Consider the following 48,574-nt stretch of genomic DNA (forward strand, 5'->3'; position numbering starts at 1 on the left):
ACACCGACACGCGGGTCTCAGCGAGCAATTTGGGGCCACTCGACGTCGACGAGCGGCCCCGCTTTGTACGCGAACACCGGCGTGTCGCGTACAAGCACGGCCGCTCGCGGGGAGGTGACCACGGGCCGAGCTCGCGGGGTGGTGATCCCGGGCCGAGCTCGCGGGGAGGTGACTAGACGCGGACGGGCTTGGGGGCCTTCCAGGTGCCGTCGAGCGCTTCGGGTTTGGGCCAGTACAGCCGCATCGCGATGATGAACGGGCCGGTCGGGGCGGGTAGCCAGTTGGCTTCGCGGGCCGGTCCCGGCGACTTGTTCTGCACGTTCAGCGTGATGCCGCCGTCGGGGTCCTTGATCAAGGTGGGCAGCATCGCCGAGTTGATGAGGTAGCGGTTGATGGGATTGGCCACCAGCAGGCTCTGCGGCATCTCGTACATGGTCACCGACCAGAAGGCGTTGACGGGCGGCAGCTGCCCCGGGGCGAACCGCAGCGTGTAGTTGTTGGCACCGGTCAGGGGCGCGCCGGTGCTGTCGTTCGACTCGCCCGGGTAGATCGCCTCGGCCGCGGTGTTGCCGTAGATCCCGAGCACCGCGCCGGCCATGCGGTACAGGTAGTTACCCCTGAGATCCGTTGCGGTGCCGAACAATTGAGCCGATGTCACTTCGCCGGTGTCGAACTTGTCCTTCTTGAAGGTCTCGAACGCCGCCCACGCGTCGGCGATGCCGGCCTCGACGGCCTTGCGGTTCTCGGGCGTCAGCTGGTCCGCTCGGTAGGTGCCGTCGGGACCGATGCCGATGGTGGCGAAGCGTTTCCACATCACCTCCTCGGCAGCCTGCACCGGGGCGAACTTCATTGCGAAGTTGAGGATTTCGAAGAACTTCGGCGAAGTGCGCTCGTCCTGCGCCGACAGCGGGGCGACGAAGTCGATGGCCGGCGCCGGCGGTGGCGGTGGCTGCTTCAGGAACGCCGACAACGGCGTTACCTGGTAACCGGCCTGAATCTTCTTGACGTTCTCGATGTCCGTCGGCCCGAAAAGCTGCGTGCGGTACAGCACGAAGGCCAGCTCGGTCGAGCTGCGGATGACCCGCTCGACGCCTGGCGGGGTCGCACCGTGCCAATTCGGCCCGGCCAGAAGGTATTTGCCCGCGCCGTTGCCCGTCGCGCGGCTACCGACGTACGCGATGTTGTAGGTATAGCCGTCGACGAACTGCAGCGAGTAGTACCGGCCCGGCTCGACGTCCGGCACACTCAGCACCAGCGGCTCGGCGCGCAGGTCGGCACCCAGGAACGAGTACGGGGTGTCCGAGTTGGGCGTCTGGATCGCCTTGTCCTCGGGAGTGAAGACGCGCGCGACGTTGTGGATCTGGTTCCAGGCGCCCTTGTACTCGGGCCCGGCCTTGTCGGCGAAGTACGAGTACTGGACCCGGTAGTTGTCGACCATCGGAAACCCGTATGTGTACGCGGATTTCGCGATGGCCCGCACCTGTTCCGGCGTCGGCGGGGATGACGGGGACGGGCTCGACGACTTCTCGTCTGCACACCCGGTGACCGCCAGCAGCATCGCGACGAAGCCCAGGGCGAAGAAACCGGCCCGCATGGTCAGTGCTTGTCGAGCTGCTCGGTGTGCGCGCTGGACGAGCGGCCCAGGGCGGCGACCTCGGCGTCCATGCGGGGCAGCAGGTCGGGCACGAACTTGGCCACTGGCACCTCGCCGATGCGCGTCGCCAGCAGTGGCCGCAGCCAGCGCAGCGCGCCGACCCAGCCGGGGCAGTTCACCCGCGTCTTGCGGCCCTCGATGCCGGCGACGAATGCCTCGCCGCACTTGTCGACCGACGTCGTCTTGCTGATGGGCCACGGCAGCTTGGTCAGCATCTCGGCGAACGTCGACAGGTCGGACTTGGTGTCGCGCACCATGGCGGTGTCGATCCAGGACATGTGCGCCGAGCCGACGTCGACGCCGCGGTACCCGACCTCCAGGCGCAGCGCGTTGGCGAAGTGCTCGACGGCGGCCTTGGAGGCGTTGTACGGCGCCAGGCCGGGAGCGGCGGTGTAGGCGGCCAGCGACGACACGATCAGGACGTAGCCGCGGCGATCGATGACCGACGGCAGCGTGGCGCGCACGGTGTGGAACACCCCGAGCACGTTGATGTCGAGCAGCCGTTTGAAGGCCTCGGGGTCGACCTGCAGCACCGAGCCGTAGGTAGCGATGCCGGCGTTCGCCATCACCACGTCGATACCGCCGAAGCGCTCGACGGCCGCGTCGGCGGCGGCCTGCATCGAGGACAGGTCGCGGACGTCGGCGACCACGGTCAGGACATCGTCACCGAGCGTGGCGGCCGTGGCGTCCAGCGCCGTCGCGTCGACATCGGTCAGCACCAGCTTGGCGCCCTTGCGGTGCAACCGGCGGGCCACCTCGGCCCCGACCCCCGCAGCACCACCGGTGATGAAGACGACTTTTCCGTACACAGAAGACATGGTCCGAAACGTACCCTCACGACGAAGTGACTAGAGGGTCACCCCGAGCAGCGCGTCGACGGTGTCGGCCACCAATCGCGGCGCGGCGGCGTCGTGCCCGCCGTATTCGAGGGCGTCCGTCGACCAGCCATCAAGGGCGGCAAGGACTTTCGGGGTATCGAGATCGTCGGCCAGGTACCGGCGCACCCGGGCGAGCAGATCCGTCGCATCCGGCCCGGCGGGCAGGGCGGTGGCCGCCCGCCAGCGCTGCAGCCGCACCTGCGCGGTGCTGAGGACCTCGGGGCTCCAGAAGCGGTCGGCGCGGTAGTGCCCGGCCATCAGACCGAGCCGGATGGCACCCGGGTCGACGCCGTCGGCGCGCAGCTGCGACACCAGCACCAGGTTGCCGCGGCTCTTGCTCATCTTGTGGCCGTCCCAGCCGATCATGCCGCCGTGCACGTAGTGGCGGGCGAAACGCCGCTCCCCCGTTACTGATTCGGCGTGGGCGGCAGAGAACTCGTGGTGCGGGAAGGTCAGGTCGCTGCCGCCGCCCTGGATGTCGAAACCCGCACCGAGGCGGTTCAGCGCGATCGCGGCGCACTCGATGTGCCAGCCCGGCCGGCCCGCGCCGAACGGCGACGGCCAACTCGGCTCGCCCGGGCGCTGCACCCGCCACAGCAGCGCGTCCAGCTGGCTGGCCTTGCCGGCGCGGTCGGGGTCGCCGCCGCGCTCGCCGAACAGCGCCAGCATGGTGTCGCGGTCGTAGCCCGACTCGTAGCCGAACTGGGTGGTGGCGTCGGCCCGGAAGTAGACATCGGGGTACTGAGCGTCGTCGATGACGTACGCCGCGCCGGACGCCAGCAGCTTCTCGACGAGCTCGACGACCTCGGCGACGGACTCGATGGCGCCGACGTAGTCGTGCGGCGGGAGCACCCGCAGCGCCGCCATGTCCTGCCGGAAGAGCTCGGTCTCGCGGTCGCCGAGGTCGCGCCAGTCGATGCCGTCGCGCGCGGCCCGCTCGAACAGCGGGTCGTCGACGTCGGTGACGTTCTGCACGTAGTGGACGTCGCGCCCGGCGTCGAGCCAGTACCGGTGCACCAGGTCGAACGTCAGATAGGTGGCGGCGTGACCCAGGTGCGTGGCGTCGTACGGCGTGATGCCACAGACGTACATGGTGGCCTTCGGACCGGCCGAGACCGGCCGGACCTGACGGTCGGCGGTGTCGTAGAGCCGCAGTTCGGGGCCGGCCTGTTTCGGCCGGCCCGGCAGGTTCGGGACGCTGGGCGCCAGCCACGCTCGCATGACATCGACTTTAGCCGTCGTCAACTCAGCGGAATGTCGCCGCCTGGCTTCAACTCCTGATACCGCTGCGAAAGCTCTTGATACCGCCGGGCAATCCGCGCGATGCGATCGTGCAGGTCACCGCGGCGCGGTTCGGGCTGCGCATCGGCAAGTTCACAAATCCCGTGCGCTGTCCAGAACGCGTTGGTCCGTCGATAGCCGCCCGGGTCCAGACCGAACAGTTCTTTGAGGATTCGCAGATCATGCGGAATCGCGAAGCTGTCGCGCGAATCCTCGTGACTGAACAGGTAGTAGTAGTTGTCGAAACCGGCCCAGGTGATCGCCGACATGCACAGGGTGCAGGGCTCGTGCGTGCTCAGGAACAGCAGGTCACGCGTCGCCGGGCGGTCTGCGATCTCGTAGAACTGGTTGAGCGTGTTGATCTCGCCGTGAAAAAGCGGGTTGCGCGTTTCCGCGTTGGTCCCCGCCAGCACCAACGACAGATCCGATTTACGCAGCAGCGCGGCCCCGAAGACCTTGTTGCCCGCGGAAACGCCCTGCGCGGTCAGCGGCACGATGTCGGACTCGATCACGTCGAGCAGCCTCGGGACGAGTTCCATGTGCATACTCCTCATCGGTGGTTTTCGGGGCGGATGGCTACGCCCGGGCCGGTATCGTCCGCACGGTGAGGCCGCCTGATCAACCCCGGGTCGCCGGGCTGTTGTTGGCCGCGGGCGCGGGCCGTCGGTTCGGCATGCCGAAAGCCTTGGTGCCCGGCGCAATTGAGCGCGCCGTCGACGTGTTGTTCTCGGGGGGCTGCGCCTCTGTTGCCGTCGTTCTCGGCGCCGAATACGAACGCGCCGCGGCGCTCGTGCCCGACACGGCGTCGACCATCGTGGCGACGGATTGGGAGGAAGGCATCGCGGCATCGTTGCGGGCAGGACTCACGACGATCGACGGTGAGGCCGCGCTGATTCATCTCGTGGATCTGCCGGATGTCGGGCCCGGCGTCGTCGCGCGCCTGTGTGCTCTTGCGGATCGGGACCGGCTCGCCAGGGCGACCTACTCCGGCACGCCTGGGCATCCCGTCGTCATCGGCCGCAGTCACTGGGACCTGGTCAGTGCGAGTGCTCGCGGCGACCGCGGCGCACAGGAATACCTGAACGGCGTTGGCGTGCTTCATGTTCCCTGCGAGGATCTGGCGACGGGTGAAGATACGGACACACCGGCCCGCTGATGAACATCGCCGTCGAGGTCCCGCAGCGGTAGACCTGTTCCACCTTCCCGCCGGCTGATGATCTCCGCCATGATCGCGATCGCGATCTCCTCGGGCGTTCGGCCGCCCAGATCCAGTCCGATCGGAGAAGACAGCCGGGCCAATTGACTGTCGTCGATCCCCCGCTCGCGCAGCCGTGCCACCCGTTCGTCATGGGTTCTGCGCGAGCCCATGGCGCCGACGAATCCGATCTCGGGCAACGCCAGGGCGACCTCGAGTAGCGGCACGTCGAAGCGGTCGTCGTGCGTCAGAACGCAGATCGCGGTGCGGGCATCGATCAGCCCGGCATCGACCTGCTGCCTGAGGTAGCGATCGGGCCAGTCCACGACAACCTCGTCAGCCATCGGGAACCGGTCTTTCGTGGCGAACACCGCTCGCGCATCGCACACCGTCACGCGGTAGCCGGTGAATGCCGCCGCATGCGCGACAGCGGCGACGAAGTCGGTCGCGCCGAAGACGATCATCCGCGGTTTGGGCGTCAGCACGCGCGCGAAGACGACGTCGTCGTCGGGGCCGCTCAGCGTCCAGCTGGTGGTCAACGAGTCCGCGGCGCGGACGACGGCGTCGTCCAGCGCGCCGACGCCGAGGCTGCCCTTCACCGACCGGTCGGCGACCACCAGGTGGGCGCCGCTACGGAGCGGAGCCGGCACCGTAGAGCTGATGAGCGTGGCCAGAACAGCGGTCTGCCCGCGATCGACGACTTTCACCGCGAACTCGAATTCGGTGACGTTCGACGGGCCGACGCGCTCGACGAACACATCGATGGTTCCGCCGCACAACAGACCGACGGCGAACACCGACTCGTCACCGGCGCCGTAGCTGACGAGCCTCGGCTCGCCCGAGGCCAGCACCTCAAGCGCCAGCTCGTACACCGCGCTCTCTACGCAACCACCGCTGATGGAGCCGACAACGCAGCCGTCGCCCGTCACGAGCATCGACGTACCCGGCCCGCGCGGCGTGGATCCGCTGGCCGCGACCACCGTGCACAGTGCCACCGACTCACCGAGCCGGGCGCGGGCCACCAGGTCCTCGATGACGTCCATGATCAGTACTGAACCCGGGCGCTGTTGCCGATCCACGTCTCGAACGGCAGGAACGACCGGTCCAAACGGTGCTGCTGGACGGGGACTTCCCAATGCGCCCGAGGCTTGTCGAACAACTCGTAGAAAGCCCGGTCATCGAATCCGCCGACGGCCGCGTCGTGGCGGTCCGCCGCGAACACGATCCGATCGACCCTGGCCCACAAAGCCGCGGACAGACACAGCGGGCAGGGTTCGCACGACGAGTAGAGCGTGTGCCCCGCAAGGCTGAAGTTCCCGACCCGCTCGCAAGCGGCCCGGATCGCCATGACCTCGGCGTGTGCGGTCGGATCAAGGTTCTGCGTCACCCGGTTCTGCCCAGTGGAGACCAGCTCACCGGCGCCGACAACCACCGCACCGAACGGCCCGCCGCCGGCTTCGACATTGGCCGTTGCCAGATCGATCGCGACGCCGAGCCACTTCGGATCGGTACCCGTGAAAGCGTTCATTGTGGTTTTCCTTCCTGCGCCAGCCGCCAGACCCGGTCCCTCGACATGGGGAGTTCGTATGGACGCACACCGAGGGCGCGGCGGATCGCGTTGGCCAGAGCGGGCGCCACCGGGTTGTACGGGGATTCGCTCATCGATTTCGCGCCGTACGGACCGAGGTTGTCGGCGGTCTCGGCGAACAACGCTGTCGTCGCCGGAATGTCGGCCATCTGGGGCACCCGGTACAGGCGGAATGTGGGCGTCGATACCCGGCCCGATTCGTCGATCACGATCTCTTCGTAGAGCGCCGACCCGATGCCCTGGGCGACTCCGCCTTCAACCTGCCCCCGGCACTGCGCCGGATTGACGACGGTGCCCGCGTCGGCGGCGTGCACCGACTGCAGAATCTTGACCGTCCCGGTCTCGGTATTGACCGCGACCCGAAATCCCTGCACGTTGAACGCGATCGAACGCAGTTCACCCGTTTCGGCTCCGGTCGTCTGGATGCCGTCGCCCACCCGATGCTGCGCCGGCGTAGCGGCGATGACGTCGGCGAAGGGCACCAACCCGGTGGCGGTCTCGACGCCGTGTTCACTCAGCGCGCCGACTTCGCCGGTCAGCTGAAGGACCGTCTCCAGAATCAGCTCGCGCATGCTCGACGCCGCGGCGTACAACGCCTTGCCCGCGACCGTGGTCCCCGCCGAGGCGAAGGCTCCCGTGTCGTAGTCGGCGGCATCGGTATCGCCGTTGCGCAGCGTGATCCGCTCCGGTGTGGTGGCGAGCGCGGTAGCGGCGATCTGAGTGTGCACCGTCGTGGTTCCGTTGCCGAACTCCACGGTCCCGATGCCCACCTCATAGCACCCGCTCGGGGTGAGCCGAACGTTGACCGAGGAGAAATGGCCTCGCGGAGCCATGGTGGCGATCGCCGACAATGCGATGCCCTCACCTGTCCGCCATTGAGCTCCCGTCGGGGCGCTCTCGCCGTCGGCACCGGCCAGGGCCCGCTCGACCAGGTCGAGGCACTGGTCAAGGCCGTAGCTGCCGTAGATCAGGTCCGGTTCGGGTTCGGGATGGGCGATCAACAAGTCGTCGCCGTCGCGCACCATGTTGGTGCGACGAATGGTGAACGGGTCGATACCCAGTTGCAGCGCCAGCTCATCGAGTGCGCTCTCGATGGCGAAGATCACCTGGCCGAGCCCGTACCCGCGGAACGCGCCCGACGGCGGGTTGTTGGTGTAGACGGCCTCGGCGTCGACCCGCTTGACGGGGCATCGATAGACCGAAATCGACTCCGCGCAGCCGTGGAACATGACGCCCGGCGAGTGGTTTCCGTAGGCGCCGCCGTCGCTCAGCACGGCCAGCTTCATTGCGGTCAACGTGCCGTCGGAGCGGGCGCCGAGGGTGACGTCGACACGCATGGGATGGCGATGGGCGGTTGCGGTGAGCTCATCGGTCCGCGACATTTCGTACGCGACCGGCCGCCCGGTGCGCAACACGGCGACCGCGACGAGGTCTTCGGTGAACATCTCCTGCTTGCCGCCGAAACCGCCCCCGACACGCGCGGTGTATACGCGCAGCCGGTCCTCGGGCAGGCCGAGCAGGAGGCACAGTTCCTTGCGAACCAGAAACGGAACCTGTGAGCTGGTGCGCAGGGTGAGCCGGCCGTCGTCGTCCAACCAGCCGATGGTGCCGTGGGCCTCCAGCTGCGCGTGCGTTACCCGCGCGGTCCGCCACGTACCGCCGACCGTCACATCGGCGTCCGCCAGGGCCTCGTCAATGTCGCCGCCGAAACCCTCATGCATCGCCGCGATCACGTTGCGCGACGCGTCGGCGACGCCGTCTTCGAGCGTCCGGTCCGGATGCAGCAGCGGCGCGCCCGCCGACCTCGCGGCCTCCGGATCGAACACCCCGGGCAGCAGCTCGTACTCGACCACGATGCGGCGTGCCGCGTCCTGCGCGGCCGCGGGCGTGTCGGCGACCACCGCCGCGACCCGTTGTCCGATGAAGCGGACGACCGGGTCGAACACAAGGGTGTCGTCCGGGTCGTCGGTCCGGATCTCGTGGCGCGCAGTGGAAAAGCGCGGCGTCGCGACATTGAGGTGCGTGAGGATCAGTTCGACCCCGGGCACCTGCTCGGCGGCCGCGGTATCGATCGCCAGGATCCGGGCGTGCGCATGGGGTGACCGCAGCACCGCGAGATGCAGCAGCCCGGGCACGTCGATGTCGAACGTGAAGGGCTCGCACCCGGTGACGATCCGTCGGCCGGCGGGCGGCCGCAGTGACTGTCCGATGGCCGGACCCGCAACGGCCACGCCGTCGCCACTGCCCGCGACGGCCGCATGGATCGCCTCGCGAATCGGGCGGTAGCCGGTGCAACGACACAGGTTGCCCTTCATCCGGCGGTCGAGATCACCGAGGTCGTCAGGCTCGAGGGTGGCGGCGGTGACGATCATTCCGGCAGTGCAGAAGCCGCACTGGAAGGCGAAGTTGTCGCAGAACGCACGCTGCACCGGATGGAGGTCATCGCCGTCGGCAAGCCCGGCAACCGTGGTGACCGCGCGGCCGCCCACCCGGGCGGCGGGGTAAATGCAGGAGTGCACCGGCACGCCGTCGAGGATGACCGCACACGCTCCGCAGTCGCCGGCGTCGCATCCCCTCTTGACGTCGAGGTTCCCGGTCTCCCGGAGCAGGGTTCGCAAGCACTGCCCCGGGCGAGCATCGGCTTCGACGGTCGTGCCGTTGACATCAAATCTCATACGCACACCACTACGCGGTGCCGCCGGCCGGTCGTCATCGCGCGATTCGCAGGCGTCGGGCGGAGGCGATGGGATTCGCGTCGGCAACCAGGTCGTCGAATCGCCACGCCGCGATCCGCGAGATCTCACCGAGCGCCGCCATGTGCTCGACCTGCGGGGAATTGTCCAGGCGCCGCCAGCCGAGGGTCAGGATGTGTTCGCGCCTTTCCAGATCCCGAAGGCAGATGATGAGGGGGAAGCCGAATTTGGCTTCGTAGGCCGCAGACAACTCGCTGAATTCCTCGGCCTCCTCCTCGGTGAGACCGTCGAGACCCAGGTAGGCCAGATCGACTTTCGACACGTTGTGTTCCTGAGTTTGGGCGAGGTCCGGATACGCCTGCATCAACTCCATCTGCTCGGCGGGGGTAGCGGCGAGCAGCGCGGTCTGGACGGCACCACGCAGTGCGCGGGTGTCGGCGAACGGACGTTGCGCGAACGCGCGCTCGACCGGCCAGGCGAGGCCCTGATAGAGGATCGAGAACGTCTTGACGAACTCCTCCTGCGTCATCTTGTTGACGGCATCGAGTCCGACTTCGCCGGTCCGTGGCGTGCCCGCAACCATCGGGCCGCGGTTCGGCCCGATGTGGAAGAACACGATGTTCAGGACGATCGCGGCAAGGGCGCCCAGCGTGATCCCTGAGCCACAGATGATCTGGGCCCAGGCGGGAAAACTGAACTTCAACAGCGGTTGGGCGGTGACGAGCATGCCCAGGCCGAGTGCGGTGCCGACGATCACCGCGTTGCGGTGGTCATTGAAGTCGACCTTCGACAGGGTCTGGATGCCCACCACAGCCACGGTGGCGAACAGCGCCAGCGACGCCCCGCCGAGCACCGAATGCGGGATCGCGGCCACGACGGCCGCGGCCTTGGGGAGATAGCCCAGCACGATCATGATGACCCCCGCGGTGGCGACCACCCAGCGGCTCTTGACCTGCGTCAAGCGAACGAGCCCGACGTTCTCCGCGAAGCACGTGTACGGGAACGAGTTGAGGACGCCGCCGATCGTGGTCGCCATGCCGTCGGCGCGCAGTGCTCTGGCAATGTCGTTGGCGCCCACGCGTTTACCCACGATCTCGGCCGTCGCGAAGACATCACCCGTGGTTTCCACCGCGGTGATGATCATGACGACGATCATCGAGATGATCGCGGTGGCGCTGAATGTGGGCCAGCCGAAGTAGAACGGCGTGGTCACGCCGAGCCAGTGGGATGTACCTACCGCACTGAAATCGACATCCCCGAGCAGCGCCGCGACCGCAGTGCCGATGACCAGCCCGGCCAGCACGGCGATCGTCGCGAGGAACCCGCGGAAGAGGCGCTGCATCACGATGATGATCAGCAGCGTGCCCGCGGCATACGCGAGATCCTTCAGCGCCACATCCGTTTTCATCGCCTCGGTGGTCGTGCCACCGACGATGTCGTTGGCCGCGACGGGCAGGAGCGCGATGCCGATGATCGTGATGACCGATCCGGTCACGACCGGCGGGAAGAAGCGCAGCAGCTTCGAGAAGTACGGCGCCATGAAGAAGGTGAAGAGTCCGGCGACGATCACCGACCCGTACACCGACAGCAGACCGGGAACCCCTGACAAGCCGCCGGCGGTGCCGATCGCGATCATCGGGCTGACCGCCGCGAAGGTCACCCCCTGGATCAACGGGAGTTTGACGCCCACTTTCCAGAAGCCGACGGACTGGATGATCGTGGCAATGCCACACGTGAACAGATCGGCATTGATGAGGTGGATCGTCTGCTCGGGCGACAGCTTCAGGGCGCCGGCGACGATGATCGGAACCAACACCGCGCCGGCATAGAACGCCAGCACGTGCTGCATTCCGTACACCGCGAGCTTGGGAATCGGCAACACTTCGTCGACGGGATGCACGGCCTTGCGCGCGACGTCGGCTCGGTCCGTCTCAATCGGCATGGCCCACCTCCAGGCGAGAAGAAATTTCTGAGCGAATGTCCACGGCCAGCACCGCGCTGACGGCGCGGCGCCAATCCGCGGACCCGAGTGGGTCGGTGTAATAACCGGATGCGGCCAGGACGTCGGACCGGAGAGCTTCGGCGCCGGGCATCGCCGGATAGCGAAAGACGGTGGGCGCGAGCGTCGCAGCCGTGACGGTGAAGACCGCCGATCCGTCGTCGTCGCGGCGGCCGCTGACGACGGCACCGGAGCGTCCGTACTCGGCCAGCGCGATGGTGCGCAGTGCCGCCGTGGACCGCAGCGCCCGTTCGGGCAGGTGCAGGGCCCGCAGCACTTCGCCGTGGGCCAGCGAGTTGATCCCGTTGCCGGTGACCAGATCCGCGACGGGTTCCCATCGGGTCTGGTCGTCAGGAGTCCAAATCTCGGCCACGCCGTCGAGGGCGACGGCAAGCGACACCATCGATGCGGCCGCGAATGAACGGCAGATGTTGCCGCCCACGGTGGCGACGTTCCAGATCTTGAACGAGGCGAGCAACGCGTTGGCGCAGTCGCCGAAGAGCTGCTGGGCCGGCCACTCGGCGCGGCGCGGGTAGCGCACGAGTTCGGTGATGGTGCACGTGGCCGCGATGCGCAGCCCCTCGTCCGTGTGCTCGATGGGGCACCAGCCCATGGTCGTGAGGTCGACGACGCCGGTGGCTTCGGCCTGCGGTTCGGAGAACAGCCATGTCCCGCCGGCGACGAAGGACTCGCCGTCGGCGAGGTGCAGGTCGTCGCGGGAGCGCGCGAATCGGTATCGGCTGACGGTGTCCAGGTCCATGGCTCAGCAGAAATCCGGAATCGTGGTCCACGCCTCGGGCGCCTGCTCCGCGCCTTCGCGGGTGATGGTGGCTTGGATCAACCCGTACGGCCGGTCGGCGGCGTAGAAGACCTCGTTCGGGTTCTCCAGACCGAACGGGCTGAGGTCGACGACGAAGTGGTGTTTGTTGGGACACGACAACTTCACTTCGGCGACAACATCGAACTTCTCGAGGACCGCCTTGCCGATCTCGAACAGCGTCTGTTGCAACGAGAGCGAATGGACGCCGGCGAACGTGGCGAGCACGACGTCGGTGATGGCCTCGTGCAGCGCGTTGAAGTCGAGCTCAGGGTCGCCGGCGTCCGGGGTCAGGTAGCGCCACCATGCGGTGACCGACGTGGCCATGATGCGGTCGTCGGTCTCGACCAGCGTGGTGTATTTGTCCCGGGGGAAGCCGTGGAACTCTGATCCGGTCGACTTGAGCACGACGCAGTCCTTGATGCCGGACACCACCCAGGTGGTGTCGCCGGCCATCTGAACGACCGTCGTCCGGACGAACTTGCCGGTCCGCACAAACGAGTGGTCGTGTGGCTTGCCGTCGACGACGATCCGTTCCCACGCGTATTCCTCTGCCGCCCAACGGCCTCCGGTGACCCACTCGAAATCCCCGACGAAGTGCCTGCCCAATGCGATCAGGAAATCCTCGGGTGACTTCACGCCCACTTCTTTCGCGTAGGCGTACACCGTGTTCTTCTGCGTGTCGGTCGCGACGACGTGCGAGTTGTCGCCCTCGTAGTGGCATGCGCTGAAGTCGCCCCGCAACTGCGAGGTGACGTTCAGATCGATGATGCGATGTACGGGGGTGTCCCGGACGATGCGCACGAGGCGGTTCTCCGCCTTGCCGTACTGATTCGACCCGAGGACGATGTCACCCACTGCCACGATTTCCCCTGACGCACGTTGAACGGCTTACCGCTGCAACGTACGTTTCAGTTTTTGTTGTGGCGTCACCATTTCGTTTCAACCGTGTGACGGTGCATCCAGCCTGCCGATCCCCGGAATGCCGTGGACCTGGCCGTAAAGGGATCGTAACAATCTCGTCAGGGCGAATCTTTGCTGCAACGCTAGATTCAGACCATGGATCTTCAGACTTTCAACTCTGCGTTGCCCGAGGAAGCCGAAGACGTGCTGCGCCCCTGCGCCGATATTGCGTCCTGGCTCAGCGTGGTTGTCGCCGCGCGGCCTTATGCCACTGTCGGCGAACTCGAGTCGGCGGCCGCGCGCGCCGCCGGCGACTGGAGCATCGAGAATCTGGACCAGGCGCTGGCCCAGCACCCCCGCATCGGCGAACGCGCCGATGGACCGGCTGTCGAGTCCAGGCTCTCCCGCGGCGAACAACCAGCCATGCCCGACGAGCTCGCGGCGACGATGGCCAGAGCCAACGCGGACTACGAAGCGAAGTTCGGGCGCATCTTTCTCATCCGCGCGAAGGGCCGCAGCGCGGCCGACATCTATGACGCCCTGCGATACCGGCTGTCACTGGGCCGCGAAGAGGAAGCCGCCATCGCCATCGGCGAGCTTCGTGAGATCGCCCTGCTCCGCCTCGCGGAACGGGTGACACCATGACATCGCCGACCGCGCAGACATCGCTGTCCACCCATGTGCTCGACGCCGCCCGCGGGAAACCCGCCGCGGATCTCGAGGTCGTGCTGAGCCGAATGAACGAACAGGTGGCGGCCGCGCACACCGACAGCGACGGCCGAATCCGTTGGGACGCCCCACTCGATGCCGGTGACTACCGACTGCATTTCGCGACGGGCGCCTGGTTCGCCAGTGCCGGTCGGGAGACGTTCTACCCGGCCGTCGACTTGCACGTCACGATCGGAGCGGGCCACACGCACGTCGCGCTGTTGCTCAGCCCGTTTGCCTACACCACCTACAAGGGCAGCTGATGCGCGCGGACGAGCCGGACTCGCTGGAGGCGAGAATCGCGAATTGCTATGCGTCGCTGAGTCCACAGGAACGCCGCGCTGCCGATGTGCTGCTCGCGCACGCGGGCGATGCCGGCACCTATCGCGCCAGCGAACTGGCCACCATGGCCGACGTCTCGAAGGCGACGTTCTCGCGGCTGGTGCGCGCCCTGGAATTCACCAACTTCGATGCCATGCGTGAGCACCTGCGCGCCCTGCGCCGGTCGGGTGTGCCCCTCGCCATCGAGAGGACGCCCGACGTCAGCGCGATCATCTCGCAGGACATCGCAAACCTGCACGCTATGCACGCGCTGCTGGATGAGGCCGTGGTCGAGGCCATCGCAGAGAAGATCGCCACTGCCCGTCGCGTCGCCGTCTGCGGCTACCGGAGCAGCCTGGCCGCGGCAACGCTGCTGAGGCTGAACCTCGCGCAGATCCGGCCCGACACCTGGTTGGCGCCCAGTTCGGGTCAGTCCGTCGCCGAGGACATCGCGGACTTCGATGAGCGGGATCTCGTCATCGCGATGTCGTTCCGGCGCCACGGCCGGTGGGCCAAAGAACTCGTCGACTGGGCTTCCGACTCACGAATTCCGTTGGCGCTCTTCGCCGATGACCAACTGCGTGCGCTCGCGGCACGTGCCACCTGGTGGCTCGAATGCCCGAACGTCTCCCCCGGCGCGTTCGACAGCCACGCTGCGGTGATGAGCCTCGTTGCCGTGCTGTCCGATCGCGTCCTGGCCCTCACGCCTGACGGCGCGCAGCGCATCGACCGCGTCAACTCGGTCCACGAGACACTTGGCGCACCGCATCGAGCAACGAGTCGGCGAACTCCGGGCGGCACATGACGAAGTCCGGCAGGTACGGATCGGGCCGGTTGTACCGCAGCGGCGAGCCGTCGAGACGCGACGCGAACAGCCCCGCCGCCTGCACCACGCCGGCCGGTGCCGCCGAATCCCATTCCCACTGCCCGCCGGCGTGCACGTAGGCGTCGACGTCGCCGCGCACCACGGCCATCGCCTTGGCGCCGGCCGAACCGATGCCGACGAGCTCCATGTCGAGCACATCACGCAGCCACCACACGACAGCCGGCGGCCGGTAGGTACTGGTGGCGACGCGAATGGGGCCGGGACGACGCGGCGGCGGCCCGGTGACGGTGTCGGTGCGGTGCACCTCGCCGTGCGCCGGTAGCGCGACCGCGGCATCGGTGATGGACCCGTGCGGGCTGCCGTTGCGCTGCCACAGCGCGATGTGGACGGCCCAGTCCGGCCGGCCACGGCCGAACTCGCGCGTGCCGTCGACCGGGTCGACGATCCACACCCGGTCCGAGCGCAGCCGGACGAGGTCGTCGGCGGCCTCCTCCGACAGGATGGCGTCGTCGGGGCGCGCCGTGCGCAGCCGGTCGAGGATCAGCGTGTTGGCGTGCCGGTCGCCGGCCGCGCCGAGGGTGTACGGATCGTGGGAGCCGAGCCGGTCGCGCACCGACAGCAGGAACTCCCCTGCCTCCTGCGCGACCTCGGCGGCCAACGCGACATCGCTGCGCTCACTGCCGCTGTCCGCCATGCCCATGAGTATCGCCGAGGGCAAGGTCACAGCCGAAATCGCCTATTCACAGGCACGTTGCAGGCTGCTGGCAGGTCCTGCCGAAATAGGCCTCATAACATTTCGAACAACTATTTACCGGGTAGTCAGCAAGGAGGACGTCATGAAGGTGGCGAAGACATTCGGATTCGTGGGCATCTCCGCAGCAGTGACGATGGGCGTACTCGGCGTGACCAACGCACCAGCGCCGGACAACACTCCCGTCGCCTCGTCAGGTCACGGCTCGACCACTGGCGAGTACAACCAGCCGACCGTCGCCGGCATGAACATGGGTGCCACCGAGACGCCGACGACGCCCAGCAACGTCGAGCCCGTCACCCTCGCTTCCCCGCCGGTGAAGGCCAAGCCGTATTCCGGCTGAGCCGCCCACAGGCACGAAAAGGGCTCCGGGAGATTTCCGGAGCCCTTTTCCGTTGCGGCACAGCCTAACTCGGGGTGGCTCCCGGAGCGCGGACGACCATGGGCACGGCCGGGAAGTACGACGCCATCTCCGACCGCGACCGGCGCAGCGCTGCGGTGCCGTAGCCACGGTGGCGGTATTCCGGGTGGACCCAGATGCGGACGTTGACCTCGCCGCCGTCCAGCTCACCGAACACCATGCCGACCTTGGCGCCATCCTCCTCGGCGACGAACCACACCGCTTCCTCGGCGTTGACGCGGGCAAGCGCGGCCTTGATCTCGTCGTCCAGGTCGCCGGCAGCGCGGCCAGAGCCGTCACCGGAAGCACCGACATCGGTGGTGCGGGTGGCGAAGATGTCGCGGTCGGCGGCACCGGAGAACGGGCGCAGCGACAGGTTGTCCCCGAAGCTGGCGGGGCGGTCTTTCACCGCAAAGGACAACTGGCTGTTCAGATCTTCGAGCTCGTCGGCGATGCGCTTGCGGGCGTCCTTGGTCAGCAGATCGAAGGACATCGCCATGACCTGCTCGCCGCCGGCATGCGAGGTGCCCAGCAGCTTGGCGATGGCATCAACGGCGGCAGCCTTGTTGTCGGCTTCGACGATGACGTCGAGCACCTCGTGCCGGCGGTCCAGTGCTTTCTGGAGCGCATCGGTGATCTCGCGGCGGGCTGCGGCCTTGTCGTGGTCGGTCATGCCGACGAGCCTAGAGCACTACCGATCGGTAGGGCGGCGTAAATCGGTTACCTGTGTGCAAACTGCGATCAAAAGGCCGGCCACGGGATCGGCCGGTGCCGATCCGGGGAAGGCATGATCGGATTGTCAAGCAGCTCAACAACTCTCGCTTGCAGCGCGGCGATCTCGGGACGGGTGAGGTGCGGGGCCAGCGTCGCGGCGAGGCCGTCGCGCAGCGCGTCCCGCAATGCGGCGACCGCACCGAGCACGTCGTCGTCGATCGGTTCTCCGGCCCAGCCCCACAGCACGGTCCGCAGCTTGTCCTCGGCATGCAGGCTCACGCCGTGGTCGACGCCGTACACCTGGCCGTCGGCGCCGGCCAGCACGTGCCCGCCCTTGCGGTCGGCGTTGTTGATCAGTACGTCGAACACCGCCAGCCGGTGCAACCGGGCGTCGTCGGCGTGCACCAGCACCACTTCGTCGCCCTTGTGGTCGTAGGCCCGCAGGATGGGCAGGTATCCCGCCGGCACCCGGCCGGCCGGAACGAGGTCCACGAGGTCCGGGCCGGGCGGCGGTTCGGTTTCACTGAGCGCGTCGCCAGGTTGGTCGACCCAGCGCTGCACCATGCCCGGGCCTGCCGGGCCGTCACGAATGATGGTGTGCGGCACCAGGTTCCAGCCCAGTGCGGCAGACACCAGATAGGCCGCCAGCTCGCGTCCGGCCAGGGTGCCGTCGGGGAAGTCCCACAGCGGCGCCTCCCCGGAGATCGGCTTGTACACGCAGTGCAGCAGCGCGCCGTCCAGCTCGGCTTCGCACAGGAACGTCGCGTTGCTGGCCGACCTGATGCGCCCGAGCGCCGTCAGCTCACCGCGTTGCAGAATCCGTTCGGCGTCAGGAGGCGTCATCCGGCTCTTCACCGTCGGCATCCAGCATGCCGCGCCGATACCCGTTGGTGCGCACGCAGATATGTCCCTCCGGGTCGAGCGGCTCCTCACACAGCGGGCACGGCGGCCGGCCGGCGGAGATCACCCGGTTGGAGCGGTTCGCGAAGTCCCGGGCCGACCGCGGACTCAGGAACACCCGCACGGCGTCGGGACCTTCCTCGGCGTCGTCGAGCACGACGGAGGCATCGAATTCCGAGTCGGTGACGGCCAGCAGCTCGACCACCACGGTCTGCGCTTCGGAGTCCCAACCCAGACCCATGGTGCCGACCCGGAATTCGGCGTCCACAGGCATCACGAGTGGGTTGAGGTCGGTCACCTCGCCGGTGTCGGGCGGGATCGGCGTGCCGAACCGGCGGTTGATCTCGACCAGCAGGGCGGAGATGCGTTCGGCCAGGACCGCGACTTGCTGCTTCTCCAGCATGACCGAGACGACCCGCTGGTCGTGCACGGCCTGCAGGTAGAACGTCCGGTTACCAGGCTGCCCAACGGTCCCGGCCACGAAGCGGTCGGGAGAACGGAAGACGTGAATTGCGCGAGCCATGGCACCTTTCAAAATACCGGTTCACCGGTCTAATCGGTCGAGCCGCCGACGGTTGCGTCGTGTGTCGGTACGGCATCGTCGGGCTTGCCGGGCTGGTCGGATTTGGGTTCCGCGGGCGGGGGGCGAAGCGACGAGGAGAGATCCGTGCCGGTGTGGTTGACGTGCAGGACGAACGGCCGGTGCGGCGTGTAGCGGATGACGCTCATCGAGGCCGGGTCGGCGACGATCCGCTGGAAGCCGTCGAGGTGCACGCCCAGGGCGTCGGCCAGCACCGCCTTGATGACGTCGCCGTGCGTGCAGGCGATCCACAGCGTGTCGCCGTCGTGCTCCTGCGCCAGGGCCCGGTCGATCTCGCGGACGGCGGCCACCGCGCGCGACTGCACCTGGGCCAGCCCCTCACCGTCCGGGAACACCGCGGCGCTGGGCTGCTGCTGGATGACGGGCCACAGCGGCTCTTTGACGAGGTCGGCGATCTTGCGGCCGGTCCAGCCGCCGTAGTCGACCTCGGTCAGCCGGTCGTCGACGCGCGGTTCGATACCGAGCGCCGCGGCCAGCGGGGCGACAGTGTTCTGGCAGCGCAGCAGCGGCGAACGGACGATGGCCTTGACCGGCAGCTCGCCGATTCGGGCGACGACACCGTCGGCCTGCGCGCGGCCCTTGTCGTCGAGGTCGACGCCCTCGGACCGGCCGGCCAGGGTGTGGGCGGTGTTGGACGTCGAGCGTCCGTGCCGCAGCAAGATGACGGTCATGCGGCCACCACCCCGGTGCCGAGCAGCGCCAGCACCGTCGCGCCGAGCACGACGCGGTAGCCGACGAACCAGTACATGCTGTGCCGCACCAGGAATTTCAGGAACCAGGACACCGCGGCGTAGCCGACGACGAACGCGATCAAGATGGCGACGGTCAGCTGCGCGCCGGTGGCGCTCATGCCTTCGGTGACGGGCTTGAAGGCGTCGGGCAGCGAGAACAGGCCGGAGGCCAGCACCGCCGGGATGGCGAGCAGGAAGCCGAAGCGCGCCGCCAGCTCGCGGTTCATGCCGAGGAACAGGCCGGCGCTGATGGTCGCGCCGGACCGCGACACCCCCGGCACCAGCGCCAGGCACTGCGCCAGGCCGACGATGACGCTGTCCTTCCAGGTCAGCTGCTCGACGTCGCGGGTCTGCTTGCCGGCGTACTCGGCGAGGGCGATCACCGCGGAGAACACGATCATCGCGGTGGCGATGACCCACAGATTGCGGGCGCCGGAACGGATCTGGTCCTTGAACAGCAGTCCCAGCACACAGATCGGGATGGTGCCGATGATCACCCACCAGCCCAGCCAGTAGTCGGCGGTGCGGCGGGCAGCGTCGGTCAGCCCGGCGAACCAGGCGGTGAGGATGCGCCAGATGTCCTTGGCGAAATAGATCAGCACCGCGGCCTCGGTCCCGAGCTGGGTGACCGCGGTGAACGACGCGCCCGCATCATCGGCGAAGAAAACCCGGGAGGCGATGGCCAGATGGCCCGACGACGACACCGGCAGAAACTCGGTGAGCCCCTGGAGGACGGCCAGCACGATCGTCTGCCACCAGCTCATGGCTGCCACGTCAGTCACGCCGACGACCGTACCGTGAGCGGCAGGCGCAGGCGTTAGTGGTTGCGCTGCACCGGTTGTGCGTCGGCGACCGCGTCGCGTACGGCGGCGGCGAGACTGCGCTCGTCGTGCACGTCGACGTGCGCCAGGCTTCGCGAGGACACCGCGACGACGTCCTCTTCCTGCGGCACCGGCCCCGACAGACGCGGGCGGTAGACCTCCACAATCAACACGCGCTTGTCGTCAAGGCGAAATGAAAAACTCCGGCCGTCGCCAACTTGGCCAAACCCGCTGGCCCGCAGACCTGTCGAAAGGTCTTCGATAGCAAAATTACCGTTGGCCAGATCGCCGTCGGTGGCAATGCTCATGGTCCCGACCATACCCCTCCGGTACGTGACGTACCCGCCTGAAGCAGATAATTGACGTCAAAATATTTGCCTAAACTGGCAATTAGCGATTAACCGCCGTTCACCGACCGAAAGCCAGCCTGTGTCAATGGATCACCATCCCATTAATTGTCGGCTGCGTGAATATCGGGTGGGTCTAACGAGATTCGCGACGGCCGCGCTGGCCGTCGGCACGCTGGCGGCGTGCTCGTCACATCCGGCCGAGACGGCGCCGCCGACCATCTCGCCCGCACGCGCCGCGGTGTCACCCCCGGTCACCGGCGCTCCCGACGGCGTCGTCCGCTCCCTTCCCGGGCCCGGCACCGGCGCCGCCTTCGACACGGCGACGGCGTCGCTCGTCGTGCTCGGCACCGACGCCGGACGTCCGGTGGTGACGGTGCCCGGCACACCGCCGGTGGTCCTGCCGGCCGCTGCGACGGGCGTCACAGTCGACGGCGCGGGCACGGCGTTCCTGTCCACCCGCGGCGGCTACCTGCGGTTCGACATCGGCAAGCGCACGGTGCAAGCGGTCACGGTCGACGGCCAGTCCGGCACCGATTTCACCTCGATCGCCCGGCGGGCCGACGGGAAACTGGCATTGGGCACCGCCGACGGGGCGGTGCTGATCGTCGACGGCACCGCGGTGAAGTCCCGGATGAAGGCCTTCGCCCGCGTGGACGGCCTTGCCGCGCAAGGCAATACCGTCGTGGTCCTGGACCGCGGGCAAACCTCGGTGACCGAGGTGAACGCCGACGGCACCGACGTCGCCCAGGCGCTACGCGCCGGTGAAGGCGCCACCACGCTGGCCGCCGATCCCGCCGGGCGGGTGCTGGTGGCCGACACGCGCGGCGACGGCCTGCTGGTCTTCGGGACGACACCGCTCATGCTGCGGCAGCAGGCGCCGGTGCGGGGCGCGCCGTACGGCATCGTCGGATCGGCGAAACTCGCCTGGGTTTCACAGACCGCGACGAACAGCGTGGTTGGTTACGATCTTTCGACTGGTATCCCCGTCGAGAAAGTCCGATATCGCACCGTGCAGCAGCCCGACGTCCTCTCCTTCGACGAACGCACCGGCACCTTGTTCGTGGTGTCGGGGTCGGGCGCCGGGGTCCAGGTGATCGCGAACGCCGCCGCGGGGCCGGGGTCGGGCGGCCACTGATGCAGCGGGGGCGGATGCCGGCAGCGTGGGCGGAGGACTTGTCCGACGACTACGAATGGATTCCGCTCCGACTGCCGCCGGAAGTGACCAGGCTGTCGGCGTCGATCCGGCTGTCGATCGAGGCCGAATACCGCGGGTGGGAACTGACGCGCGTGCGCCTCTATACCGACGGTTCGCGCCGGGTGCTGCTGCGCCGCCGCAAGATCAGGACGGGCGACGCGACGGGAAATGTGCCCGGGGCGGGCGAAACGACGGGCCAGGTGCCCGATAGGTTGGCGCCCGAACAGCCGTCGATGTGAGGAGCCGTTGATGTATCGCGCCCTGCGCTGGGTGTTCTTCCTGGTGTCCCCGGAGCGGATTCACACCTGGGTGTTCGCGCTGCTGCGCGTCGCGACCGGATTGGCCGTCAGCCGCCGGTTGCTGGCCAAGTGGCTGGCCCCGTCGGATCCGGTGTTGGAGACGACGGTGTTCGGCGTGACGTTCCCGGGCCCGGTGGGCCTGGCAGCCGGCTTCGACAAGAACGGCAGTGGCATCAACGCCTGGGGCCCACTGGGTTTCGGCTACGCCGAGGTGGGCACCGTGACGGCGCAGGCGCAGCCCGGCAACCCGGCGCCGCGGCTTTTCCGGCTGCCCGAGGATCGCGCGCTGCTGAACCGCATGGGCTTCAACAACCACGGGGCAGGCGAGCTCGCCATCAAGCTGACCCGCAGCCAGTCCACCGTGCCCATCGGCGTGAACATCGGCAAGACCAAGGTCACCCCGCCCGAACACGCCGTCGATGACTACGCCGAGAGCACCCGCCTGTGCGGGCCACTGGCCGACTTCGTCGTGGTGAACGTCAGCTCGCCGAACACGCCCGGGCTGCGTGACCTACAGGCCGTGGCGTCGCTACGACCGATCCTGGCCGCCGTGCGCGCCGAGACGACCAAGCCCGTGCTGGTGAAGATCGCGCCCGACCTGTCCGACGACGACGTCGACGAGATCGCCGACCTGGCCGTCGAACTGGGCCTCGCGGGGATCGTCGCGACCAACACCACGATCTCTCGTGAAGGGCTGCTGACGCCCGGCGTCGCCGAGCTGGGCGCGGGCGGCGTGTCCGGGGCGCCGGTGGCCGCGCGGTCGCTCGAGATCCTGCGGCGGCTGCACAAGCGCGTCGGCGATCAGCTGGTGCTGATCAGCGTCGGTGGCATCGAGACCGCCGACGACGCCTGGGAGCGCATCCTCGCCGGCGCCTCCCTGGTGCAGGGCTACACCGGCTTCATCTACGGCGGCGGCCTGTGGGCCAAGCACATTCACGACGGCGTGGCCGCGAAGTTGAAGGCCGGTGGCTTCGCTTCACTGGCCGATGCGGTGGGTTCGGGCGCGTAGCTCGGCCTAGTAAACCTCCAGCGGCATGACACCGAGTTCGTCCAAGGTCTGCTGCACGTGCTCGCGCAGCACGGCCTTGGTGTTCTCGGCGCCTACCTGATAGCCCACGACGCCCAGGGTGACCTTGCCGTTGTGGCGCAGGGCCGTCACCACCAGCAGGCCGCCGGGCTGCTCGATGTCGCGTTTCTTGACGTTCTGCTCGACACCCCAACAGATCACGTAATCGGCCTGGCGGACTCCGTCGATACGGCCGACCAGCTCCGGCACGTCGCCGACATTGGAGCAGGTCACCGGAAGCTCGCCGAGCACCATGGCCGCAGTATGGCGGACCGCCCGCCGCGGGATGAACGGCGTCAGTGGCAACAGCTGGAAGGACTCGTCCGGCTGCTCCCGGGCGCGGCGCAGCGCGGTGCGGATCTCGCCGCGCAGCGCAGTCAGGTCGGTTGTGGCCGAAGCGGGATCGACGGTGAACGTCGTGAACGTCATCGCGTTGGCCCTGGTGTCCTCGAAGGACGTGCGGTCGTTGATCGCGACCATCAACGAGATGGCGCCGTCCCGCGCACGCTGGCGGCCCATCCGTACGCCCAGTCGCGTGGCGAACGCAGCGACCAGTGAATGGCCGTTTCCGCCGAGTTCTACTGCACGCGCATCGAAGTGATCGAGGTCGATGATGGCGGACGCGAACGGCACGTGCACGAGTTCGTCACCGGAGGCAGACCCTCCTGTCGACGGTGTTGCCGTCATCTCGCCGCGCCGCTCTCGGGCCAGTTTGGCGGCGACCTTGACCGTCCTCCGGAGCTCCGGCAGGTCCCTGAAGGTCTGTCGCAGGTCGGAACGGATCGCCTGCAGACGGGTCCGGGATCGCGGCCGCTCGTAGCCGAGGTCGCGCTCGTTGCCCAGGACCGCGTCCATGAACGCGACGACCGAGCCGCTGCCGTCGATCAGACAGTGCGAGAGCACTATCGCGACCGCCGTCGAGCCATCGGTGAAAGGCTGCACCCCCAGGTGCCAACCCGGCCCGCGCTCGGGATCGATCGGGATCTGGGCACGCTCCTCCAGCCAGTCGCTCAGTCCTGAACGTGGACAGGGAGTTTCGGCGACGTCGACCGGCCGCGGCGGGCCTGACGCGGCCACCCAACGATGACGGCCGAACGGCAGTGGGGAGCGCTCGATGTACCGCGCCACCATCCCCTTGCCGAAGTTCTCGTTGAACCGGCGCAACCCGTCGAGGTCCACCGGCCCCTCGTAGAACCACAGCGCCATGCCGACCTGGACCCGGCCATTGGCCCGGTACGACAGGAAGGTGGCCTGGTCGATGTAGTCGAGGCGGTCCTCGTCCGTCGGCGCCGAGCGCTTATTCACCGAAGTGGATGTGGACAAAGCTGATGGCCCCCTTCAGGTTCGGCAAGCGTCGCTGCCCCGACCTCGGTCCGATAGTAGGTCGGGCGATGACGAGCCGCGACCCGGCGCGCGCGGCCTATTTCTGCTCGTACGTGCCGTGGATGACGGCCCGGGCGATGGCCTGCGTGAACAGGTTGAAGCCCAGGAACGCCGGGGTGGCATCCTCGGGGATGTCCAGCTTTTCCACAGGTAGTGCGTGCACCGCGATGTAGTAGCGGTGCGGGCCGTGGCCGGCCGGCGGGGCGGCGCCCAGGAAGCGCTTGAGGCTCGCGTCGTTGGTCAGAGTGATGGCGCCGCCGGGCAGCGCCTCGCCGTTGCCCGCGTCGGCGGCCAGCTCGGTCACGTCGGCGGGCAGGTTGGCGACGGCCCAGTGCCAGAAGCCCGACGCGGTCGGTGCGTCGGGGTCGTAGACGGTGACGGCGAAGCTGCGGGTCTCGGCCGGGAAGCCCGACCAGCTCAGCTGCGGCGAGACGTCTTCTCCCCCGGCGCCGAAGATGCCACTGACCTGAGCGTTGGCCAACGGGCCGCCGTCGGTCAGCGATGTCGAGGTCAGGGTGAAGGTCGGCAGCTGCGGCAGGTTGTCATACGGCGAAGCGGTCATGTTGTCCTTAAGTTTGTAGTTGCAGTTACTTCGTATTGCTGAGCGTTACGTTTGGCTGTGACCCGGGTGGGTCGGGTATGGCTGCCATGTTGGTGCCGGCCCTGGTGGTGCGGCTTGAAAGGACTGGCCGCCCGGCCTGCCTGGACTTCCTCGGGCCGCTGATTGAGATCTGCGATGCGATCGCTTGTTTAAGGAAATGCCGGCGAGGTCGTCCTTGGGGATTCTGTTGGCAGACAAGCGAAAAGAGGTCCGGTGACCGAAGACCAGGTATGGGCTGGCGTCGACGTCGGCAAAGAACATCACTGGGTGTGCGTCGTGGACGGCAACGGCAACATGGTGTTCTCGCGCAAGGTGGTCAACGACGAGCGCACGATCCGCGACCTGGTCGCCGAGGTCGAAAAGCTTGCCGGTGAGGTGTCCTGGGCGGTGGACTTGAGCAACGCGTACGCCGCACTGGTCCTCACGGTGCTGGCCGATGAAGGCAAGACGGTGCGTTACCTTGCGGGCCGGCAGGTGTGGCAAGCATCGGCCACCTACCGGGGTGGTGAATCCAAGACCGACGCCAAAGACGCCCGGGTGATTGCCGATCAATCCCGGATGCGCGGTGCGGACCTGCCGGTCCTGCGTCCCGGCGATGACCTGATCACCGAGCTGCGCATGCTCACCGCCCACCGCGCCGATCTGGTGGCCGATCGCACCCGCACCATCAACCGTCTGCGCCAACAACTGCTGGCCGTATGCCCGGCCCTCGAACGCGTCGCCGAGCTCAGCCAAGACCGGGGTTGGGCGGTGCTGCTGGCGCACTATCAACGGCCGAAAGCGATTCGCCGAACGGGTGTTTCGCGGCTGACCAAAGTTCTGGCAGCGGCCGGGGTGCGCAACGCCGCCACGATCGCGGCTGCCGCGGTGACAGCGGCCAAAGCTCAGACCGTCCGCCTCGCGGGTGAAGATGTTGGCGCCGGATTGGTCGCCGAGCTGGCCCAAGGGGTGATCAACCTCGATGAGCGCATCAAACACACCGACGCGGACATCGAGGAACGATTTCGCCGCCATCCGCTCGCCGAGGTGATCACCAGCCTGCCCGGCATCGGCTTCCGACTCGGCGCCGAATTCCTTGCCGTGGTCGGCGATCCCGCACTGCTCCAATCGCCTGACCAGCTCGCCGCCTGGGCCGGCCTGGCGCCGGTATCCAAAGACTCCGGCAAACGCACCGGCCGGCTGCACACGCCCAAGCGCTACAGCCGCCGCCTGCGCCGGGTGATGTACATGTCCGCGCTGACCGCGATCCGCTGCGATCCCACGTCGAAGGCGTACTACCAGCGCAAACGAGACCAAGGCAAACGCGCTATCCCGGCCACCATCTGCCTGGCCCGCCGACGCGTCAACGTCCTTTACGCCCTCATCCGTGACAACCGGACCTGGCACCCCGACACGCCCCAAATCGCCACTGCGGCGGCTTGACACGGTCATTGAGAGTCCTTTCGGCGGTCAAACTTCGGTGGCGGGCAGGGTCGGTCAGCAGTGCGTCAAAAAGTGTTCGAGGACCTTGGCGCCGAACTGTAGTGCGTCAACGGGTACCCGTTCGTCGACCCCGTGGAACAGCGCGGCGAAATCCAGCTCGGGCGGCAGTCGCAGCGGCGCGAAGCCGAAGCACCGGATACCCAGGCGCACAAACGCTTTCGCGTCGGTGCCGCCCGACATCATGTAGGGCACCGTGCGGGCGTCGGGGTCGACGGCCAGGATGGCGGCATTCATCGCGTCGACGAGGTCGCCGTCGAACGTGGTCTCCACGCTGGGCAGGTCCCGTTCCCAGGTACGGGTGATGTTGGGACCGAGCAGCGCATCGAGTTCGCGCTCGAAGGCCTCCTTGCGACCCGGCAGGACGCGGCAGTCGACCATGGCCTCGGCCGTCGCCGGGATGACGTTGGCCTTGTAGCCGGCCTTGAGCATGGTGGGGTTCGCGGTGTCGCGCAGCGTGGCGCCCACGATGCGCGCGATGCCGCCCAGCTTGGCGATGGAACCTTCCAGGTCCGGCGAGGTCGGGTCGAGGTCGTAGCCGGTCTCTTCGGAGACCGCCGCCAGGAACTGCTCGACCGACTCACTGAGCACCAACGGGAACTGGTGCCGGCCCAGTTTGGCGACGGCTTCGGCGATCTCGGTGACGGCGTTGTCGTCGTGCACCATCGAGCCGTGCCCGGCGCGGCCGCGGGCCGTCAGCCGCATCCAGGACAGGCCCTTCTCGGCCGTCTCGATGAGGTACAGCCGGCGTTCGCCGCCCTCCTTGGTCGGCACGGTCAGCGAGAAGCCGCCGACCTCGCCAATGGCCTCGGTGATGCCGTCGAACAGGTCGGGCCGGTGGTCGACGAGCCATTGGCAGCCGTAGGTGCCGCCGTGCTCCTCGTCGGAGACGAAGGCGAAGACGAGGTCCCGGGGCGGGACGATGTTGTTGCGTTTCAGATGCCGCGCGACGGCGATCATCATGCCGCACATGTCCTTCATGTCGACCGCGCCGCGGCCCCACACGTAGCCGTCCTTCACCGCACCGGAGAACGGGTGCACGCTCCAGTCGGCGGGCTCGGCAGGCACGACGTCGAGGTGGCCGTGGATCAGCAGGGCGCCCCGGTTCGGGTCGGCGCCTTTGAGCCGTGCGAACAGATTGCCGCGCCCCGGCGCCCCCGCCTCGACATACTCGGTGGTGTAGCCCACCTCGCGCAGTTTCTCGGCCACCCAGCGGGCGCAGTCTTCCTCGCCTTTGGTGGTCTCCGGCTCGCCGGTATTGGACGTATCGAACCGGATGAGGGAGCTGACGAGGTCGACGACTTCGTCTTCGGGCGCAGTCACAGTCACATTCGTACCACCTCGGTTTTGGACTGAGCACCTCGATCCGTTAGCCTAAGCTGCCCGGCCAGACGGCTGGGCAGGTCCGAGTGGCGGAATGGCAGACGCGCTAGCTTGAGGTGCTAGTGCCCTATTAACGGGCGTGGGGGTTCAAGTCCCCCCTCGGACACATCCGGCGACACGACTTAGGTCGGCAGTCGCCCTCACTTGCCGCAGGTGCGGGTCGTAGTCAAGACGCAAACCCAGACTTGCGTACACCTGAGCGCGTTCCGCTCCGGTTGCCTTGCCGAGCACCGCCGCAAGCCCGCCCAATTCTCCGACCAACTCGCTGATCTGCGCCGCAGACATCGCGTGGGGTCGCTCCACATGCTCAAGACGCGCCTTCAGCTCGTCGCGCTCGGCCGTCCGGCGGCGGAGCGCAGCAGTCAAATCCTCGACGGCCACACCAGACTCCACCGCAGCGACCAGGGCGGCGATCTTGCTGTTCACCTCGCTGAGCTCACGCTGCAAGGCGGCATATCCGTTTCCTGCCGCCGGGTCCAGGTCTTGCCCTCGCGCGAGGTCTTCCGGATCGGCCAAGGTGGCGATCCATTTATCCAGTCGCGCGGTCACCTCGTCTTCCCGGAGATACACCGTCCGCGGGTGATCACTCAGGTCGACAGGTACCGAACGCGACTTGCCGAGCTCGCATCGGTAGAGAATGCGCGTTGTCTGCTTCCCTGGTCGGGCGGCCCCCTGCATCCGCCGGCCACATGCGGCGCAGTACAGCAGCCCACGAAGCGCATAGGGCACGGTCGATTCTCTGCTGCAGACGAGCCCAGGCCCTCGGCGCGCCTGTGTCCGAAGACGAACGGCCTGCGCCAGCTCGTCTGTGATCAGCGCTTCGTGCGTACGGCGGTCCGGTGCTATCCAGTCGGCCTCAGCACGCCACCGCATACGGGTTTCATACCCAGCGGCGACATCGTCGGGGTTGACCAGTACCTCGTATTTCTCCTGCTTGCCCCAAACGCGGACGCCTTGATACGCCGGGTTGTCGAGGATGGCGCGGATAGCCGAATGAGACCATCCTCGCGGGTCACGGTGCGGGTTCCTCGCGGGGTCATATTGGCTTGGCGACGGCACGCCGTCGTCGGTGAGCTGTTGCGCGATGTAACGCAGGCCCGCTCCGTCGGCGTACATCCGGTAAATCCGCTCGACGGTCGGTGACGTGGCGGGGTCGGCTTCGAGGCGGTGCAGCCGTTGCCCAAGATTTGCCTTGGCAATGTTCGGGTGTGGGCCCGCGTCGACGAGCCGGTAGCCATACGGTGGTCTGCCACCGAGGTATCTGGTTGTGTCCTGCGCGAGTGCCGACATCGCGGCGCGGACACGCATCTGGATACGCGCGCGCTCGCCCTTGCTCATGCCACCGAAGAGCGTCATCACGAGGTCATGCGCCTCGGAGCCGGGGTCGACCGCTCCACCGACCTCGGGTACCCACAACCCAACTCCGTAGTGCGTCAGCACAGGGAAAGTGAGCGCGAACTGAGGCCCATAGAACGCGCGGGCGGGCTCCCCGATCACGACAGCATCAAAGCCACGGCCACGAGACGCGACGTCATCAAGCAGACGTGATGCTTCCGGCCTTCGCTTCCAAGGCAGCGAACGGCTCTGTCCCACGTCGAAGTAGTCAGCCGCCAGGACTCCCCTGTGCGGAGTGATCAGGTCCAACGCGCGGCGCTTCTGCCAGCTTCGGCTCGCCTCCGGGTCTTGAGCATCCTCTGTGCTCACTCGGCCATAGAAGGCGAACCTGAGGCTCATGCCACTTCCCTCCCTGATGCACGCATCCGGTCCCGTACAGCCAGTATGACGTTGATCAGCGCGCAGTTGGCTTCGTGCGGAAGTCGAAACTGGTTGACTAGATCAATTTCAACACCTCCCTCTGACAGGTTCGGCGCATCGCATTCCGATCGACCATGCGCGGGCCGAGGACCTTTCTCAGCCATCACATTCCCCCGCCGGGTCCCAATGTTTGTCACCGACTTGGCGATGCCGTTCAGCAAGTCCTTCCAAGCGGGCGTCGATATGACGCAGGCTTGCCGAAACAGCCAACACGCGGTCGCCTACGGTAGCGTGTCCGGCGCGGTCGAATTCCCACCCGATGTCTTCACTAATCTGCGGCTGAGCATGTTGGTCCACAACGTGTTTCGTGTTGTTCTGACGAGACCATTGAGCGCGTTGGCTGCGCAGCGCGCTCATGGTGGTGGAATAACGGCGGGATTTGGTGGTGATGTGGCCTCGATAGCCGAGGGTGTGCAGCCATCGGTCGATCCCCACCAGAGCCGGGGTGTTTCCGATGCCGGACTGGGTGCCAGCAAGCACAACGATGGTGGTCAGGATCGACCGCACGTGCTCGGAAACATCAAGGGAAGCAATAGATTCAGCGGACAGGCGGCGGGCGGCGATACCGAAGTCCTGCAGGGATTTGGTGACGTACTTCGCGAGATAGCGAGCGACACGCCGCGGCGTCAAATGATCACTTGCCATAGCGGTATCCGAGTCTTCGTTGCCAGATGGTGCGGCTGCGGCCAGAGGCTGGGTATCGATCTGAGTGCCGAACCGCACCAACACAGTGCCGCTTGCCGTATCAAGATCACCAATTTCGGCAGGGGCAGCAACCGTGATGGCGATCTGGCGCGCGACGCGGTTGATCAGTGCTGCCAGAGCCGGCGCGGTGATTGGCGATTGCCATGGTGACTGTGCGTTGTGACGAGGCTCCGCGCCACCGGAGGTGGCACGGCCGTAACCAGTGTGGTCACCGGCCGTGGTGGTGTCGTTGACAGGGTCGAGGCGAATAAGGGCGTGGATGTGAGGAATGGCGCGGGCCTGCAGCTCCACGACTTTCACGAAACTCACCTTGACCGAGTCAGGATCGGCCCCGACGGTCTTCAGTTCGCACCGGGCGGCACGACGCAGCGCGATGGTGAAGCGGCGCCAGAGTTCGGGGAGGTACCAGGTGAACAGCACATGACTGATGTAGTCGTAGCAGTCAATGCATAGGGGCTGCCCGATCAGCGGGTCATCTCGGCAATGGGTGGTGCTGCACCACAGGGGCTTTCCATGCGGGCAACGCCGGTGTCCGCCATCTCTGGCGGCATCTCGGCACGCGGTCTCAGTGTGGTGGTGCACCGCGCCATATCCCGGCGCGGTCAGCGTGACGAACACTTGCGGATGTCCCACGATCGTGGCGGGGACGTCGTGGTGACCGCCAGCGGCGCCGGCGTGCACAAGTTGCCAAGTGTCCCTGGCGTAAAGGTCTGAGCAGGACGGGCAGACCTGGGCGCGGCGGTTGTTGCAGCGCGTCCACACCACCTGATGCCGGCCGTGGAGGTCAGCGCCGCTCAGTTGGATGGGGTGAGCACAGAACCCGACCGATTCGGCGCGACGCCACCAAGCGTCGAAGCCGGGTGATGATGCCCGCCGGACCATGTCACGCACCACCCTGTCCACATCGACGCTGGCGGCGGTGGCGGGCATACCTGGCAGCACCCACTCCGGGTTCCCCACCGCTCGGTCCGCTGAGGCTGTGCCGGTCACGACTTCTCCTGGTTCCCGGATGCGGTGGTGCGTGGGTGTGGTGCCCGAAAGGTGCGAGCCAGGGTGCTGATGTCACGGTCCGTGACGTGGAACGCCCGGATGCGGGTGGGCGTGGCGGTGCCGTCAGTCATCACATACCCGACACCCGGAGTGTGATCGCTAATGTCGTCGCAGACCGCGCCAGCGTCGCGGGCACCCTGCCCCAGGACCATCGCGGTTTGGGTGGCTTCGGTGAGCCGCAATCCGACCCGCACAGTGAACAGCTGGCGCACCGGGAGGGTGTCCTTTGCGGGGTCTTGGATGGCTTGCAACCACCGAGATGCCGACTGCACGGCCCTGGGATAGCAGCATGCCCAGGAGCTGTTCAATTTCTACGCGGAGTTTCCGATCAGTGAGATAGGCAGTAAGGGCAGCGATTTCGTCGATAACGACGACCAATAGCGGATCAGCGACAGTAGGTGTGTGTAGCCGGGTGTGGCCCCGCAACCGATCAGCGCGCCGGTGCATCACGTCGACCAGCGCGCGCAGCAGTTCCAGGGTGGCATTGCCGGCGTCGTGGGTGAACGCGGTGAACATAGTGGCGCCTGCGCCCAACTCCATTCCACCTTTCGGGTCGATCACGCACAAGCGAACCCGCCCGGTGCGCACGTGTGGTGCCAGGCCTGCGATCAGTGACCACAGGACGCTGCCCTTACCGGAGCCAGTAGCCCCGGCCACCAGAAGGTGATGCCCCAACACGGGTACCCGCCACAGTTGATGGCTGTCGGTGACCCCTGTCGGTATAGCGCCGCAATCCACAGGGGTGGCAGCGGTGGGCATAGGTAGCGCAATCGGGTCAGCCAGCGGGTCGCCGCGCACAATGGTGACACGCATCCGACCGGGCGCGATAGCGGTCACGGTGACGCGTTCGGCACGCCAGGCCGCAGCGAGCGCGTCAGTTTGCTTCTGCCAGTTGCTGATTGACTGACCGGTCACTACCGACACATCGATGGTGTCGGTGTGGTCCCCGATCGCGATCACCCGCAGGGCGGGAATATGTTCCCGCTCGCCGTGCTTGGTGGTCAGGCCGTGTAGCGCGCAGACCTGGGCCCAGGCGCGTTGATAGCGTGACCACCGCAGATAGGCGTGCCAGGGTGGGTTTAGCACCAGATGCTCAAAAGATTCCTCATCAAGGAATGCCCAACCCATGTAGGCCGCAACGAACCCGGCCAGGGTGAACATCCCAATGTTGTACCCCTGCCAGATGCCGACCCCCAGCGCGACCGCGGCCGGGACCCCGAGCAGCGGGAAACGTAGCGCCCACCACAGCAGGTGGCCGAAGGCGGTGACGATCGAGATAAGAAGGTCGCCGACCCAGTCCTCGTTTTCTTCGTTCCGCTTGTTGTTGCTTGCCGTGTTCGACATGCCGTCCTGTCTTTCGTGAAAGTGTCTGTGGGAGTGAGTGATCAGCCCGCCGACCGCCGCCACCTCTGCAGCGTGGTAGCCGGCGGGCCGACCTTAGGCGCGCTAGGAGCGCGGCGGCACGGCTTTTGCGTCGGCGACGGTAATGGCATCAGCCCCATAGGCGATTCCGTTCTTGCCATTTTGGTTCCACGGCAACGCCACCAGGTTCGATACCGTGACGGATTGCCCCACAGTGACTTTCGGTTCACCAGCCACGGTCACCGCCAGAATCTCGGCCCCGTCTGTATCGAGGGCCATAAGCTGCACCGCATACAGCGGCAAGCCAGTACCTTTGTCGATTTTCGGATGACCCGATTCGAAATCGATTCGCGCCTCAGCACTTTTCGTGCACATCCACGAGACCGCACTGGTATCGATTTTCAGTTTCATTGCTTCCCTGTCCTTTTCGTTGTCACGTCGCGCCCTGAGCGAGCGCTGAGATCACTACACGTGGACATCCCGGACATTCACAGAGACACCGAAGGACATCGAAGACACGTTGGACATCGGCGTGGACATTCGCGGACATGCGTGCGGACATGGCCATAGAACTGTCCGGCTGTTCCGCGCGCAGTTCGATGATGTCAACGCCAGAGATGGGGTTTATGTAAAGATCGTGGTCAGTCGCTGATTTACGGGTCGAGCGACTACCGCACAGGGAGGGACGGTGGCATCGTGGCGCTTACACCCGACGGCGACCTACCGTCCTCCAAAACCAAGAACGTTGCACTCGACCGGGCGCTACGCGCTAAAGGATTGTCCCCGCGCCGGCTTGCCGCGCGCATAGGGATTCACGAAAAGACGGTGCGGCGCTGGGCCACCGATGCCGATTGGCACGTCCAGCGGGAGAATGCCCACGCAGCAGCCCGCGAGCTGGGGTGCACACTGCATGACCTGTGGCCATCCCAGTTCCCGGCCGAACAACCCACCAATCGGCCCGTTACCAATTCCGCAGCAACGTTCAGCCCGACGATGTACGCAACCCGCACCCAGGTCCCAGTTCAGCTGTGACAGAGGCATTTTTCCAGCGCCAAGAAATCAATCGATATTCTGGAGTTCGCCGCCACGTTCTTGTTCGACACTCTCGATGGTTTCACAACCACCCTGGTCGAAGCCGCCAAACGCGGCGCCCAGGTGCGTTTTCTCGTCGGCGACCCCGGCGGGGACAACATGATCCTGCGGGGTGAGGAGGAAGGTATCGGCGACTCTGTCATGGCCCGCACTCGCAACTCCGTGGAACTGCTCGCTCCCCACGTCCAGACCCCGGGTCTGCAGGTGCGTACCCACCAAACAACGCTCTACACATCAATTTTCAAGGTCGACGACAGCATGCTCATCAACTTCCACGTCTACGGCTCACCAGGGCGCGACAACCCGGTGATGATCTTCTCTCGTACCGACGAGCCGCGACTGTGGGCGACATTCGTGGACGCGTTCACCCGCGTCTGGGACCAAGCACGACCACCGCCGAGACCGTAAGAATCCACCGCGACACGAGAGGCCCTACCGATGGCCCGGACCGACTATTACAACGATCCCCACCCCCAACAGTGTGGTTCCGTCCGCGTCGGCGATCGTCACCGACGAACAAGGTCGTATCCTGCTGGTCAAACGCCGGGACAACACACTGTGGGCTCTGCCCGGTGGCGGCCACGATATCGGAGAAACAATCGAACAGACCGCTATCCGGGAAGTCAAAGAAGAAACTGGGCTCGACGTGCAGGTCATTGGCCTGTCAGGCGTCTACACCGACCCCGCACACGTGGTTGCTTTTTCCGATGGCGAAGTGCGTCAACAGTTTTCCCTGTGCTTTACCACCACGGTCCTGGGCGGGCAGCTCGCGACCGACCATGAAAGTACCGACGTCGCCTGGACCGACCCGGCCGATATAGGCGCGCTGGACATGCACCCCTCAATGCGGCTGCGCATCACCCACTACCTGGACCAGAGGTCGGCACCCTACCTCGGATAACCAGGCCGGCTTACCGCCACGATTGCACCCGCCCCACTGCCGCAAGCAATTCCTCTCGCGACAAACTGACCGCCCGATGCAAGGGGTCTTCGGGCCCATACCGCTCCATCACCTCGTCCAAACGCGCTGCTGCAGACACCGGTGAACCGTCGGGGCCGGTCGTCAAGTCGCAGAACGTCAGCACGTCCAGAATCTCGGCGGCGGGCTCGGCGAACTCTTCCAGCCCTTCGATTCCACGCACCTCAGCTTCTACTGCCGCACCCGTATGGAATGCCACCAACGACACAACCGCCTCGGGAAAGCCCTGCGAGCGCAGGAACCGCGCGCCGTCCAGCGGGTGAAAACCAGTCTCACGCAGGTCCGACGCATACCCAATATCGTGCAGCCACGCCGCCGCCACCAGGCAGTTTCCGGTCTCGACGTCCAGGTGCGGCCGCATCCGCTCGGAGGCCGCCGCCACGGCCTGCACGTGAGCCCAGCGGCGCGGCAATCCGGAGAGATGCCGCTCAGCCAACCGCCTTGCACGCTCCGCCGGATCGCTACTCATGACACCAGCCTACGAGCCGGCCCACAAACCGCCGTCCTCAGACGCAGAATCGCTCGCCGCGTTCAGCGCATCATCTTCAGCCTGACTTCAGACCGGGGCGGCTACCGTCCGCTGGCGCTCCCGTTCGCCGCCCCGCGAAAACACCGGCCGGCACCACTCAGATCCCGAGCTACAACGCGTCGTCGAGCGTCATTCAGTCGGCTCGTCGCGGGCAAATGACCACCCTCGAACGCCGTCAATGACGATCGACCCGACCACGCAACTCACCGACGTGATCGCGCCTCAGTCCATTCCATGCACACGCGGCTTTGACCTGCGATGTGAGAACTTTCTTTACTGGGGTCAAGCCTGGGTCCGCCGCCTACCCCGAGCTGACGCCAACGTATCTATTTCTGGGAGTGCGGTTTCCGTTCCAGGGTCGTCGGCCCCGCAGCTGCGATTCCAACAGCATCGTGCTGGGCCGCTTCGATAACATCCACGGCCTCACCGATAGCGCCGGGCGGCCATTGCGGTTCAGCCAAACCCACCGGCTGCGCCATACCCAGACCACCGAATTGCACCGCGGGCGGGGCGCGGCCGGCCATGACTTACGTTGTGCCTACCGGCTCTCGGTGTGCCGGCGCGGTGGCGGGTGCCCGGCGCCGGGATGGACGTTGAGGCCACCAGCTGGCTTGACCGAGCAGGGTGGCGATAGCCGGAACGGTGAGGGTTCGCACCAGGAAGGTGTCCAGAAGCAGCCCGCAGCCGATGATCAGCCCGACCTGGAACATGATCGCCACCGACCCGATCATCAGGCCGAACATGCTTGCAGCGAAGATCAGGCCGGCGGAGGTGATCACTGATCCAGTGTTGGCGACGGTACGCAGCACCCCGACGCGCAGGTTGGCCGTGGATTCTTCACGCAACCGGGACACCAGGAGCATGTTGTAGTCGGCGCCGACGGCGACCAGGATGATGAACGCCAATAGTGGTACGGGCCAGGCGATTTGGTAGCCGAGAATCCACTGGAACACAATGACACCTATGCCCAGGGAGGCCAGGTAGTTCAGGATCACGGTGCCCAGCAGGTACAGCGGGGCGATGATGGCACGCAGCAGCGCCACCAGGATCAGCCCGACGATCACCAGGGTGGCGATAGCCAGTTGGGTGAAGTCCGCAGACAGCAGGCGCTGGATGTCGGCGTTGACAGCCGGGAACCCGGCGACCGCCACCCTGGCATCGGCCAGGGTGGTGTTGGGGCGGGCGGCGTTGGCGACGTCGGTGATCTGCTGGGCCAGGCGCATCGCTTGAATGCTGTAGGGGTCGGCGTTGGTGTCGATGGCGAAGCGGGCGGTTTTGCCGTCGGGTGAGACGAAGTGTCTGGCGAGGTCAGCGAATCGCCGGTCATCGAAGGTGGTGGCGGGCAGGAAGAAACCAGCGGCGGCGTCCGAGCCGGCGGTGGCGCGTGCCGAGTTCTGCAGGGCGGTGGCGATCGTGCTCATGCCGGTGAGCATCTGGATGTTGCTGTCGGCCAGGGCGTGCACCCCGGTGGCCAGCGCGCGCGACCCCGTGGCCAGTTGGCCGATTCCTTGCTGCAGCCGGTGGATGTTGGCGGCCAGATCGGCGGGGTCACCGAGGGTTTTGAACGCGGCGTTCATGGCGGTGACGGTGTGTTGAATGTCAGTGAGGGTGCCGGTCACGGTCGCATCGGTGGCCGGGTTGTAGTGGTCTCCTAGTGTGGCGATCTGGGTGAAAAATCCGTTGTCGCGCAAGGTGACCAGGACCGCGACTTGGTCACGGATTTGGGCGCATTCGGGGGTCGCCACACACCACGGGGCAGCGTTGAGGGCACCGGCCAGCGGGTCCAGGACACCGATGGCGTTCTCGGCGCGCTGGGCCAGGGGGCGGATGCCGGGGCCGGCTTGGATGGCCTGATCCACACCAGGTGCGGTGGCCGAGAGTTGTTGCAGCAGTGGGCCGAAACGCTGCATGCGGGCGCCGGCAGTGGAGGCCTGAGTGAGCACACCGCCCAGGGGTCCCATGGCGGTGCGCACGGCGGTGTCGAGTTGGGCGAGGCCGTCGGCGAGTTGGTCGGCCCCGTGGGTCAGGGCGTTCAGGTCGGCGCGGTGGGCGTTGGCGTCGGTGACCGATTGGGCCATCTTGTCGCCGATCTGCCCGTTCTGCCAGGACAGTTGGGCTTGCTCCAAGCGGGCGCCCGTGGGTCGGGTGACACCGGCGATCGAGACGACGCCGGGCAATTGAGCGATGCGGGAGGCCATTTCGTCGAGGTCGGCCAGCCCTTTGGCGGTGCGCATGTCGGTCGGGTTCTGCACCACGAGGAATTCGGCCAGGACCATGTCTTTGCGGAAGTGCCGGTTGAGCAGTTGGTAGCCCTGGTTGCTGGCGGTGCTGGCGGGTTGGCCGGCGCGGTCGTCGTAGCTGATGGTCATCGCGGTGGCCGCGGCGGCCAGCAGTCCCAGGATGAGCAGGCTGGCGACCAGCAGCGGTACCGGACGGCGCACCACCGCGACAGCGACGGCATTCCAGTAGCGGCGGGTGCGGTCGGGTTTGGGTTCGCCGATGCCGCGGCGGGCCGCCACGGCCAGCACCGGGGGCAGCAAGGTCACCGTGGCCACAAATCCGACGGCGACGGCGACCGCGCAGGCCGGCCCCAGTGCGGCGAACACGCTCAGCGTGGCGAACACCATGGACAGGAACGCCAACGCGACGGTGGCCGCCGAGGCCAGGATGACGCGGCCGATGCTCGCGGTGGCCGTGATGACCGCCGCCTCCGGTGGCGTTCCGGCGCGGCGTTGTTCGTGGTAGCGGCTGATCAGGAACACCGTGTAGTCGGTGCCGGCGCCGAGCAGGATCGCGGTCATGAACGCCACGGTGAACTGCGAGACCGGCAACCCGGACTGCCCGAGTCCCGAGAGCACGCCCCGCCCGACGGCCAGGCTCAGCGCGATGACCAGCAGCGGCAGCAGCGCGGTGAACAGTGATCGGTACACCATGAGCAGGATCAGCGCGATCAGTCCGGCGGTGGCGATCGACACTAACAGCAAATCGTGTTCGGCAGAAGAGATCTGGTCACTGAACGTGGCCGCCGGGCCGGTGACGTGGGCACTGACCCCCGATCCGGTGAACACCGCTGTGGTGATGTCGCGCACCGCGCCCACCGATTCGGCCGCAGTGGGATCGCCGAGCGCGCCGGCAATGCCCACCGGCAGGTACCAGGCTTTCCCGTCCCGGCTGACCGCCTGGGTTCGGGTGACCGGATCGGCGAGCAGATCCTGCACGAGCAGCACGTGGGCATGGTCGGCGCGCAACCGCTCGATCAACACCCCGTACCGCTGACGTGCCTGATCGCTCAGCCCGGCGGGGTCCTCCATCGCCACGAACAGCATCGTTTTGGAGCCCTGCTCGCCGAACGCGGTGCTCATCCGGTCCACGGTCTGAAACGAGGGCACATCGCGCGGAATCAGGTCCACCGACTGGCGGCGCACCACCGTTTCCAGCTGCGGGAACAGCAGGGCCAGCAGCACTGCCGCGGCGATCCACCCGCCGATCACCAGAGCCTTGTGGCGCACCGTGAACGTCGCGAGGCGCCCGAGTCGGGCGCTGTATTCCGACGACGCGGACGGGTCGGTGACCCGGCCCCGCCGCGTGGTGCCAGGCCCGTCGGTGCGATCACTCATGCTGCCCCTGCCGTCAAAACGGAACAAAAAGTATCGCTTCGATACTAATTGTTCCATTTCCGGCAGGGAAGCGTTCGTGCATAGTTTTTCCGGCTTCGGGCGCCGAATTAAGTTGCGGCAGCGTTATTTTCGTGGACGATAACGATGCCGGCGCAGCCTCCAGCCCGGCCCTGGCCTGGCGTTTAGACGGCGATACCCCGACACACCAGGGCGGTGATCGCCGCGGTCTGGGCGATCAGAACGTCACGGTCGGGTTTGTGTCCGTAGCGCAGGGCGATGCCGAAAGGGATCGCCACGATCGACTCGGCGGTAGCACCGATGTCGAGGTCGGGGCGGATGTAGCCGCGGTCGATGCCGTGGCGTAGCGCCGCACCCAGGATCGCGGCGCCGCTGTCATACATACGGTGAAACCGCTGCGACATTTCCTGATCCACCCCGGCGGCCTGCACCACGATCAGCTGCAACAGCCGCGGCTCTTCGGCGAGGACATCGGTGTAGGCCATGCCGATTGAGGACAGGTACTGACCGAACTCCTCGATGGAGGTGACCAGGCACGGCGTGGCCTCATCGATGGCAGCGCCCAGCCGGCCGTTGACCTGTCGCACCGCGTGATCGACGATGTCGCGCTTGTTCTCGAAATATCGGTAGAACATCGAGTGCCCCGAGCCGAGCCGCGCGGCGATGTGGCTGATCGAGGTCTGGTGATAGCCCCGCTCAGCGAACTCGGCCAATGCAGCATCAATGACCTCTTCGCGGACCAGCTCGGCGCGTTGGGCGCGCTGACGATCAGCCATCGTGGAGCGCGGTTTGCCCACCGCCGACGCCGCGGCCGTGGAGCTATTGGTCCGCTTACCCATCGCCAGCCTCCCGCACAAGTGGAACAAAAAGTATCCCTCCGATACTAGTTGTTCCACGTTCGCCGGGCGCAGCGTTCGTCAACAAAATTTTGGCGGCCCACGGCGGAGTCGGCAAAGCAATTAGCTTGCGGCAGCGCCAATATCACCGATGGGGAGGTCATGGCGCACGATGCGGACCTGCCCCGGCGGCAGGCAGGCCATGTAGCCGTGCCGTTTGCCGTACAGCTCCCAGGAGGCCCGGTCGCCATCGGGGGTGACATCGATACCGCCCCCGGTCGACAGCACAAGATGCAGCGCGCCGTCGTCGTCGCATTCGGCGTGGGCGCACGTCGCGCCGGCCATGTCGAGCAGGGCGCGGTGCTGCGGCGCGAAGTTGTGCGGGTCGATCACCACCTGTTCCTCGGGATACAGACCCACCGGCGGCAGGGTCAATTTCATCGCGGTGGCGATCACCAACTCGTTGTAGTCGTCGAAGTCGAGCACCAACCCCTCGTGCAACGAAACCCGCTGGATGGTGCAGTGCGTGATCCAAAGAGTGTGCATGACCGGCTCCTTTCGGCACGTCGTTGTGCACAGTCATGGTACAAAAAGTAGCGCAGCGATACCACAAGTTCCGCTATCGAATGTCGGTGCGCAGCAATGCCCCCAGCAGATGGCCGACGGTGCGGTCGATGCGCTCCCGCGCATCGGCGGGGGTGACCCGCCCACTGATCACGGCCGTGAGGTTGGCCAGCCAGATGTCGGCGATCAGACCGGCCAGGTGTCGCTCGCGCGGCGTAGGCGAGGGTCCGCCGAGCGCGCGGGCGAACATGTCCTCGATCACGCCGACGGCGTACTGCACAGCATCGGCCGCGCCGGTATCGGCCACCACGAACGCCCGCACCATCGCATCGGTCAACGCGGGCTCGTCCAGCCACCGTTGATGCAGCCGCACCGTCAACTGCGCCCAGCGCTGCGGTGGGGTCAATTCATCGGCGCTCCAGTCGAATTCGGCGTCCAGGCGCTCAATTTCGCGGGCCAGCACCGTCACCAGCAGATGCGTCTTGGACGAATAGTGCCGATACAGGGAGCTCGCGGCCGTGCCGGCCCGCGCAGCAACCGCACGCATGCGCACACCCTCAAAACCGTGCGCCGAGGCGATCTCCAGCGCCGCGTCGAGGATCTCTTCGCGGCGGCCCGCGACGACCACCGGACTCGGACGCACCGGTGGCGGGCGCAAGTACGTATCAGGCTCGCTCATCTGGACATCGGGCACGCTCATCGCGGCCCACTATCGCGCTCGACGCCGCCGCCGGCGGCGTGGCGCGCGAGGTCGGCGAACATCTCCGTGAACCCGGTGATGTCGCCGTGCGCGGCGAAATGGGCCGCGTCCACAGCGATAAAGACCGCCGCCGCGGTGAACCTGGTGACGCCGTCGCTGCCCACCCCGGTTCCCTCCACGCGTAGCACCCGGCCGCGACGATCCACGACGCGGGCGCGCACACGGTGGGTGTGGTGCAGCGGGACCGGTTGCAGATACTCGATCGTCAAGCTGCGTGTTACCGCCGGGGTGCCGGCGATCCACAGCGTGAAGCCGAGCACGTCATCGCAGGCCGCGGCGATCGCGCCGCCGTGGGCCAGACCGGGAGCACCGATGTGCCGTTCATCGAAGGTCACATCGGCGAACACCTCCGTGCCGTCGCGATAGGCCGTCAACCGCAGGCCATGCGGATTGTCGGGGCCACATCCCATGCACACCGGGGTGTGCGCGGGAAGTTGTTGTGGCACATCCTCATCGGCTACCGAGTCGCTCACGCGGCACCCGCCGGCTCACTCGAACTGGCCGGGGCGGGCACCACCGGCGCAGCCGCCTCGGGTGGCGGTGCTGATCGGCCCGGCGCCCACACGGCAACGATCAATGCCGACACTGCGCTGATCATCGCAAGCACGAAAGCCCCTGTCGCGCAACCATGAACAAACGCCAACTTCGCCTGCGCGACGGCAGCGTCAGCCGCGGGACCGACATGAAGCGCCGCTTGTGCCGCGGCCGCCAGTGAGTCCTCGAATGCAGCGCGCAGCGGCGACGGCAGGGCAGCCGCGGTCGCGCCGACCCGATCGCTGTAGCCGGCGGCCAGCACACTGCCCGCGATGGCAATCCCCATCGCCGCGCCGACTTCGCGGGCCGCATCGTTGACCGCCGCGGCCACCCCATGCTTGTGCACCGGGGTGGCGTCCACCACCGCTGCCGTCGACGGCGCTGTACACAGACCCAAACCGGTCCCCAGCGCCACCAGGGACCACACAATGTCTACATAACCCGAGTGCACGTCGAGCCGGCTCGCCAGAAACATCCCGACCGCCAGCATCCCCAGACCACCCGCCAGCATCACGCGCAACCCCCAGCGTGCCGCCAGCTGCGGTGCCGCCACCGAGACCACCACGATCGGCACAATCAACGGTGTCAGCGCCAACGCCGACCTGATCGGCGAATACCCGCTGATCAGCTGCAGGTACTGCACCAGCAGGAAAAACACCCCGAAAATCACCACGAAATGCAGCACCAGCGACACCGTGCCCGCCGTGAAACTGCGATCGCGAAACAACCTCATGTCCAGCAGCGGGTCAGCACGCCGCAACTCCACCACCGCGAACGCCACCAAACATCCAGCGGCGCAACCAAACAGCGCCATCACCACGGTGTCCGTCCAGCCGCGATGCGGCGCCTCGACAAGAGCGACCACCAGCAGACCGATCGCCAGCGCGATCACTACCGACCCCACCACGTCGATACGAGGATGGGCACCCTCGCGGGAAGTGGGCACTCGCAGCGCCGCGACCAGCAGCAGCACCGCCGCGGCGGCCAGCCCCACGAAAATCGCCCGCCACGACCAAAGTTGCAGCAGCACACCAGAAATCAGCACCCCGACCACTGCACCCGAGGCGGCCACGCCCGCCCAGATGCCCACCGCACGTCGCCGCTGGGCCACCCCGAACTCACCGGTCAGGATCGACAACGTGGACGGCATCACCAACGCCGCACCCACCCCAGCCGCCGCCCGCGCACTGATCAGCCACCACGGGGTGTCGAATGCCAACGGCACCACCGACGCCGCCGCGAACACCGCCAACCCGGCGATCAGCACGCCCCGCCGGCCATAACGGTCGCCGACCGCGCCCGCAGGCAAGACCAGGCACGCGATCGCCAAGGTGTACCCGTCGACTACCCACGTCAGCTGGCTCTGCGTTGCCCCGGTATCAACGGCAATGTTCGGCAACGCGGTATATAGGGCCGCCATCGAACCAATCACCAGCGCCACCGCGGCACACGACACGACTAGGGTCCACTGCTGCCCACGCGAGAATGATCTCTGCTGATCCGGCACGCTCAACACCCCTGTACATTCAGTTTCGCTGCGCTACTCGATGTACCATAACTGAGGTTGTCGACGAACACACCCGGGATCAGCAAAGGAGCCACAGTGAGAAATCAGGCCCCGCCGATACCGGACGACTATGACGAGGACATCGATCCGCGCCGCACGCGGTCACGGAACCGACTGCTCGATGCCGCCGCCAACCTACTCAAGACCGGCGGCGTTGAAGCAGTCACCATCGACGCGGTCACCAAGGCATCCAAAGTCGCCCGCACTACCCTCTACCGCCACTTCAATAGCTCCACCCAGCTACTCGCAGCGACCTTCGAACGCTTACTGCCGCAAGTCATTCCGCCCGAACCCACCAGCGGAACTCTGCGCGAGCGACTCATCGAACTGCTGTCACGCCAAGCCGACCTCCTCGCCGAAGCGCCGGTGCAAGTCACCACCCTCGCCTGGGCGGCCCTGGGCCCCGCCGAAACCCCCAGCGCCGACTCCGAAGGCACCCCGCACGCCAACGCTCACGCGCTGCGCTCCCGCGTCGTCGAGCAATACCGGCAACCCTTCGACAACATCCTGCAAAGCGCCGACGGCCGCCGAGAACTCGGCGACCTAGACGTCGAGCTCGCCATCTGCCAGCTCGTCGGCCCCCTCGTCTTCGCCCGACTGACCGGCATCCGCGCCATCACCCACAACGACTGCATCCGCCTCGTCGACACCTTCATGGACACCTACAGCGTCAACCCAGCCACAACAAGACCCGACGCCAGCTAGAACCAGCGAGCGTCCCACGGATGGAGTGTTCGCAGTAGGCGCACCGCCCAACCCGCATTCACCCTTAACGGAGAACATCAGCGGACGTCACTGCTCCCGATCAGGAACTCCGAAGCCAATGCCTCGGAAAAACACCAGATACCCCGGTGAGCACAGCGCTTACTACATAAGATCTGCAATGCAGCGGTGAACGAAAGCCCCTTGCATCCGCCGACGAGTTCGCGATCCCACTCGACCGACTCGCCGATCTGAGCGAAGTCCTCTCCGCCTATCAAGGCGGTTCTTCAATTCGTCCGTTCGGCGGTCCGCTGACCCATCGAGACCGTCGACGCACAGCTCGCCAAACTCACCGCTGGAGAAGGTCCGGGCGGAAAGCCCACACTGCGGATAGCGACAGCTACCCGAACGGCGTGACTGCGCACGGCATCACTACCGGCCACCCGTCACCATCGAACTTGCCAACGGAGTATCTCGTTAACGGTGTTTCCGGCGGTTTCCATCAGTAGGTCGCGGCTGCCGGGAATCGGTCGCCGAACGTGATTGCAAACGCGTCGAGCGCTGGCTTGCACCGCATCACCCATCGTGCCCTGCCGTGATCGCTCGGTGGAAGCGGGCGATCAAAGACTCAATAGCATTGGCGCTGCAGATGACTCGGCAGATTTCCACGTCGTAGTCCAGGAACGGGATGAAATCCGCCCAGGCGTTGCCCCACAACCGAATCACCGCCGGATACCGCTGGCCCCATTTTTCAGTCAGATCGTCGAACGCGGCCCGGGCGTCGGCGGCGTTGATCGCGGTGTAGGTCGGTTTGGTGTCCCGCTTGATCTCGTCCAAGGACTTGCGGGAAGTGAGCCGAAAAGTGTTGCTGTTTCTCGTAGCCCAGGTGCTCGGTCATCTCTTCATTGAGCGCGATCTCGAGCACCGCTTTAGTCATCTGTTTGAGCAGTCCGTCCGGACCGGTCAGCGATGGCCCCTGTTGCTGGGCCAGCCGCACCAGCTCGACCGCAGCCTGCTGCGCAGCGGAGGGCCCCGACTTTTTCTTCGCCACATCCAGTGGCGTCATCACGGCACCTTCCTCGCCGAGCTTCGCTCAGCGTGTCAGGCCGGAAACACCGATAAATCCACAGTCCCGAAGCTCTGGACACAGCTGACGCCCGGCGTATCCATCGATCATGGCTCGGAGTGGATTCTTCGCACTATTCTTAGCCTGCTTGCCGCCAGCGGGCCCCGAGAGCGCAGCGGAGACGGATTACGCGGGTACGACGAACGGCCGCTAATTCCCGCGATCGCCTCCAGCAGTAACGATCGCGCAACGGAACAACCTTGACGTACTGTCTCATCAGCAATCTATGTCTTGAAAGGCTGAATATGCCGGTGAACTTCGCCACATTCAACGACCGTGTCGCCGAACAGTTGAAGGACTCCACAGTGACCGTCGGCGGACTCGCGGGCTACCTCGGTTTCCGACACACCGAGTTCATCGCCGGCCGACTGGTCGCAGAAATGGACGCCCGAGACGACTTGAAGACACCGTTCGGCAACCTGCACGGCGGCTGCCTGTCCGCCATGGTTGATCACTGCCTCGGTGTCGTGTTCTACCCAGTCATCCCTGAGGGCTCATGGGTTGCGACAACAGAGTTCAAGCTCAACCTGCTTCGGCCCGTATCCGCCGGCAAGTGCGTCGCAGTCGCCGAGATTGTCGCGCTCGGGAGAACCAGCGGCGTTGCTCGGATCGACATCACCAACCAAAGTCGCGCAGTATGTGTCGCCCAGGGCACTGTGACGATCGTGGGCCTGAAGCCGACCTCGTGATCAATGGCGAGCGGAAGGGCTAAAGGGTGACCGCTGCGCTTGAGCGCGTGCCAACCAGCGACGGGCTCACTCTGGCTGTTGACTTCTACCGCTGTGCCGCACCTCGCGCGGTTGTATTGCTACTCCACGGCGGCGGTCAGAGCCGACACGCCTGGGACGTCACAGCACTGCTTTTGCGCGCGCGGATTCACGGTGGCCGCGTATGACGCACGCGGGCACGGTGACAGCGACTGGGATCCCACAGGCCGTTACGATCTGAATCGGCTCGGATCCGATCTGATCGCAGTACGGCCGTACGCGAACCTGGGACGGCCGATCGTGGCCATCGGGGCATCCCTTGGCGGCCTCACCATTCTCGGCAGTCACTTGCTAGCTCCGCCAGACTTGTGGGACGCCGTGATTCTTGTGGACGTCACACCACGTATGGAGATGAAAGGCGCACGGCGCGTCGTCGCCTTCATGTCGGCGCACGCCAACGGGTTCGACAACCTGGAATCCGCCGCCGAGGCCATCGCGGCATACAACCCGCACCGCTCGAGACCGAACAACCTCGACGGACTTCGAAGAGTCCTACATCAACGAAGCGACGGCCGGTGGGTGTGGCGTTGGGATCCCGCGTTCGTGGCATCGAATTTCCAGTTTCTCCAAGGCGACCAGGCAGCCGGGACAGCCGAATTCGAGAAGATGAGCACTTTGTTGGTCGACGGTGCGCAGCGTGTTACGGCACCAACACTCCTCGTGCGCGGGTTGCTGTCCGACGTGGTATCCGACGAAACTGTGAACGATTTCCGCGACCTCGTGCCGCATGCGCGCACTGTCGATGTCACGGGCGCAGGCCATATGATCGCCGGCGATGACAACGCTGTCTTCTCGGAAGCGGTGCTCGATTTCCTCGACGACCTCGTCTAGTGTCCTGAGTCATTAATTACGATCTAGCTGTTAGACTGGGTCGTGCCGACTCCGCGTGCTGCCAAGATTGTGTTGACCGCTGATGAGCGGGCTGAGCTTGAGGGTTGGGCCAGGCGTCGGACTAGTGCTGCAGGCTTGGCGATGCGGTCGCGAATTGTGTTGGCAGCCGCCGATGGTGGGTCCAATACCGAACTGGCGCGGCGGCTGGATCTGTCGATCACCACGGTGCGTCGGTGGCGTAATCGGTTCGTCGTGGACCGCTGCGACGGATTGCTCGACGAGCCGCGCCCGGGCCGGCCGCGTGTCGTGGGTGATGAGCAGATCAAGGATCTGATCACTGCAACGTTGGAAACGACTCCACCGGATGCCACGCATTGGTCGACGCGGTCGATGGCCGATCACCTGGGCTTGAGTCAGTCGATGGTCTCGCGGGTCTGGCGCGCATTCGGATTAGCTCCACACAAACAGGATTCATGGAAACTGTCCAAGGATCCGCTGTTCGTGGAAAAGGTCCGCGACGTGGTCGGTCTGTACCTGGACCCGCCGGAGCGGGCGGTGGTGCTCTGCGTTGACGAAAAGACGCAGATCCAGGCTCTGAACCGCACCCAGCCCGTGTTCCCGATGCTGCCCGGTACCCCAGCGCGGGCCAGTCACGACTACATCCGCCACGGCACCTCGAGCCTGTATGCGGCCTTGAACCTGACCACAGGAACGGTGATCGGCTCACTGCACGCGCGCCACCGCTCCACTGAATTTCTCGCCTTCTTGAAGAAAATCGACGCCGAAGTCCCCGCCGATCTGGATTGTCACGTCGTGCTCGACAACGCCTCCACCCATAAGACCCCCGCCGTAAAACGTTGGCTGACAAGCCATCCCCGCTTTGTGCTGCACTTCACCCCGACCAGCTCATCATGGCTCAACCTGGTCGAACGGTGGTTCGCCGAGCTGACCACCAAGAAACTGCGCCGCGGCACCCACACCTCAGTGCGCCAACTCAACGCCGACATCCGAGCATGGATCGACACCTGGAACGACAATCCGCGCCCCTACGTCTGGACGAAGACCGCCGACCAAATCCTAGCCAGCATCGGGAACTACTGCACTCGAATTAATGACTCAAGACACTAGCTCCTTGATCAACCACTCTGATGCGGCGTCCGGCGCCGTCGCGTTTATCCTGCTCACATGCCCACAGAATCCATGCGGATGTCATTCCGCCGACACATGCGCGACGAGGTGTTGCGGGCGGCCCGAGAACTCACGATCGAGAAAGGGTGGGAGCGAGTCCGAATGAGCGAGGTTGCAGAGCTCGTCGGCGTATCTCGCCCAACTCTGTACAAGGAATTCACCGACAAGCAGGGCCTAGGCGACGCATTGGTTGTCACTGAAGGTCAGCTCTTCTTGGAAGGAATTCACGCCGTCCTTGCATCGCATACCGGTGATATCGGTGGTGGAATCACCGCCGCCGTGGAGTACACGCTCAAGGAAGCTGAGGCCAGTCCTCTGCTGAAAGCCGCGTTGACATCGACCCGTACAACTACAACGGGGACACGCGACAGCGCAACCGGTGTCCTTCCGCTGTTGCCCACATCCGCATCACTGCTTGAGTTGTCATCGGCCGCGCTAATCGCGTGGTTCGGCGAGCACTTCGACCAGCTCGATCCCGAGGACGTCAATGAAGTGGCCGACGTACTGGTCCGGCTCACCGTCAGCCACCTCGTGCTGCCAGCCGCCGACGCCCACACCACCGGGCGGCGAATCTCGCAGGTAGCACTGCGCTATCTGGCCCCGCGATAGCGGTGGATCAATGATCGGCCTGTCACGCGCGAGGCACTGGCGGCCACCGCCACCGTTGCACCGCTATTGTCCAAGGCCGCATAGTCAATGAGATCAGCTGTTCAAGAGGCACTCTCCGAAGGCAACAGATCGCTGCCGATGCCTCTGCCAGCTTCAACTATGCACTTTTAGGCACAAGCAGGCCGAGTAAGCACTTGCCGATGGCGTCGTCAGAAACAGCGTCGACTCTAACTCATCACTTCACGCGTGCATTGAAAATACGAGGCGTACAGCAGATTTCACTGGGGCATGGTCGGCCGATCCGAGTTCAAACCCTGGTCTCAGCCCGGTCTCGTCGCGAGACGCAAAATGCGCGGCGACGGTCAGCGAAGAGTTGGGGGCGCCGA

44 protein-coding genes, 1 tRNA gene and 5 pseudogenes are annotated in these 48,574 nt (G+C 66.3%); 18 read left to right on the forward strand and 32 right to left on the reverse strand.

The features are described from left to right. Positions 1-172 precede the first annotated feature (172 nt). Genes VXD91_RS02835 through VXD91_RS02850 form a run of 4 tightly spaced genes read right to left on the reverse strand, consistent with a single transcriptional unit; the run spans position 173 to position 4,352 of the window. Entirely contained in the window at positions 173-1,594 is a 1,422-nt protein-coding gene (locus VXD91_RS02835) for a DUF1254 domain-containing protein (RefSeq protein ID WP_346414610.1), read from the reverse strand. 2 nt (positions 1,595-1,596) lie between these two features. Next, positions 1,597-2,472, reverse strand: a complete 876-nt coding sequence (locus tag VXD91_RS02840; RefSeq protein ID WP_212812016.1) for an SDR family oxidoreductase — start codon at positions 2,470-2,472, stop codon at positions 1,597-1,599. Between the two features lie 30 nt (positions 2,473-2,502). Further along, entirely contained in the window at positions 2,503-3,753 is a 1,251-nt protein-coding gene (gene mshC, locus VXD91_RS02845; protein ID WP_212812017.1) for a cysteine--1-D-myo-inosityl 2-amino-2-deoxy-alpha-D-glucopyranoside ligase, read from the reverse strand. Between the two features lie 20 nt (positions 3,754-3,773). After that, entirely contained in the window at positions 3,774-4,352 is a 579-nt protein-coding gene (locus VXD91_RS02850) for a nucleoside deaminase (protein WP_212812018.1), read from the reverse strand. Positions 4,353-4,369: 17 nt separating this feature from the next. Between VXD91_RS02850 and VXD91_RS02855 the strand changes: the two genes are divergently transcribed. Then, on the forward strand, positions 4,370-4,969 hold the full coding sequence (locus tag VXD91_RS02855; protein ID WP_346414611.1) for an NTP transferase domain-containing protein: 600 nt from the start codon (positions 4,370-4,372) through the stop codon (positions 4,967-4,969). Here the strand turns inward: VXD91_RS02855 and VXD91_RS02860 are convergent. Genes VXD91_RS02860 through pucL form a run of 6 tightly spaced genes read right to left on the reverse strand, consistent with a single transcriptional unit; the run spans position 4,912 to position 12,963 of the window. Beyond that, complete coding sequence (locus VXD91_RS02860) at positions 4,912-6,087, reverse strand: XdhC family protein (RefSeq protein ID WP_346414612.1); 1,176 nt, start codon at positions 6,085-6,087, stop codon at positions 4,912-4,914. The two genes, VXD91_RS02855 and VXD91_RS02860, sit on opposite strands and share 58 nt — an antisense overlap. Beyond that, positions 6,054-6,536, reverse strand: a complete 483-nt coding sequence (locus VXD91_RS02865; protein WP_212812019.1) for a nucleoside deaminase — start codon at positions 6,534-6,536, stop codon at positions 6,054-6,056. Before VXD91_RS02865 ends, VXD91_RS02860 begins: the two co-directional genes overlap by 34 nt. Further along, entirely contained in the window at positions 6,533-9,271 is a 2,739-nt protein-coding gene (locus tag VXD91_RS02870; protein WP_212812020.1) for a molybdopterin-dependent oxidoreductase, read from the reverse strand. Before VXD91_RS02870 ends, VXD91_RS02865 begins: the two co-directional genes overlap by 4 nt. Positions 9,272-9,305: 34 nt before the next feature. Continuing rightward, a complete protein-coding gene (gene uraD, locus VXD91_RS02875) occupies positions 9,306-11,231 on the reverse strand; it encodes a 2-oxo-4-hydroxy-4-carboxy-5-ureidoimidazoline decarboxylase (protein ID WP_212812021.1) in 1,926 nt (641 codons plus the stop codon). After that, a complete protein-coding gene (locus VXD91_RS02880) occupies positions 11,221-12,048 on the reverse strand; it encodes an FAD binding domain-containing protein (RefSeq protein WP_346414613.1) in 828 nt (275 codons plus the stop codon). The genes uraD (VXD91_RS02875) and VXD91_RS02880 overlap by 11 nt, the downstream gene beginning before the upstream one ends. 3 nt (positions 12,049-12,051) lie before the next feature. Next, positions 12,052-12,963: a factor-independent urate hydroxylase gene (gene pucL, locus VXD91_RS02885; RefSeq protein ID WP_346414625.1), complete on the reverse strand. Its 912-nt coding sequence runs from the start codon at positions 12,961-12,963 to the stop codon at positions 12,052-12,054. A gap of 201 nt (positions 12,964-13,164) precedes the next feature. Between pucL and uraD (VXD91_RS02890) the strand changes: the two genes are divergently transcribed. The 3 genes from uraD (VXD91_RS02890) to VXD91_RS02900 are packed head-to-tail and all read left to right on the forward strand — an operon-like array spanning position 13,165 to position 14,842. Then, positions 13,165-13,653, forward strand: a complete 489-nt coding sequence (gene uraD / locus VXD91_RS02890) for a 2-oxo-4-hydroxy-4-carboxy-5-ureidoimidazoline decarboxylase (RefSeq protein WP_346414614.1) — start codon at positions 13,165-13,167, stop codon at positions 13,651-13,653. Further along, complete coding sequence (uraH, locus tag VXD91_RS02895) at positions 13,650-13,979, forward strand: hydroxyisourate hydrolase (protein WP_061006429.1); 330 nt, start codon at positions 13,650-13,652, stop codon at positions 13,977-13,979. The genes uraD (VXD91_RS02890) and uraH overlap by 4 nt, the downstream gene beginning before the upstream one ends. After that, entirely contained in the window at positions 13,979-14,842 is an 864-nt protein-coding gene (locus VXD91_RS02900) for a MurR/RpiR family transcriptional regulator (RefSeq protein WP_061006430.1), read from the forward strand. The genes uraH and VXD91_RS02900 overlap by 1 nt, the downstream gene beginning before the upstream one ends. Here VXD91_RS02900 and VXD91_RS02905 read toward each other — a convergent pair. Beyond that, positions 14,772-15,563, reverse strand: coding sequence for a 3'(2'),5'-bisphosphate nucleotidase CysQ (locus tag VXD91_RS02905; protein WP_061006431.1), 792 nt, complete (start codon positions 15,561-15,563; stop codon positions 14,772-14,774). The genes VXD91_RS02900 and VXD91_RS02905 overlap by 71 nt on opposite strands. A gap of 136 nt (positions 15,564-15,699) precedes the next feature. On the opposite strand from VXD91_RS02905, the gene VXD91_RS02910 reads away from it, so the two are divergent. Continuing rightward, on the forward strand, positions 15,700-15,957 hold the full coding sequence (locus VXD91_RS02910) for a hypothetical protein (RefSeq protein ID WP_346414615.1): 258 nt from the start codon (positions 15,700-15,702) through the stop codon (positions 15,955-15,957). A gap of 64 nt (positions 15,958-16,021) precedes the next feature. Here the strand turns inward: VXD91_RS02910 and VXD91_RS02915 are convergent, their stop codons facing one another. From VXD91_RS02915 to VXD91_RS02940, 6 genes are all read right to left on the reverse strand, one after another. Beyond that, on the reverse strand, positions 16,022-16,687 hold the full coding sequence (locus VXD91_RS02915; RefSeq protein WP_061006433.1) for a GNAT family N-acetyltransferase: 666 nt from the start codon (positions 16,685-16,687) through the stop codon (positions 16,022-16,024). A gap of 68 nt (positions 16,688-16,755) precedes the next feature. After that, positions 16,756-17,571 (reverse strand): SCO1664 family protein, encoded by an 816-nt coding sequence (locus tag VXD91_RS02920; RefSeq protein WP_346414616.1) that lies wholly within the window; start codon positions 17,569-17,571, stop codon positions 16,756-16,758. Further along, positions 17,558-18,151, reverse strand: a complete 594-nt coding sequence (locus tag VXD91_RS02925) for a DUF3090 domain-containing protein (RefSeq protein ID WP_346414617.1) — start codon at positions 18,149-18,151, stop codon at positions 17,558-17,560. Before VXD91_RS02925 ends, VXD91_RS02920 begins: the two co-directional genes overlap by 14 nt. A gap of 29 nt (positions 18,152-18,180) precedes the next feature. Next, on the reverse strand, positions 18,181-18,900 hold the full coding sequence (locus tag VXD91_RS02930; protein ID WP_226521478.1) for a histidine phosphatase family protein: 720 nt from the start codon (positions 18,898-18,900) through the stop codon (positions 18,181-18,183). Next, positions 18,897-19,724, reverse strand: a complete 828-nt coding sequence (locus VXD91_RS02935) for an undecaprenyl-diphosphate phosphatase (protein ID WP_346414626.1) — start codon at positions 19,722-19,724, stop codon at positions 18,897-18,899. The genes VXD91_RS02930 and VXD91_RS02935 overlap by 4 nt, the downstream gene beginning before the upstream one ends. A gap of 53 nt (positions 19,725-19,777) precedes the next feature. Beyond that, positions 19,778-20,089 carry a hypothetical protein gene (locus tag VXD91_RS02940; protein ID WP_061006446.1) on the reverse strand — a complete coding sequence of 104 codons (312 nt, stop codon included), beginning with the start codon at positions 20,087-20,089 and terminating at the stop codon, positions 19,778-19,780. Positions 20,090-20,258: 169 nt separating this feature from the next. Here VXD91_RS02940 and VXD91_RS02945 point away from each other — a divergent pair, with 169 nt between their 5' ends. From VXD91_RS02945 to VXD91_RS02955, 3 genes are read left to right on the forward strand one after another with little or no spacing between them, the layout of a single operon-like run. After that, positions 20,259-21,266 (forward strand): hypothetical protein, encoded by a 1,008-nt coding sequence (locus VXD91_RS02945; protein WP_212812031.1) that lies wholly within the window; start codon positions 20,259-20,261, stop codon positions 21,264-21,266. Continuing rightward, positions 21,266-21,565: a DUF5703 family protein gene (locus VXD91_RS02950; RefSeq protein WP_138248676.1), complete on the forward strand. Its 300-nt coding sequence runs from the start codon at positions 21,266-21,268 to the stop codon at positions 21,563-21,565. The genes VXD91_RS02945 and VXD91_RS02950 overlap by 1 nt, the downstream gene beginning before the upstream one ends. Before the next feature lie 10 nt (positions 21,566-21,575). Then, positions 21,576-22,634 (forward strand): quinone-dependent dihydroorotate dehydrogenase, encoded by a 1,059-nt coding sequence (locus VXD91_RS02955; protein WP_226521475.1) that lies wholly within the window; start codon positions 21,576-21,578, stop codon positions 22,632-22,634. 6 nt (positions 22,635-22,640) lie between these two features. On the opposite strand, the gene VXD91_RS02960 is transcribed toward VXD91_RS02955, so the two are convergent. Both VXD91_RS02960 and VXD91_RS02965 read right to left on the reverse strand, forming a co-directional pair. Beyond that, positions 22,641-23,996: a hypothetical protein gene (locus VXD91_RS02960; protein ID WP_346414618.1), complete on the reverse strand. Its 1,356-nt coding sequence runs from the start codon at positions 23,994-23,996 to the stop codon at positions 22,641-22,643. A 115-nt stretch (positions 23,997-24,111) separates the two neighbouring features. Continuing rightward, a complete protein-coding gene (locus VXD91_RS02965) occupies positions 24,112-24,636 on the reverse strand; it encodes a YbhB/YbcL family Raf kinase inhibitor-like protein (protein WP_346414619.1) in 525 nt (174 codons plus the stop codon). Positions 24,637-24,888: 252 nt separating this feature from the next. Between VXD91_RS02965 and VXD91_RS02970 the strand changes: the two genes are divergently transcribed. Next, positions 24,889-26,097 (forward strand): IS110 family transposase, encoded by a 1,209-nt coding sequence (locus VXD91_RS02970; protein WP_346414620.1) that lies wholly within the window; start codon positions 24,889-24,891, stop codon positions 26,095-26,097. A gap of 54 nt (positions 26,098-26,151) precedes the next feature. Here VXD91_RS02970 and VXD91_RS02975 read toward each other — a convergent pair whose 3' ends face one another. Continuing rightward, positions 26,152-27,483, reverse strand: coding sequence for a M20/M25/M40 family metallo-hydrolase (locus VXD91_RS02975; RefSeq protein WP_318987366.1), 1,332 nt, complete (start codon positions 27,481-27,483; stop codon positions 26,152-26,154). A gap of 74 nt (positions 27,484-27,557) precedes the next feature. Between VXD91_RS02975 and VXD91_RS02980 the strand changes: the two genes are divergently transcribed. Further along, positions 27,558-27,643, forward strand: a tRNA-Leu gene (locus VXD91_RS02980). Here VXD91_RS02980 and VXD91_RS02985 read toward each other — a convergent pair. The 4 genes and pseudogenes from VXD91_RS02985 to VXD91_RS03000 form a co-directional block, all read right to left on the reverse strand. Beyond that, entirely contained in the window at positions 27,625-29,271 is a 1,647-nt protein-coding gene (locus tag VXD91_RS02985; RefSeq protein ID WP_318987367.1) for a recombinase family protein, read from the reverse strand. The genes VXD91_RS02980 and VXD91_RS02985 overlap by 19 nt on opposite strands. A gap of 177 nt (positions 29,272-29,448) precedes the next feature. Further along, positions 29,449-30,987 carry a replication initiator gene (locus VXD91_RS02990; protein ID WP_318987368.1) on the reverse strand — a complete coding sequence of 513 codons (1,539 nt, stop codon included), beginning with the start codon at positions 30,985-30,987 and terminating at the stop codon, positions 29,449-29,451. Positions 30,988-31,043: 56 nt separating this feature from the next. After that, positions 31,044-32,451: pseudogene (locus VXD91_RS02995) on the reverse strand (FtsK/SpoIIIE domain-containing protein). 102 nt (positions 32,452-32,553) lie between these two features. After that, positions 32,554-32,880: a hypothetical protein gene (locus tag VXD91_RS03000; RefSeq protein WP_318987369.1), complete on the reverse strand. Its 327-nt coding sequence runs from the start codon at positions 32,878-32,880 to the stop codon at positions 32,554-32,556. A gap of 285 nt (positions 32,881-33,165) precedes the next feature. Here VXD91_RS03000 and VXD91_RS03005 point away from each other — a divergent pair. Then, positions 33,166-33,969: pseudogene (locus VXD91_RS03005) on the forward strand (hypothetical protein). Between the two features lie 30 nt (positions 33,970-33,999). Beyond that, positions 34,000-34,462, forward strand: a pseudogene (locus tag VXD91_RS03010) (NUDIX domain-containing protein). Between the two features lie 10 nt (positions 34,463-34,472). Here the strand turns inward: VXD91_RS03010 and VXD91_RS03015 are convergent. The 7 genes from VXD91_RS03015 to VXD91_RS03045 all read right to left on the reverse strand — a co-directional run bounded on the left by VXD91_RS03015 (position 34,473) and on the right by VXD91_RS03045 (position 42,839). Next, positions 34,473-35,009 (reverse strand): HD domain-containing protein, encoded by a 537-nt coding sequence (locus VXD91_RS03015; RefSeq protein ID WP_318987370.1) that lies wholly within the window; start codon positions 35,007-35,009, stop codon positions 34,473-34,475. Positions 35,010-35,596: 587 nt separating this feature from the next. Continuing rightward, on the reverse strand, positions 35,597-38,686 hold the full coding sequence (locus tag VXD91_RS03020) for an RND family transporter (RefSeq protein WP_346414621.1): 3,090 nt from the start codon (positions 38,684-38,686) through the stop codon (positions 35,597-35,599). 182 nt (positions 38,687-38,868) lie between these two features. Continuing rightward, complete coding sequence (locus VXD91_RS03025; protein WP_346414627.1) at positions 38,869-39,480, reverse strand: TetR/AcrR family transcriptional regulator; 612 nt, start codon at positions 39,478-39,480, stop codon at positions 38,869-38,871. A 183-nt stretch (positions 39,481-39,663) separates the two neighbouring features. Further along, positions 39,664-40,086, reverse strand: a complete 423-nt coding sequence (locus VXD91_RS03030; RefSeq protein WP_318986918.1) for a DUF6188 family protein — start codon at positions 40,084-40,086, stop codon at positions 39,664-39,666. Between the two features lie 73 nt (positions 40,087-40,159). Then, positions 40,160-40,783, reverse strand: coding sequence for a TetR family transcriptional regulator (locus VXD91_RS03035; RefSeq protein WP_346414622.1), 624 nt, complete (start codon positions 40,781-40,783; stop codon positions 40,160-40,162). A 17-nt stretch (positions 40,784-40,800) separates the two neighbouring features. Continuing rightward, complete coding sequence (locus VXD91_RS03040; RefSeq protein WP_318986950.1) at positions 40,801-41,274, reverse strand: PaaI family thioesterase; 474 nt, start codon at positions 41,272-41,274, stop codon at positions 40,801-40,803. A gap of 59 nt (positions 41,275-41,333) precedes the next feature. Further along, complete coding sequence (locus tag VXD91_RS03045) at positions 41,334-42,839, reverse strand: MFS transporter (protein WP_346414624.1); 1,506 nt, start codon at positions 42,837-42,839, stop codon at positions 41,334-41,336. 162 nt (positions 42,840-43,001) lie between these two features. On the opposite strand from VXD91_RS03045, the gene VXD91_RS03050 reads away from it, so the two are divergent. Next, entirely contained in the window at positions 43,002-43,670 is a 669-nt protein-coding gene (locus tag VXD91_RS03050; protein WP_318986951.1) for a TetR/AcrR family transcriptional regulator, read from the forward strand. 499 nt (positions 43,671-44,169) lie between these two features. Here VXD91_RS03050 and VXD91_RS03055 read toward each other — a convergent pair. Then, positions 44,170-44,534 (reverse strand): annotated as a pseudogene (locus VXD91_RS03055) (transposase); the annotation flags it as partial. Here VXD91_RS03055 and VXD91_RS03060 point away from each other — a divergent pair. The 5 genes and pseudogenes from VXD91_RS03060 to VXD91_RS03080 all read left to right on the forward strand — a co-directional run bounded on the left by VXD91_RS03060 (position 44,518) and on the right by VXD91_RS03080 (position 48,188). Beyond that, complete coding sequence (locus tag VXD91_RS03060; protein WP_318986921.1) at positions 44,518-44,997, forward strand: hypothetical protein; 480 nt, start codon at positions 44,518-44,520, stop codon at positions 44,995-44,997. The pseudogene VXD91_RS03055 and the gene VXD91_RS03060 sit on opposite strands and share 17 nt — an antisense overlap. A gap of 47 nt (positions 44,998-45,044) precedes the next feature. Continuing rightward, positions 45,045-45,482, forward strand: a complete 438-nt coding sequence (locus tag VXD91_RS03065) for a PaaI family thioesterase (RefSeq protein WP_061003656.1) — start codon at positions 45,045-45,047, stop codon at positions 45,480-45,482. 26 nt (positions 45,483-45,508) lie between these two features. Beyond that, a pseudogene (locus VXD91_RS03070) lies at positions 45,509-46,391 on the forward strand (alpha/beta hydrolase). Positions 46,392-46,433: 42 nt separating this feature from the next. Next, positions 46,434-47,519: an IS630 family transposase gene (locus VXD91_RS03075; RefSeq protein WP_025997290.1), complete on the forward strand. Its 1,086-nt coding sequence runs from the start codon at positions 46,434-46,436 to the stop codon at positions 47,517-47,519. A 96-nt stretch (positions 47,520-47,615) separates the two neighbouring features. Then, the gene (locus VXD91_RS03080; RefSeq protein WP_318986952.1) at positions 47,616-48,188 is read left to right on the forward strand and encodes a TetR family transcriptional regulator; all 573 of its coding nucleotides are present in this window, start codon (positions 47,616-47,618) and stop codon (positions 48,186-48,188) included. The last annotated feature ends 386 nt before the right edge of the window (positions 48,189-48,574 follow it).

It is taken from the genome of Mycobacterium sp. SM3041 (assembly GCF_039668335.1).
In the GTDB taxonomy this organism is placed as follows: Bacteria; Actinomycetota; Actinomycetes; order Mycobacteriales; family Mycobacteriaceae; genus Mycobacterium.

Bases quoted from the DNA above. Each gene is read 5' to 3' on its own strand.
- uraD (WP_212812021.1), bottom strand. From the start codon at position 11,231: ATGCCGATTGAGACGGACCGAGCCGACGTCGCGCGCAAGGCCGTGCAT.
- VXD91_RS02950 (WP_138248676.1), top strand. From the start codon at position 21,266: ATGCAGCGGGGGCGGATGCCGGCAGCGTGGGCGGAGGACTTGTCCGAC.
- VXD91_RS02905 (WP_061006431.1), bottom strand. From the start codon at position 15,563: ATGGGCATGGCGGACAGCGGCAGTGAGCGCAGCGATGTCGCGTTGGCC.
- VXD91_RS02865 (WP_212812019.1), bottom strand. From the start codon at position 6,536: ATGAACGCTTTCACGGGTACCGATCCGAAGTGGCTCGGCGTCGCGATC.
- VXD91_RS03015 (WP_318987370.1), bottom strand. From the start codon at position 35,009: ATGAGTAGCGATCCGGCGGAGCGTGCAAGGCGGTTGGCTGAGCGGCAT.
- uraH (WP_061006429.1), top strand. From the start codon at position 13,650: ATGACATCGCCGACCGCGCAGACATCGCTGTCCACCCATGTGCTCGAC.
- VXD91_RS02900 (WP_061006430.1), top strand. From the start codon at position 13,979: ATGCGCGCGGACGAGCCGGACTCGCTGGAGGCGAGAATCGCGAATTGC.
- VXD91_RS02910 (WP_346414615.1), top strand. From the start codon at position 15,700: ATGAAGGTGGCGAAGACATTCGGATTCGTGGGCATCTCCGCAGCAGTG.
- VXD91_RS03000 (WP_318987369.1), bottom strand. From the start codon at position 32,880: ATGAAACTGAAAATCGATACCAGTGCGGTCTCGTGGATGTGCACGAAA.
- VXD91_RS02985 (WP_318987367.1), bottom strand. From the start codon at position 29,271: ATGAGCCTCAGGTTCGCCTTCTATGGCCGAGTGAGCACAGAGGATGCT.
- VXD91_RS03040 (WP_318986950.1), bottom strand. From the start codon at position 41,274: ATGGGATGTGGCCCCGACAATCCGCATGGCCTGCGGTTGACGGCCTAT.
- uraD (WP_346414614.1), top strand. From the start codon at position 13,165: ATGGATCTTCAGACTTTCAACTCTGCGTTGCCCGAGGAAGCCGAAGAC.
- VXD91_RS02840 (WP_212812016.1), bottom strand. From the start codon at position 2,472: ATGTCTTCTGTGTACGGAAAAGTCGTCTTCATCACCGGTGGTGCTGCG.
- VXD91_RS02940 (WP_061006446.1), bottom strand. From the start codon at position 20,089: ATGAGCATTGCCACCGACGGCGATCTGGCCAACGGTAATTTTGCTATC.
- VXD91_RS02925 (WP_346414617.1), bottom strand. From the start codon at position 18,151: ATGGCTCGCGCAATTCACGTCTTCCGTTCTCCCGACCGCTTCGTGGCC.
- VXD91_RS02870 (WP_212812020.1), bottom strand. From the start codon at position 9,271: ATGAGATTTGATGTCAACGGCACGACCGTCGAAGCCGATGCTCGCCCG.
- VXD91_RS02835 (WP_346414610.1), bottom strand. From the start codon at position 1,594: ATGCGGGCCGGTTTCTTCGCCCTGGGCTTCGTCGCGATGCTGCTGGCG.
- VXD91_RS03030 (WP_318986918.1), bottom strand. From the start codon at position 40,086: ATGCACACTCTTTGGATCACGCACTGCACCATCCAGCGGGTTTCGTTG.
- VXD91_RS02955 (WP_226521475.1), top strand. From the start codon at position 21,576: ATGTATCGCGCCCTGCGCTGGGTGTTCTTCCTGGTGTCCCCGGAGCGG.
- VXD91_RS02965 (WP_346414619.1), bottom strand. From the start codon at position 24,636: ATGACCGCTTCGCCGTATGACAACCTGCCGCAGCTGCCGACCTTCACC.
- VXD91_RS03025 (WP_346414627.1), bottom strand. From the start codon at position 39,480: ATGGCTGATCGTCAGCGCGCCCAACGCGCCGAGCTGGTCCGCGAAGAG.
- mshC (WP_212812017.1), bottom strand. From the start codon at position 3,753: ATGCGAGCGTGGCTGGCGCCCAGCGTCCCGAACCTGCCGGGCCGGCCG.
- VXD91_RS02915 (WP_061006433.1), bottom strand. From the start codon at position 16,687: ATGACCGACCACGACAAGGCCGCAGCCCGCCGCGAGATCACCGATGCG.
- VXD91_RS03035 (WP_346414622.1), bottom strand. From the start codon at position 40,783: ATGAGCGAGCCTGATACGTACTTGCGCCCGCCACCGGTGCGTCCGAGT.
- VXD91_RS02990 (WP_318987368.1), bottom strand. From the start codon at position 30,987: ATGCCCGCCACCGCCGCCAGCGTCGATGTGGACAGGGTGGTGCGTGAC.
- VXD91_RS03020 (WP_346414621.1), bottom strand. From the start codon at position 38,686: ATGAGTGATCGCACCGACGGGCCTGGCACCACGCGGCGGGGCCGGGTC.
- VXD91_RS02880 (WP_346414613.1), bottom strand. From the start codon at position 12,048: ATGGACCTGGACACCGTCAGCCGATACCGATTCGCGCGCTCCCGCGAC.
- VXD91_RS02930 (WP_226521478.1), bottom strand. From the start codon at position 18,900: ATGACCGTCATCTTGCTGCGGCACGGACGCTCGACGTCCAACACCGCC.
- VXD91_RS03080 (WP_318986952.1), top strand. From the start codon at position 47,616: ATGCGCGACGAGGTGTTGCGGGCGGCCCGAGAACTCACGATCGAGAAA.
- VXD91_RS02935 (WP_346414626.1), bottom strand. From the start codon at position 19,724: ATGAGCTGGTGGCAGACGATCGTGCTGGCCGTCCTCCAGGGGCTCACC.
- VXD91_RS02850 (WP_212812018.1), bottom strand. From the start codon at position 4,352: ATGGAACTCGTCCCGAGGCTGCTCGACGTGATCGAGTCCGACATCGTG.
- VXD91_RS02920 (WP_346414616.1), bottom strand. From the start codon at position 17,571: ATGACGCCTCCTGACGCCGAACGGATTCTGCAACGCGGTGAGCTGACG.